The sequence below is a fragment of the Thioalkalivibrio sp. ALM2T genome, from assembly GCF_000381505.1.
Lineage (GTDB): Bacteria > Pseudomonadota > Gammaproteobacteria > Ectothiorhodospirales > Ectothiorhodospiraceae > Thioalkalivibrio > Thioalkalivibrio versutus.
Window position 1 is genome coordinate 501,453 of the sequence record NZ_KB906556.1, and the last position, 57,024, is coordinate 558,476.

At 65.6% G+C, this 57,024-nt stretch carries 55 protein-coding genes and 1 tRNA gene (2 of these 56 running past the window's edge); 27 read left to right on the top strand and 29 right to left on the bottom strand.

What is annotated here, in order from left to right; translation table 11 throughout:
• The 8 genes from pheT to F816_RS0102335 form a co-directional block, all read right to left on the bottom strand.
• On the bottom strand, positions 1-1,511 hold the 5' portion of the coding sequence (gene pheT / locus F816_RS0102300; RefSeq protein ID WP_019593367.1) for a phenylalanine--tRNA ligase subunit beta. It extends 850 nt beyond the left edge of the window; only the first 1,511 of its 2,361 coding nucleotides appear in the window; the start codon lies at positions 1,509-1,511; its stop codon lies beyond the left edge, outside the window.
• Positions 1,511-2,539, bottom strand: coding sequence for a phenylalanine--tRNA ligase subunit alpha (gene pheS / locus F816_RS0102305; protein ID WP_019593368.1), 1,029 nt, complete (start codon positions 2,537-2,539; stop codon positions 1,511-1,513). Before pheS ends, pheT begins: the two co-directional genes overlap by 1 nt.
• Positions 2,540-2,729: 190 nt before the next feature.
• A complete protein-coding gene (gene rplT / locus F816_RS0102310) occupies positions 2,730-3,089 on the bottom strand; it encodes a 50S ribosomal protein L20 (protein WP_018145454.1) in 360 nt (119 codons plus the stop codon).
• A 20-nt stretch (positions 3,090-3,109) separates the two neighbouring features.
• A complete protein-coding gene (rpmI, locus tag F816_RS0102315) occupies positions 3,110-3,307 on the bottom strand; it encodes a 50S ribosomal protein L35 (protein WP_017942014.1) in 198 nt (65 codons plus the stop codon).
• A gap of 102 nt (positions 3,308-3,409) precedes the next feature.
• Positions 3,410-3,928 (bottom strand): translation initiation factor IF-3, encoded by a 519-nt coding sequence (gene infC, locus F816_RS0102320; RefSeq protein WP_077276933.1) that lies wholly within the window; start codon positions 3,926-3,928, stop codon positions 3,410-3,412.
• A gap of 22 nt (positions 3,929-3,950) precedes the next feature.
• Entirely contained in the window at positions 3,951-5,867 is a 1,917-nt protein-coding gene (thrS, locus tag F816_RS0102325; RefSeq protein ID WP_019593369.1) for a threonine--tRNA ligase, read from the bottom strand.
• Between the two features lie 150 nt (positions 5,868-6,017).
• Complete coding sequence (locus F816_RS0102330; protein ID WP_019593370.1) at positions 6,018-7,004, bottom strand: MBL fold metallo-hydrolase; 987 nt, start codon at positions 7,002-7,004, stop codon at positions 6,018-6,020.
• A gap of 165 nt (positions 7,005-7,169) precedes the next feature.
• Complete coding sequence (locus F816_RS0102335) at positions 7,170-7,874, bottom strand: TVP38/TMEM64 family protein (RefSeq protein WP_019593371.1); 705 nt, start codon at positions 7,872-7,874, stop codon at positions 7,170-7,172.
• A gap of 60 nt (positions 7,875-7,934) precedes the next feature.
• On the opposite strand from F816_RS0102335, the gene F816_RS0102340 reads away from it, so the two are divergent.
• The gene (locus F816_RS0102340; RefSeq protein ID WP_019593372.1) at positions 7,935-8,921 is read left to right on the top strand and encodes a serine/threonine protein kinase; all 987 of its coding nucleotides are present in this window, start codon (positions 7,935-7,937) and stop codon (positions 8,919-8,921) included.
• A 9-nt stretch (positions 8,922-8,930) separates the two neighbouring features.
• Here the strand turns inward: F816_RS0102340 and F816_RS0102345 are convergent, their stop codons facing one another.
• The 5 genes from F816_RS0102345 to F816_RS0102365 all read right to left on the bottom strand — a co-directional run bounded on the left by F816_RS0102345 (position 8,931) and on the right by F816_RS0102365 (position 12,282).
• Positions 8,931-9,353, bottom strand: coding sequence for a hypothetical protein (locus tag F816_RS0102345; RefSeq protein ID WP_026333097.1), 423 nt, complete (start codon positions 9,351-9,353; stop codon positions 8,931-8,933).
• Positions 9,354-9,599: 246 nt separating this feature from the next.
• Positions 9,600-10,373 carry a DUF2063 domain-containing protein gene (locus tag F816_RS0102350; protein ID WP_019593374.1) on the bottom strand — a complete coding sequence of 258 codons (774 nt, stop codon included), beginning with the start codon at positions 10,371-10,373 and terminating at the stop codon, positions 9,600-9,602.
• Complete coding sequence (locus tag F816_RS0102355; RefSeq protein ID WP_019593375.1) at positions 10,366-11,250, bottom strand: DUF692 domain-containing protein; 885 nt, start codon at positions 11,248-11,250, stop codon at positions 10,366-10,368. Before F816_RS0102355 ends, F816_RS0102350 begins: the two co-directional genes overlap by 8 nt.
• Positions 11,240-11,593 (bottom strand): hypothetical protein, encoded by a 354-nt coding sequence (locus tag F816_RS0102360; protein WP_019593376.1) that lies wholly within the window; start codon positions 11,591-11,593, stop codon positions 11,240-11,242. Before F816_RS0102360 ends, F816_RS0102355 begins: the two co-directional genes overlap by 11 nt.
• A 68-nt stretch (positions 11,594-11,661) precedes the next feature.
• Entirely contained in the window at positions 11,662-12,282 is a 621-nt protein-coding gene (locus tag F816_RS0102365) for a DoxX family protein (protein WP_019593377.1), read from the bottom strand.
• A gap of 198 nt (positions 12,283-12,480) precedes the next feature.
• Here F816_RS0102365 and F816_RS0102370 point away from each other — a divergent pair, with 198 nt between their 5' ends.
• A complete protein-coding gene (locus F816_RS0102370) occupies positions 12,481-13,413 on the top strand; it encodes an AraC family transcriptional regulator (protein WP_019593378.1) in 933 nt (310 codons plus the stop codon).
• 16 nt (positions 13,414-13,429) lie between these two features.
• On the opposite strand, the gene F816_RS0102375 is transcribed toward F816_RS0102370, so the two are convergent.
• From F816_RS0102375 to sdhC, 7 genes are all read right to left on the bottom strand, one after another.
• Positions 13,430-14,287 (bottom strand): NifU family protein, encoded by an 858-nt coding sequence (locus F816_RS0102375; protein ID WP_019593379.1) that lies wholly within the window; start codon positions 14,285-14,287, stop codon positions 13,430-13,432.
• A 52-nt stretch (positions 14,288-14,339) separates the two neighbouring features.
• Complete coding sequence (locus F816_RS0102380) at positions 14,340-14,594, bottom strand: succinate dehydrogenase assembly factor 2 (protein WP_018938539.1); 255 nt, start codon at positions 14,592-14,594, stop codon at positions 14,340-14,342.
• Positions 14,595-14,730: 136 nt separating this feature from the next.
• Positions 14,731-15,432 (bottom strand): succinate dehydrogenase iron-sulfur subunit, encoded by a 702-nt coding sequence (locus F816_RS0102385; RefSeq protein WP_019593380.1) that lies wholly within the window; start codon positions 15,430-15,432, stop codon positions 14,731-14,733.
• 57 nt (positions 15,433-15,489) lie between these two features.
• The gene (locus F816_RS0102390) at positions 15,490-15,852 is read right to left on the bottom strand and encodes a TraR/DksA C4-type zinc finger protein (protein ID WP_019593381.1); all 363 of its coding nucleotides are present in this window, start codon (positions 15,850-15,852) and stop codon (positions 15,490-15,492) included.
• 106 nt (positions 15,853-15,958) lie between these two features.
• Complete coding sequence (sdhA, locus tag F816_RS0102395; protein ID WP_019593382.1) at positions 15,959-17,734, bottom strand: succinate dehydrogenase flavoprotein subunit; 1,776 nt, start codon at positions 17,732-17,734, stop codon at positions 15,959-15,961.
• Between the two features lie 10 nt (positions 17,735-17,744).
• The gene (gene sdhD, locus F816_RS0102400; RefSeq protein WP_026333099.1) at positions 17,745-18,083 is read right to left on the bottom strand and encodes a succinate dehydrogenase, hydrophobic membrane anchor protein; all 339 of its coding nucleotides are present in this window, start codon (positions 18,081-18,083) and stop codon (positions 17,745-17,747) included.
• Positions 18,080-18,460: a succinate dehydrogenase, cytochrome b556 subunit gene (sdhC, locus tag F816_RS0102405; protein ID WP_019593384.1), complete on the bottom strand. Its 381-nt coding sequence runs from the start codon at positions 18,458-18,460 to the stop codon at positions 18,080-18,082. The genes sdhD and sdhC overlap by 4 nt, the downstream gene beginning before the upstream one ends.
• A 177-nt stretch (positions 18,461-18,637) precedes the next feature.
• On the opposite strand from sdhC, the gene F816_RS0102410 reads away from it, so the two are divergent.
• Positions 18,638-19,684 (top strand): folate-binding protein YgfZ, encoded by a 1,047-nt coding sequence (locus tag F816_RS0102410; protein ID WP_019593385.1) that lies wholly within the window; start codon positions 18,638-18,640, stop codon positions 19,682-19,684.
• Between the two features lie 3 nt (positions 19,685-19,687).
• Positions 19,688-19,852, top strand: a complete 165-nt coding sequence (locus tag F816_RS14940) for a hypothetical protein (RefSeq protein ID WP_018140916.1) — start codon at positions 19,688-19,690, stop codon at positions 19,850-19,852.
• Between the two features lie 63 nt (positions 19,853-19,915).
• On the opposite strand, the gene F816_RS0102420 is transcribed toward F816_RS14940, so the two are convergent.
• From F816_RS0102420 to F816_RS0102435, 4 genes are read right to left on the bottom strand one after another with little or no spacing between them, the layout of a single operon-like run.
• On the bottom strand, positions 19,916-21,349 hold the full coding sequence (locus F816_RS0102420) for an FAD-dependent oxidoreductase (protein ID WP_019593386.1): 1,434 nt from the start codon (positions 21,347-21,349) through the stop codon (positions 19,916-19,918).
• Complete coding sequence (locus F816_RS0102425; RefSeq protein ID WP_018176625.1) at positions 21,349-21,729, bottom strand: DUF302 domain-containing protein; 381 nt, start codon at positions 21,727-21,729, stop codon at positions 21,349-21,351. Before F816_RS0102425 ends, F816_RS0102420 begins: the two co-directional genes overlap by 1 nt.
• A 54-nt stretch (positions 21,730-21,783) precedes the next feature.
• The gene (locus tag F816_RS0102430) at positions 21,784-22,923 is read right to left on the bottom strand and encodes an acyl-CoA dehydrogenase family protein (RefSeq protein WP_019593387.1); all 1,140 of its coding nucleotides are present in this window, start codon (positions 22,921-22,923) and stop codon (positions 21,784-21,786) included.
• A gap of 34 nt (positions 22,924-22,957) precedes the next feature.
• On the bottom strand, positions 22,958-23,506 hold the full coding sequence (locus F816_RS0102435; protein WP_018950241.1) for an OsmC family protein: 549 nt from the start codon (positions 23,504-23,506) through the stop codon (positions 22,958-22,960).
• A 414-nt stretch (positions 23,507-23,920) separates the two neighbouring features.
• Between F816_RS0102435 and F816_RS0102440 the strand changes: the two genes are divergently transcribed.
• From F816_RS0102440 to F816_RS0102480, 9 genes are all read left to right on the top strand, one after another.
• Positions 23,921-24,769 carry an ABC transporter ATP-binding protein gene (locus F816_RS0102440; protein WP_019593388.1) on the top strand — a complete coding sequence of 283 codons (849 nt, stop codon included), beginning with the start codon at positions 23,921-23,923 and terminating at the stop codon, positions 24,767-24,769.
• Between the two features lie 44 nt (positions 24,770-24,813).
• Positions 24,814-26,097, top strand: coding sequence for an ABC transporter substrate-binding protein (locus F816_RS0102445; RefSeq protein WP_019593389.1), 1,284 nt, complete (start codon positions 24,814-24,816; stop codon positions 26,095-26,097).
• A complete protein-coding gene (locus F816_RS0102450; RefSeq protein ID WP_019593390.1) occupies positions 26,094-26,933 on the top strand; it encodes an ABC transporter permease in 840 nt (279 codons plus the stop codon). The genes F816_RS0102445 and F816_RS0102450 overlap by 4 nt, the downstream gene beginning before the upstream one ends.
• 198 nt (positions 26,934-27,131) lie before the next feature.
• Positions 27,132-28,781 (top strand): sigma-54-dependent Fis family transcriptional regulator, encoded by a 1,650-nt coding sequence (locus F816_RS0102455; RefSeq protein ID WP_019593391.1) that lies wholly within the window; start codon positions 27,132-27,134, stop codon positions 28,779-28,781.
• Between the two features lie 187 nt (positions 28,782-28,968).
• Positions 28,969-30,423, top strand: coding sequence for a CmpA/NrtA family ABC transporter substrate-binding protein (locus F816_RS0102460; protein ID WP_018169997.1), 1,455 nt, complete (start codon positions 28,969-28,971; stop codon positions 30,421-30,423).
• Between the two features lie 3 nt (positions 30,424-30,426).
• Positions 30,427-31,275 (top strand): nitrate ABC transporter permease, encoded by an 849-nt coding sequence (ntrB, locus tag F816_RS0102465; RefSeq protein WP_018176619.1) that lies wholly within the window; start codon positions 30,427-30,429, stop codon positions 31,273-31,275.
• Positions 31,276-31,304: 29 nt separating this feature from the next.
• Complete coding sequence (locus F816_RS0102470) at positions 31,305-32,216, top strand: ABC transporter ATP-binding protein (RefSeq protein WP_019593392.1); 912 nt, start codon at positions 31,305-31,307, stop codon at positions 32,214-32,216.
• 36 nt (positions 32,217-32,252) lie between these two features.
• Positions 32,253-32,699: a cyanase gene (cynS, locus tag F816_RS0102475; RefSeq protein WP_018145423.1), complete on the top strand. Its 447-nt coding sequence runs from the start codon at positions 32,253-32,255 to the stop codon at positions 32,697-32,699.
• A 127-nt stretch (positions 32,700-32,826) separates the two neighbouring features.
• Positions 32,827-35,298 carry an EAL domain-containing protein gene (locus F816_RS0102480; protein ID WP_019593393.1) on the top strand — a complete coding sequence of 824 codons (2,472 nt, stop codon included), beginning with the start codon at positions 32,827-32,829 and terminating at the stop codon, positions 35,296-35,298.
• Positions 35,299-35,340: 42 nt separating this feature from the next.
• On the opposite strand, the gene F816_RS0102485 is transcribed toward F816_RS0102480, so the two are convergent.
• A tRNA-Ala gene (locus F816_RS0102485) sits at positions 35,341-35,416 on the bottom strand.
• 251 nt (positions 35,417-35,667) lie between these two features.
• Between F816_RS0102485 and F816_RS0102490 the strand changes: the two genes are divergently transcribed.
• The 11 genes from F816_RS0102490 (at position 35,668) to F816_RS0102545 (ending at position 48,404) form a co-directional block, all read left to right on the top strand.
• Entirely contained in the window at positions 35,668-36,453 is a 786-nt protein-coding gene (locus F816_RS0102490; protein WP_019593394.1) for a 3',5'-cyclic-nucleotide phosphodiesterase, read from the top strand.
• Positions 36,454-36,599: 146 nt separating this feature from the next.
• A complete protein-coding gene (gene phoB / locus F816_RS0102495; RefSeq protein WP_019593395.1) occupies positions 36,600-37,289 on the top strand; it encodes a phosphate regulon transcriptional regulator PhoB in 690 nt (229 codons plus the stop codon).
• Between the two features lie 14 nt (positions 37,290-37,303).
• Complete coding sequence (phoR, locus tag F816_RS0102500) at positions 37,304-38,629, top strand: phosphate regulon sensor histidine kinase PhoR (protein ID WP_019593396.1); 1,326 nt, start codon at positions 37,304-37,306, stop codon at positions 38,627-38,629.
• A 165-nt stretch (positions 38,630-38,794) separates the two neighbouring features.
• A complete protein-coding gene (locus tag F816_RS0102505; RefSeq protein ID WP_019593397.1) occupies positions 38,795-39,763 on the top strand; it encodes a PstS family phosphate ABC transporter substrate-binding protein in 969 nt (322 codons plus the stop codon).
• Positions 39,764-40,031: 268 nt separating this feature from the next.
• The gene (locus F816_RS0102510) at positions 40,032-42,302 is read left to right on the top strand and encodes an ABC transporter permease subunit (RefSeq protein ID WP_019593398.1); all 2,271 of its coding nucleotides are present in this window, start codon (positions 40,032-40,034) and stop codon (positions 42,300-42,302) included.
• Between the two features lie 27 nt (positions 42,303-42,329).
• Positions 42,330-43,997 (top strand): phosphate ABC transporter permease PstA, encoded by a 1,668-nt coding sequence (gene pstA, locus F816_RS0102515; RefSeq protein ID WP_019593399.1) that lies wholly within the window; start codon positions 42,330-42,332, stop codon positions 43,995-43,997.
• Between the two features lie 175 nt (positions 43,998-44,172).
• Entirely contained in the window at positions 44,173-45,003 is an 831-nt protein-coding gene (gene pstB / locus F816_RS0102520) for a phosphate ABC transporter ATP-binding protein PstB (protein ID WP_019593400.1), read from the top strand.
• 26 nt (positions 45,004-45,029) lie between these two features.
• Entirely contained in the window at positions 45,030-45,752 is a 723-nt protein-coding gene (gene phoU / locus F816_RS0102525; RefSeq protein WP_019593401.1) for a phosphate signaling complex protein PhoU, read from the top strand.
• A 99-nt stretch (positions 45,753-45,851) separates the two neighbouring features.
• Positions 45,852-46,457, top strand: a complete 606-nt coding sequence (locus F816_RS0102530) for a DsrE family protein (RefSeq protein ID WP_019593402.1) — start codon at positions 45,852-45,854, stop codon at positions 46,455-46,457.
• Positions 46,458-47,100: 643 nt separating this feature from the next.
• Positions 47,101-47,538, top strand: a complete 438-nt coding sequence (locus tag F816_RS0102540; RefSeq protein WP_018145412.1) for a glutathione S-transferase N-terminal domain-containing protein — start codon at positions 47,101-47,103, stop codon at positions 47,536-47,538.
• Between the two features lie 29 nt (positions 47,539-47,567).
• Positions 47,568-48,404, top strand: a complete 837-nt coding sequence (locus F816_RS0102545) for an amidohydrolase family protein (protein WP_019593404.1) — start codon at positions 47,568-47,570, stop codon at positions 48,402-48,404.
• 293 nt (positions 48,405-48,697) lie between these two features.
• Here the strand turns inward: F816_RS0102545 and F816_RS0102550 are convergent, their stop codons facing one another.
• Both F816_RS0102550 and F816_RS0102555 read right to left on the bottom strand, forming a co-directional pair.
• Positions 48,698-50,608 (bottom strand): methyl-accepting chemotaxis protein, encoded by a 1,911-nt coding sequence (locus F816_RS0102550; protein WP_019593405.1) that lies wholly within the window; start codon positions 50,606-50,608, stop codon positions 48,698-48,700.
• Positions 50,609-50,769: 161 nt separating this feature from the next.
• On the bottom strand, positions 50,770-52,278 hold the full coding sequence (locus tag F816_RS0102555) for a DASS family sodium-coupled anion symporter (RefSeq protein ID WP_019593406.1): 1,509 nt from the start codon (positions 52,276-52,278) through the stop codon (positions 50,770-50,772).
• 161 nt (positions 52,279-52,439) lie between these two features.
• On the opposite strand from F816_RS0102555, the gene F816_RS0102560 reads away from it, so the two are divergent.
• The 3 genes from F816_RS0102560 to argF all read left to right on the top strand — a co-directional run bounded on the left by F816_RS0102560 (position 52,440) and on the right by argF (position 55,247).
• Positions 52,440-53,021, top strand: coding sequence for a superoxide dismutase (locus F816_RS0102560; RefSeq protein ID WP_019593407.1), 582 nt, complete (start codon positions 52,440-52,442; stop codon positions 53,019-53,021).
• 103 nt (positions 53,022-53,124) lie between these two features.
• On the top strand, positions 53,125-54,321 hold the full coding sequence (locus F816_RS0102565; protein WP_019593408.1) for an acetylornithine transaminase: 1,197 nt from the start codon (positions 53,125-53,127) through the stop codon (positions 54,319-54,321).
• Complete coding sequence (argF, locus tag F816_RS0102570) at positions 54,318-55,247, top strand: ornithine carbamoyltransferase (RefSeq protein WP_019593409.1); 930 nt, start codon at positions 54,318-54,320, stop codon at positions 55,245-55,247. The genes F816_RS0102565 and argF overlap by 4 nt, the downstream gene beginning before the upstream one ends.
• 257 nt (positions 55,248-55,504) lie before the next feature.
• Here the strand turns inward: argF and F816_RS0102575 are convergent, their stop codons facing one another.
• Together F816_RS0102575 and msrP are read right to left on the bottom strand one after the other, a co-directional pair.
• Positions 55,505-56,152, bottom strand: a complete 648-nt coding sequence (locus tag F816_RS0102575) for a sulfite oxidase heme-binding subunit YedZ (protein ID WP_019593410.1) — start codon at positions 56,150-56,152, stop codon at positions 55,505-55,507.
• A 12-nt stretch (positions 56,153-56,164) separates the two neighbouring features.
• Positions 56,165-57,024, bottom strand: partial view of a protein-methionine-sulfoxide reductase catalytic subunit MsrP gene (gene msrP, locus F816_RS0102580; protein WP_019593411.1) — the 3' portion only. The gene runs 115 nt beyond the window's last position; only the last 860 of its 975 coding nucleotides appear in the window; its start codon lies beyond the right edge, outside the window — the gene reads right to left on this strand; its stop codon occupies positions 56,165-56,167.

Consider the following 57,024-nt stretch of genomic DNA (forward strand, 5'->3'; position numbering starts at 1 on the left):
AAGCCTTGGCGGGCAAGCCCGTTGCGCAGTGACCGCAGACCCGACTCCGGCGTCACCGGTGCGACCGGCTTCGGGAGTGTCTGCGGCAAGGCGTCATAGCCGTGCACCCGGGCCAGCTCTTCGATCAGATCTTCCTCGCGTTCGAGGTCGAATCGGGCCCGCGGCGCGCGTACCGACCAGCCGCTATCGCTCGTCTCGATGCGGCAGTCCAGTGCCTCCAGGATCCGCTCCACCTCGGAAGCCTCAAGGGTCACCCCAAGCAGGCGCTGGACACGATCCGGGCGCAGGACGATCGCCTGTTCCGCATGGGAGGCCGGCGTCTCGCCCACTTGCTCGACCGGGCCGCACTGTCCGCCGCAGAGCTCCAGCAGCAGCTGGGTCGCGCGTTCCATCGCCTGCGGGACCAGAGTCGGGTCGACACCCCGTTCGAAACGATGGGAGGCATCGGTATGCAGGCCGTGAGCCCGCGCCCGACCGGCCAGGGCTCGCGGTGCGAAATGCGCACATTCGAGCACCACGCGGGTGGTGCTGGCATCGACCGCGCTGGCGGCGCCGCCCATCACTCCGGCCAGCGCCAGGGGGCCGTCATTACCCGCAATGACCAGGTCCTGCGGCGACAGCTTGACCGTCTGTTCGCCCCCGAGGAGCGTCAGGGATTCCCCCTGCTCACCTTGGCGCACCTGGATCCGGTCGCCCGTGCGCTCGGCATCAAAGGCATGCAGGGGCTGGCCCAGCTCCAGCATCACATAATTGGTCGCGTCCACGATGGCGCTTACCGGGCGCACCCCGGCGCGGCGCAGGCGTTCCGCCATCCACAACGGGGTCGCAGCCTTGGCGTCCAGGCCCTCCAGGACCCGTGCGGCATACAAGGGGCAGGCTTCCGGATCCTGGATATTCACACTTACCCGGGCATCGCTGGCGACGTCCACGGCCGGCATGGCCGGGGCATGCAGCGGCCGGTCCAACAATGCCGAGCACTCCCGCGCAATCCCGCGCATGCCCAGGCAATCGGCCCGGTTCGGCGTCAGGTCCACTTCCAGGATGGTGTCGTCCAGCCCGAGCGCCTCACGCAGGTCCTGGCCGGCCTCCAGCGTCGTCGGCAGCGACATCAGGCCTTCGGCATCGTCTGCCAGGCCAAGTTCGCGCGCGGAACAGAGCATGCCCTCGGAAGCGACACCGCGCAGCTTGGAGCGCTTGATACGGAAATCACCGGGCAATACCGCTCCGATCACCGCCACCGGCGCCCGCATACCTTCATGGACATTGGGCGCGCCACAGACGATGGTCAGCGGCTCCGCCTCGCCCGCTTCGACCCGGCACACCCGCAGGCGGTCCGCGTCCGGGTGCGGATCGACTGCCACCACGTGGCCCACCCGCACCCCGCTGAACGCGGGCGCAGCCGCTTCCATCGCATCCAGTTCCAGACCCGCCATGGTCAGGCGATGGCCCAGTTGTTCCGGGGTCTCGTCGATCTGCAGCCATTCCTGCAGCCACTGCACACTGATACGCATTAGCCTGTCTGCCCGAATTGCCCGATGAAGCGGATATCGTTTTCGAAGAACAGCCGGAGGTCGTTCACGCCATGGCGCAGCATCGCCATGCGTTCGACGCCCAGGCCAAAGGCAAAGCCGGTGTACTGCTCGGCGTCGATCCCCACGTGACCCAGCACGTTGGGGTGCACCATCCCGCAGCCCATCACCTCCAGCCAGCCGGTGTGGCTGCAAACGCGGCAGCCGTCACCGCCGCAGTGCACGCACTGGATGTCGACCTCAGCCGACGGCTCGGTGAACGGGAAGTACGACGGCCGAAAGCGCGTGGCCAGATCGTCCCGATCAAAGAAGGCCTGAAGAAATGCACTCAACACGCCGCGCAGATCCGCGAACGTGATGTCCGTATCCACGCAAAGCCCTTCCACCTGGTGGAACATCGGGCTATGCGTCAGATCCGAATCGCAGCGATACACGCGCCCTGGCGCGATCACGCGAAGCGGCGGGCGCTCCTGTTCCATGGTGCGGATCTGCACCGGCGAGGTATGCGTACGCAGCACGCGGTGGGCATCAAAGTAGAAGGTGTCGTGCATCGCCCGCGCCGGGTGATGCTCGGGGATGTTCAGGGCCTCGAAGTTGTGGAAGTCATCTTCCACCTCGGGGCCCTCGGCCACGCGGAAGCCCAATCCGGCAAAGAAGGTCTCGATGCGTTCCAGGGTTTGTGTAATGGGGTGCAGCGCGCCATCAGCCTGACGCCGCCCCGGCAGGGTCACATCGACCTGTTCGCCCGCCAACTGGTCCGCCAATGCGCTCTGCGCCAGGGCCTCCTTGCGCGACTCGATCAGGCCGGCGACCTCGGTCTTGGCCTCGTTCACTTTCTGCCCCGCCGCCGGCCGTTCCTCCGCCGGTAGCTTGCCCAGCTCCTTGAGCTGTGCGGTGAGCGCGCCCTTCTTGCCGAGATAGTGCACCCGGACCTCGTCCAGCGCCTTCAGGTCCGTGGCCCCGTCGACGCGCTCGCGCGCCTCGGCGACCAGCTGTTGCAGTTGTTCCACGACTTCCCCCGACTGGTACGGGCCTCCCCGGCCCCCTATTCGCCTGCAAGGCAGCGGCCCGCACTCGGGGGCCGCTGCCTTGCAGGCGCCTCGTTTCCTGTTCCCGAAACAAAAAAGGGAGGGCATCGACCCTCCCTTCTCGGGACCCGCCGGCACACCGCCGACGGGCAGTCCTTCCAGGCCCTGCGGCTCAGGCCGGCAGTGCAGCCTTGGCCTTCTCCGCGATCTTGCCGAACGCGGTCAGGTCGTGCACGGCCAGATCGGCCAGGGTCTTGCGGTCGATATCAATCTCGGCCTTGTTCAAACCGTTCATCAAACGGCTGTAGGAGAGATCGAACTGACGGGCCGCCGCATTGATGCGGACGATCCACAGCGACCGGAACTGACGCTTCTTCTGGCGACGGTCACGGTAGGCATACTGACCGGCCTTGATGACGGCCTGGTTGGCAACGCGGAAGACGTTCTTCCGGGCGCCGTAGTAGCCCTTGGCTTGCTTCAGGACTTTCTTGTGACGGGCGTGAGCGGTTACACCGCGCTTGACTCGTGGCATGTCTCGATTCCTCGGTCAGTTCAACGGTACGGCAGCAGCTTGCGCACGGCCGGGGCATCCGACTCGTGCACCATCGCCGGACTGCGCAGGTGACGCTTACGCTTGGTAGGCTTCTTGGTCAGGATGTGGCTGCGGTGCGACTGGAACCGCTTGAACTTCCCTGACCCGGTACGGGTGAAGCGCTTGGCCGCACCCCGATTGGTCTTGATCTTCGGCATTACTCTCTCCGGCATTTTGGGCCGTACCCACTGCGGGCCGACCGTTTATGAAAAAGCGATGCGGGTATGCGGAAACCCGATCGCCCTTGTCGTCTGACGGACTTACTTCTTCTTGCCCGTCAGCACCATGATCATCTGGCGTCCTTCCATCTTCGGCCGCTGTTCCACGATCGCGATGTCGGCCATGTCTTTCTCGACCTTGTCGAGCAGCTCGCCACCCAGTTCCTGGTGGCGCATCTCGCGCCCGCGGAAGCGGATGGTCACCTTGCCCTTGTCACCGGCCTCGATGAAGCGGCGCAGGTTGCGAAGCTTGACGTTGTAGTCGCCCTCGTCCGTACCCGGACGGAACTTCACTTCCTTGATCTGGATCTGCTTCTGCTTCTTCTTGGCTTCCTGCGCCTTCTTCGCCTGCTCGAACTTGAACTTCCCGTAATCCATGATCCGGGCCACGGGCGGCTCGGCATTCGGCGAGATCTCGACCAGGTCCAGACCACCTTCCTGGGCCATTTCCAGGGCCTCTGCAGTGCTGCAGACACCGCGATTCTCGCCTTCGGCGTCGATCAGTCGGATCTGCGGACTCGTGATCTGATCGTTCAGGCGGACCGTTTTCGCTGCGCTAATAGCCTTCTCTCCAGTTCAGGGTTCAGTGTTGGCGACTGCCGACCTCCTCCCGGAGGCGTTCGCCGAAGTCCTCGAGGCGCATCACGCCGAGGTCTTCCCCGCTCCGCGTACGCACCGCCACCTGCCCATTTTCCATCTCCTTGTCTCCAAGGACCAGCAGGTACGGCACGCGCTTGAGCGTGTGCTCGCGAATCTTAAAGCCGATCTTCTCGTTTCTCAAGTCGGCCTCGACCCGGAACCCCATCGCGCGCAGCGTCTTCGTGACCTCGCGGGCGTATTCATCCTGCCTTTCGGTAATGGTCAGCACCTCGGCCTGCACCGGGGCCAGCCACGCCGGGAAGTGTCCGGCATAGTGTTCGATCAGCACGCCGAAGAAGCGTTCCACCGAGCCTAGCAGCGCGCGGTGGATCATGATCGGACGGCGTCGCTCGTTGTCCTCGGCGACGTATTCCATGTCGAAGCGCTCGGGCAGATTGAAGTCCAGCTGCACCGTCGAGCACTGCCATTCGCGGCCGATCGCATCGTGGATCTTGATGTCGATCTTCGGACCGTAGAAGGCACCGCCGCCCTCGTCCACCGAATAATCAAGGCCCTTCTTCTCGATCGCAGACCGCAGCGAAGCGGTCGCGTGTTCCCAGATTTCATCCGAGCCGACCGCATCCTCGGGCTTGGTCGAAAGGTTCACGTCGAACTTCTCGAAGCCGAAGGTCTGCAGCACCTCCAGGGTCAGATCGATCACGCCCATCACCTCGGACTCGATCTGGTCCTCGCGGCAGAAGATGTGCGCATCGTCCTGGGTGAAGCCGCGTACGCGCATCAGCCCGTGCAGCGCACCGGACATCTCGCGGCGGTACACCGTGCCCATCTCCGCCCAGCGCAGCGGCAGATCGCGGTAGGAATGCAGCCGGTCCTTGTACATCAGCACATGGAACGGGCAGTTCATCGGCTTGAGCTGGAAGGACTGGTGCTCGTCCTCCATCGGCTCGTACATGGATTCCGAATAGAAATCCGCGTGGCCGGAGGTCTTCCACAGCTCCAGGTTCGCGATGTGCGGCGAGACCACGAAGTCGTAGCCGGCCTTCTCGTGCATGTCGTACCAGTACTTCTCGATCTCGCGCCGGATACGCGCCCCCTTCGGATGCCAGAACACCAGGCCGCCACCGGCCTCGTCCTGGATCGAGAACAGATCCAACTCCTGGCCGATCTTGCGGTGGTCGCGGCGCTCGGCCTCCTTCAGCCGCTCCAGGTATTCCTTCAACTGGTCCTTGTTCGGCCAGGCGGTGCCGTAGATGCGCGTCAGCATCTCGTTGTCGGAATCGCCGCGCCAGTACGCACCGGCCACCTTGGTCAGCTTGAAGGCCTTCAGCTTGCCGGTGGACGGGATATGCGGGCCGCGGCACAGGTCGACAAAGTCGCCCTGCTTGTACAGCGAGATGTTCTCGCCCTGGGGGATGCTAGAGATGATCTCGGCCTTGTACTCCTCGCCCATGTCGCGGAAGTACTTCACCGCCTCGTCGCGGTCCATCAGCGAGCGCTCCACCGGCAGGTCCTGCTTGGCCAGCTCCTTCATGCGCTTCTCGATCTTCTCCAGGTCCTCCGGCGTGAAGCCGCGGTCATAGGCGAAGTCGTAATAGAAGCCGTTCTCGATGGTCGGGCCGATGGTCACCTGCGCGTCGGGAAAGAGCTGCTTGACCGCCTGCGCCATCAGGTGCGCGGTCGAATGCCGGATAATCTCCACCCCTTCCGGGTCGCGGTCGGTCACGATCGCCAGCGCGGCGTCTGTGTCGATTTCGTGGCGGGCATCGACCAGTTCGCCATCGACCTTGCCGGCCAGGGTGGCCTTGGCCAGCCCGGGACCGATGTCCTTCGCCACGTCCAGCACGGTGACCGGGTGATCGAACTCGCGGCGGCTGCCGTCGGGGAGGGTTATTGCGGGCATTGCGAGGCTCCTTCGCCGACCCATACGCGGGGTCGAACGTCGCGTATCAGAAATTTGGAGTTGCCGGAAACGACAACGGCGCGAAGCATACCATGTGCCCCGCGCCGTCGGCAGATCTCCCGGGCTGTGGCCGGGATTACCGTGCGGTTGTTACATGTTGCCTTCGATGAACAGGTAGGTCCGATTCACGTTCGGGCGGTGCCAGTCATCATAGTGGCGCAGGTGCTTGAACTGTTCCAGATCCGCCAGGCGGTCGACCACCTCGCCCAGCGATTCCCAATCCTCGATGCCTGCCGTCACCTCGCGCACCAGGAGTTCCAGGTAATCACCGGTATCCTGGCGTGCCTCGGCCATGTCGGTCGCGCGGCCGTGCCCCGGCACGACGATCTCCGGACCGATGGATTCCAGGTGCCGGAAGGCCTCGAGCTTCTCCACCGGGTTGCTGAAGGGATGGATGCCCAGCATGCGCTCGGTGTAGACGATGTCACCGGTAAAGACGACGTCCTCGCCCGGAAGGTGGACCATGATGTCGCCCGGGAAGTGGGCATCCCCGGCATAGATCAGCTCGAAGTCCACACCGCCGACGGCCAGGGTGTATTCATCGGCATCGATGGGGTTCGGTGCCGGAACCGGCTGGGTGCCCTCCATCGCCTCTTCGCCCACGGAATTGGCCAGCGAGGCGATCTGCCCCTCGCCGCGATCGGCCTGGGTGCTCGCGGTCCGCTGCAGCGCAACCAGCTCCGCCCCCTGCTCGTGGAAATAGCCGTTGCCCAACCAGCGGTGGTCCTGGCTGCCCACCGAGATCACGTGCGTGATCGGTTTGTCGGTCACCCCGGCAATCGCCTTCTCCATGCGCTGGGCGACCTGGTAGCTCGGCCCCGAATCGATCAGCACCACGCCTTCGTCGGTTACCACGAAGCCGGTGTTGTTGGTGAAACCGAGATTGGCCGGCGTGCGGTTCTCGAGCGAGCCGTAAAAGTAATGTACCCGGTCGGTCAGCTGAATCGGCTCCAGCACCTTCTCGACCGGACGATCCAGCGACTCTTCCTCCGCCTGCACGGCGGCCATACCGAAGCCCATAAGACCCAGCGCGAGGAGGGCCACCTGACCCTGGCGCAACAGAACATTCAATGTCATGGAAAACTCCTTGTGTCGTTCGCGCCCCGAGTCGGACAGCGCACGCAATATGTGACAGGATCGTTCGGTGAACGTCGAGATTGTGTCCGGCGGTGCGCGCTCCACGGCCGCCGCCTCCCAACGGTAAACCCTATTATATACGCGATGGCAGATACTGCGTGCGTGTTAGTCCGCGCCCGGGTTCTCCAATCGACCCCGCCTGCGGCGCACGGCATTCACCAGCCAGCGCGCCAGGAGCGGAAAAAGCCCCGTGGCAACCAGGGACAGGACCAGCACCGGCGAGAGAATGCCCTCGATGCCATCAAGCCGCCCCAACTGTGTCCCGGCATTCGCGAACACCGCCGTGGCCGGCAGCATCCCCACGAGTGATACCCAGAAATACGTCCAGATCCGGATCGGCAACAGGCCCATCCCGGCGTTGATCAACAGGAACGGGAACACCGGAATCATCCGCAGCGCGAACAGGTAGAACGCGCCCTCGCGCTCAAAGCCTGCATTGATGCGCCCAAGTTGGTGCTTGTAACGACGCTGAACAGCATCGCGTGCCAGCGCCCGCGCCACAAGAAAGGTCAGGGTCGCCCCCAACGTCGATGCCAGCGACGACAGCACGGTGCCCCAAACCACGCCAAACAGGGCACCGCCGGCCAGGGTCATCACCACGATCCCCGGCACCGAAAAGGCGGCCACCACCATATACAACAGGAAGAACACCCAGGCCGTGACGAACGGGTGCGCGACCCGCCAGTCCTCCACCTGCAGGCGCGCGACCTGCAGGGTCTCCAGATCCAGACCCGGCCCCATCGCAACCACCAGCCAGACGGCAACGAGACCCACCAGGGCGACAACCAACCCCCAGTAATAGCGATTCAAGCGCGACTCCTCGCGGTCACTTTGCCGGAACGATGCGCGGCAAACCCGTACACTGCAAGCATGCATGCACATCCCTACGACGAACTGAAACCCGGTGTCATCCTCGACGCGGTGGAAACGACCGGTCTGCGCTGCGACGGGCGCCTGCTGGCCCTCAACAGCTACGAGAACCGCGTCTACCAGGTCGGCATCGAGGACACCACACCGGTCATCGCCAAGTTCTATCGTCCGCAACGCTGGACACCCGCCGCCATCCGCGAGGAACACGGCTTCAGCCAGGAACTTGCACGCCGCGAGATCCCAGTAGTCGCCCCTCTGGCCGATCCTGAAGGCGAAACCCTGCACGATCACGCCGGGTTCATGTTCGCCGTCTACCCGCGCTGCGGCGGTCGCGCACCGGATCTGGAACAGCGCGACACCCTGGTCCGCATTGGCCGCTTCATCGCGCGCATCCATGAGGTCGGACGCGCCGCACGCTTTCACGAGCGGCCGGTGCTCGATCCCGTCCCGCGTGGCGAGGAGGCACGCCAGGCCGTGCTCGCCTCCGGCTTTCTGCCCCTGGAGCTGGAATCCGTGTACCGCGATCTCAGCGCCGACCTGCTGGGGCGGATCCAGCGGGACCTCGACACGATCGGACCGATCCCGCAGCTGCGCCTGCACGGCGACACCCACCCCGGCAACATCTTGTGGACCGACGACGGCCCGCACTTTGTCGACCTGGACGACGCTTGTACCGGCCCCGCCATGCAGGATCTGTGGATGTTCCTGTCCGGCGAACCGCCCGAGATGGCCTGGCAGATGCAGGCCCTGCTGGAGGGCTACGAGACCTTCGTACCGCTGGATCGCCGCCAGCTCGGGCTGATCGCCCCACTACGCACCCTGCGCATCCTGCGCCACGCCGCCTGGCTGGCCCGGCGCGCCGACGACCCGGCCTTTGTCGACGGCTTCCCGATCTTCTACACGCCGCGCTTCTGGGAGGATCACATCCTCACCCTGCGCGAGCAGGCCGCCGCCCTCGACGAACCCGCCCTCGACCTGGGTTACTGAGGCTCGGTCTCACCGCAGGTTCCGGATCAGCTCCAGCACCGAGTCACGGGTGTCATCGAGGGCGCCCAGCAGGGCCTCCTCCGCCTCCCGCGCGGATTCGTCACCGCCATTCAGGTGCTGCGCATGCTGCGCCCAGGTGGTGTGCAGATGAACGCCGTGCGCCGGCAGCGGGTCCGGCAATACCGAGGTGAGGTCGCGCACGCTGGCCACCCGGCCCCAGCCCAGGATCCAGGTCTCCGCATCCCCGACCCCACCCGGCGAGATGGTTTCTACCGGGTGAAAATAGCGCCGGTACAGCACCACCTGCTGGAGTTCGTTGATTTCGCGCGTCAGCTCGAAGGACGCCTGACGCCAATTGCGATGCAATTCCGAGGTCTCGTTGCGCCAGGTGTTGTAGCCCAGGGACGAGAGTGCGATCAGCAATGAAATAATCGCGACGCTGTGCCGACACAACTGGGCGCGTATCCGGTGGCGGCGAGGCACCCGCCGGGCATCGCCACGGGGCATTCGACGCCTGACCCCGGAACGAATCGTCTCGCACCATCGATTCAGCATCCCTCGCATTGGCGTCCGCTCCACTGAAACAGCTGCTGCCTGTTTCAGTAACTAGCGGCTGCCCTGGAGTTTGCCCATGCCCGTGCGTCCGGGTCTGCGACGTGCGCGTCCAGTCCCTCCGTCTCAGGCGGATGCGCGCTCGATCCGGGTCCCCACAATGGCGCCCAGCCCGCGGTAGTGCTCCAGCAACTGGCGCCCACTGGCCACCAGCTCGCCCGAGAGTTCCAGCCCGAAATCGCCGGCCACCCGGCGGATCTGTTCGTCGCCGGTTGCCGGTGTTTCGATCACCCGCCACAGCAGCCGGGCGCCCAGCGGGTTCAACTCGGCAAACCGCACCCGCTCCTCCCCGGTGCGGTACGCCAGCAGGTAGGTGGGCACCTCTCCCGGCTGATCCGGCTGGAAGTCGGCCCCGATTCGGTGCACCGGGTACTCGTAGGCCAGCAGCCGCGCGGCGGCCGAAAACACCGGAACCTGAACCATAAGGTCACCAACCGGCGTCACATCCGAAAGTTGCGGAGCATCCGCATAGACCAGTTCGGTCTCCACCCGCTCGTAGTGGGCCAGCTCGGCCAGGAAGGGCAGATCGCCGGGTTGCGCCGGGCGGCGTTCCTCCGCCAGGTAGCGCACGAACTCCGCCGCCAGCCGCGGAAAATACGGCGTTTCGCTGCCATGATCGCGATAGAAGTCGCGCACCAGCTGTTCCCAGGCGGCCGCCTCCAGCAGTCCCCGCAGGACCGGGAACCCCCGGGCCAGCAGGTTCGCCACGTTGTTGAAGAAAAGACGCCGGTAGATCGCCAGGCGCCGGCTCTCGATCCCCTCGGGGGGCGGATAGCGCCCCGGGTCACGCAAGTGCCGCGCGAATGCCTCCTGCACCTGCTGGAAATCCGCCTCAGGCATGCAGGAGCCGCTCTTCCTGGACCGCGCGCGCCCGCAACTGCAGATCCCGAATCCGGTCGGTCTCCGCCAGAAGTTCCTCCAGCGGCGGAAAATTGAAGTCGCGCTCGAGCAGGGTCGGCACCGGCCCGATGCGGGCATAGGTGGCCTCCAGCAGCGCCCAGACATCGGAACAGATCGGCTGGCCATGGGTGTCGACCCGTAGATCCGGGGCCTCCTCCTCGTGCCCGGCGATGTGCAAGTAGCGCACTCGCTCCAGCGGCATTGCATCCAGGAATTCGGTCGCCTCGTAGCCGTGATTGATGCTGTTGACGACGATGTTGTTCACGTCGAGCAGGAGGTCGCAGTCGGCCTCCTCCAGCACTGCCCGGACGAAGGTGATCTCGTCCAGTTCGGCCCCCACCGGGGTGTAATAGGAGACATTCTCCAGCGCCATCCGGCGCCCGAGGATGTCCTGCACCTGGCGCACGCGATCGGCAACGTAGCGCACCGCCTCCTCGGTAAACGGGATCGGCATCAGGTCATACAGATGCCCCTGGCCATCGCCACAGGCCGATAGATGCTCGCTGTAATCCTCGATCCCGTGGGTATCCAGGAAGACACGCAGGTCCTGCAGGAAGGTCTTGTCCAGCGGGCGCGGCCCGCCGATGTCGAGAGACAGCCCGTGGCATACAAAGGGCTGGGCCTCGGTGTATTCGCGAAAGATGCGCCCCAGACGTCCACCCAGGTGCATCCAATTCTCCGGCGCCGCCTCGAAGAACCCCAGGCGTTCCGTCGCCTCCGGGGCCTCGGCCAGCGGGCCCAGCAGGGCCCGCCGCAAACCGAGCCCAGCGCCGCTGACGCGGGCCGGGTTGGCGGGATGGACGACCTTAGCCGCCACAGGTCCCCTCGCCACAGGCGCCTTCGGAATCCTTCTCGTCGCCGTCCGAGCCACCGCAGGTGCCCTCGCCGCAGCTGCCTTCACTGTCTTTGGTTTCAGCCGCACCGCCGCAGGTCCCTTCGCCACAGCTGCCTTCGTTGTCCTTGGTCTCGGCCGCACCGCCACAGGTGCCTTCGCCGCCGCAGGAACCCTCGGCCAGCATCAGCGGCGACTGCCCGCTCTGCTGATAGCCGTGGTTCAGGTCGGCCGATGCGAACACCGGGCTGGTGGCCATGGCCACGCCGATCGCTGCACTGCCGACGGCGCCCGCCAGGGTCTTGGTGGAAAACAGATCGTTCTTCATGGTGTCAGTCCTCGTCTTGCGATTATGGATCCGCTGGACCCGTTGTGAAATGGCTGCTAGTGCAGCCCTTATCCCCTGCTCATCATCCTCCGACGGATGTAATAGTCGATGCTGACGTAGCGTCCCGCTCCCCAGAAAAATAGCACCAGCAGCAGCACGAAGAAGGTGGCAGCCATCTCGATACCGTTATTTACGACTGCGAAATTCCCGGTCTCGGTCAGCCAGCTGTAGTTCCCGTGCTCCTGCAAAATGGACTTGGCGCGATCCAGGCGCATCTGTGCCTCCTCGATCCCGGAACAGTTGAACAGGCACATCATCGGGTCGGAGATCCGCTGCCACCCGTGTTCCAGATGCACGGTCACGGCCGCCACCACCATCGTGATCATCAGCGGGATCGAGAACCAGCGCGTCGCCAGACCGAGCAGCAACGCGATCGCACCCAGAACCTCGGCATACGCTGACAGCATCACCATCAGATAGGGCAAGGGCATGCCCAGCCCCCAGTCCGCGTTGCCGTACCACATCACCACGTTCTCTTTCGGCAGGATCCCGTCCAGCTTGTTGGTCCCCGCCATCCAGAACACCGGCGCGAGGTAGAGCCGCAACAGCAGAGGCGCCAGGAAGTCCGCGCCTCGCGTCCAGTCCAGCCAACCCTGCAAGCGCACTGCCAAGGTTCCAGCCGCAGCCATCGTCCTGATCTCCTTTTCCCCTTCTACTGGGTATAAAGCCTAGACCCCGGGCTCACGCTGTACGCGGGGTGATCCGCCGGCTTTTATGTCCGATCGTCCGAGACCATGGGGAGAGGCCCGTGACGCCCGGCAACCGGGCGCCCAAAGGTCTAAGGTGAAGAACAAACAGGAACAGGCAAAAGGCATAAGGAAGGTTCGATGGACATCAGCCCCCACGAAGACGTGCTGTCGACGGTTCTGGCCGCCTATAACCTGCGCGCCCGCATCGACACCAACCCGCGCCTGTGCGGGGAGTGGCAGCTCAGCACGGCGGGCTCGGGGAATGCCAGCTTTCACCTGGTGGGGGAAGGCGGATGCTATCTGCACATGGAGGCGATGGCCCCCGTCTGGATGGAGGCCGGCGATCTTCTCCTGCTGCCGCATGACGACTGGCACCTGATGGCCAGCCGCGACACCGTACCCGACCGCGAAAACCATCTGACACTGGTGGAAGGCGAGGATCCGCCGGATATCCCGGTCACCCAGCTCCTGTGCGGCCACTTCGAGTTCGATTCCGGCCGCCGCAACCCGATCCTGGCCGCGCTCCCCGATCACATCATCATCCGCCGCCGCGAATCCGGCGACCGGCTGTCACACCTGGCGGACCTGATGAACATCGAACTCGCGGAGCGTTCCTCGGGCTACCGGCCGGTGCTGGACCGCCTGGCGGACACCCTGTTCGTGATGGCCGTGCGCCATCACATCTGCTCGCAACGCGAACACTCGGAGGGATCGCTGATCGCCGCCCTGGCCGACGACCGTATCCGCCGGGCACTGGATGCCCTGCACGCCCACCCGGAGGCGGCCTGGACCCTGGAGGGGCTGGCCAGCGAGGCCGCCATGTCGCGCAGCAGCTTCGCCGAACGCTTCCATGCCCTGGTTGGGCAGACCCCCATTGATTACCTGACCCAGTGGCGGATGGTCCTGGCGGAACGCCAGCTACGCGACGGGCGGGAGTCGGTCGCGGGCGTAATGGACGCGGTGGGCTATACCTCGGAGGCGGCCTTTCGCAAGGCCTTCAAGCGGGTGCACGGGTTCGGGCCGGGGCGCATCCGGCAGCTACTGCGCCGGCTCAGGGCTGGCCAGGCTTGACTGCCGAAAAACCGATTCAGAAGGTGTTGGCGACGCTGGCCACGCCCGGCGCACGCGACCGAACCAGGCGCTCGACCACATTCTTGAGATCCAGCGTGGAGCGCGGACAGCCCACACAGGCCCCCTTGAGCCGGACCCGCACGGTGCGGCCATCGAGCTCCACGAACTCGATATCACCACCGTCCTGCATCATGATCCGCCGCGCCTCCTCGATCGCGGCGCGCACCGCGTCCACGTCGATCGGGCCATCGGCCGGCACGTCCGCCGCCTCGCGCTCGGCGAAGGTCTGGGCCCGGTCCAGGCGCAGCGCGAGCTCCGGATCGAGTTCCTCGATCGCGTCCAGTTCATCCTCGCTGTACACGTGATCGGGCTCGTCGCTCAGCAGATGCGACACGTCCACCATCACCTGCGCATTGTCGGGTCCAGCCATGTTCGGGCCTCCGGGTACTCGGCTTTTCGCCAGTATAGCAACGCCCCGCTCCACCCCCGCGCGAAGCCGCACCCGCCAGCCGGGATCCACCGCCTCGCGCGCGGGCGACCAGCGCAACCGCACGCGCAGACGGCGCAAGTCCTCCGGATGCATGCGCCCGGCGTGCAACCACAGGCGCCATACCCGGCCGGTCGCGGGCACCCGAACAACCAGGATGACAAGCGGGCGCAACACTCGTGTATCGGGCAGCACTTCCACCCAGTCCACCTGCTCCTGGCGCAGCCCCTCGGCGGTGGCCAGCCAGGTTGCACCCTCGGGCGTCTGCCCCAGCCAATCCCAGGCCGGCGGTTGCGATCGCCCTTGCCACCACCAGCCGGCCACGGCCAGTCCGAAGACCGGGGCCAGCGTCCACAACGGGCTGTACACCAGCACATAGCCGGCCACAGCCAGGAGCAGCAGGATTTGGCCCGCGAGCGCGAGCCGGGGAAGAACCGGGTCAGGCCGGAGCCGAAGCCTGAGTGGCGGCGCGGATCGCCGGGACAAGACGGGCTATCCCCTCGTCCACCGTGGTCTGGCGGCCCATGACCACGTCCAGCAGCACGTTGTCGGGGTAATCGAGCAGGCGCTCGAAGGCATCGCGACCCTCCTGGTCCAGTTGCGCATATCCCTGCGCGAGAAAGTGGCCGAGCAGCCAGTCGTTCTCCAGCATGCCGCGGCGACAGCGCCAGCGTGTCCGGTTATCCGGTTCCATCACCGAAATGCCCCACCCGCACTCCCGTAGGAGCCTGCTCGCAGGCGAAGCCCCTGCCCGCGTCCGACCTTGGCTGGGGCGTTCGCCTGCGAGCAGGCTCCTACGGGGGCTGGATAACCGTTGCGGATCAGGCCACTCACAGCGACTTCTTCAGCATGGTGCGGCGGATGTCGCTGATCGCGCGGCTCGGGTTCAGGCCCTTCGGGCACACCTGGGTGCAATTCATGATGGTGTGGCAGCGGTAAAGCTTCCAGGCATCATCCAGCTGTTCCAGACGGTGCTCGGTGGCCTCGTCGCGGCTGTCGTGGATGAAGCGCGCGGCCTGCAGAAGCGCCGCCGGCCCCAGGAACTTGTCTGGGTTCCACCAGTAGGACGGGCAGGCCGCGGAGCAGCAGCCGCACAGGATGCACTCGTAGAGCCCGTCCAGTTGTTCGCGGTCTTCGGGGCTTTGCTTGCGCTCCACCTCGGGCTCCGGGCTGTCGTTGACCAGCCAGGGCTCGGCCTTGCGGTATTGCTCCCAGAAGTTGTCCATGTCCACGATCAGGTCGCGGATCACCGGCATGCCCGGGAACGGACGCAGGGTCACGGGTGAGTCCAGATCCGCCAGCGGCGTGATGCAGGCCAGGCCATTGGTGCCGTTGATGTTCATGCCGTCGGAGCCACACACCCCGTGCTGACAGGAGCGGCGAAACCCCAGGGAGTCGTCCTGTTCCTTCAGCAGAAGCAGGGCATCCAGCAGCATCATCCCGGGCTCGACCTGGTCATCGGGCAGGGTAAAGCGCTGCATCTTCGGCAGCGTGTCCGTCTCCGGGTTGAAGCGGTAGATCGAGAACTCCATCGGTATCTCCTGTCGGTGACCGCGGCCACCGTTGTCACACGCTGCGGTAGGCCCCAATCAATCCTGTTCCTGCGCCTCGGCACAGGCAATGCATCGCTCGGCCGACGGATCGATCTCCAGCCGCGAGCGCGCAATCGGCTCCAGGCAGTCGATGCACAGTCCGCCCTCGCCCTCCTCCAGCCGCTTCAGCGCCCGGCGGGCACGAACACGCTGGGCCTCGCGCCGCTGCTGGCTCGCCTTGGCCATGGCCTGACCCTGCAGCGCGTCCATCCGCGAGAGCCGTCCGGTGCGTTGCTGGTCCAGCTCCACGGTCGCGCCGCTGTCGGCCGCTTCCGCGAGCGCGGCATCCAGTTCCGTCAGCAGCGCCTCGAGCTTCTGGTGCAGCCACGCCTCGGGTACCGGTTCGGCAGGGTTGCTCATTGCTCGTCTCCCATTGGGCACAATGCCCATGGTTGAACGCGCGGGTGGCCATGCCCCCTGATGCGATTCGCTTCGCTCATCCGCATCCTACGGTCGAGTCGAGCCATCAATAGACGCGTTCCTTGGGCGGGAACGAGGCCACGGTATTCGGCTGCGTCCGCACCGGCTTGTAGTCCAGGCTGTCATCCGCCAGCGAATACAGGCTGTGCTTGAGCCAGTGCTGATCGTCGCGCTCGGGGAAATCGATGCGCGAATGGGCCCCGCGGCTCTCCTCGCGGCCCAGGGCCGAGCGGATGGTCGCGATCGCGCAGTCCATCAGGTTCTCCAGCTCCATCGCCTCGACGCGCGCCGTGTTGAAGGTGCTGGAATGGTCCGCGATCACCGCATGGTTCAGGCGTTCGCGCAGGGCCTGGACCTTCTCCACCCCCTCACGCATCACTTCGTCGGTGCGGAACACCGAACAGTGGTCCTCCATCACCTTGCGCAGCTCGCGCTTGAGCGGCTCGACCTGCTCGGCGGAGCCGTCGCCCGGGTCCTTACGGTCCCAGCGTGTGAGCCGTGCCATCGCCTGCTCCACCGCGGTCTCGTCCAGCGCGCGGTGATAGCGGTTCTCGGCCAGGTATTCGAGGATGTGATTGGCCGCCGCGCGGCCGAAGACCAGGATATCCAGCAGCGAGTTGCCACCCAGACGGTTCGCCCCGTGCACCGAGACACAGGCCGTCTCGCCAGCCGCGTACAACCCGGGGACCGGGTCCTCCGGCGTATCCTTCTCCGGCGCCACCACCTGCCCGAAGCGATTGGTCGGGATCCCGCCCATGCTGTAGTGGCAGGTCGGGAACACCGGGATTGGCGCCTCGATCGGGTCCACGCCGAGGAAGGTCATGCTCGTCTCGCGGATACCCGGAAGCTTGTGCATGATCGTGTCGGCCCCGAGGTGGCGCAGATCCAGCAGCACGTGATCCGCGTTGCGCCCACAACCGCGGCCCTCGCGCACCTCGGTGGCGATGGATCGGCTGACCACGTCCCGCGACGCCAGGTCCTTCGCCCGGGGGGCGTAGCGCTCCATAAAACGCTCGCCCTCGGAATTGATCAGGAACCCGCCCTCGCCGCGCGCACCCTCGGTAATCAGCATCCCGCGCCCAGCAATGCCGGTCGGGTGGAACTGCACGAACTCCATGTCCTCCAGCGGTACGCCCGCGCGCAGCGCCATCGCCATGCCGTCGCCGGTATTGATCAGGGCGTTGGTGGTCGTCCGGAACAGCTGCCCCGCCCCGCCGGTCGCGATCAGCGTGGTCTTCGCCTCGATCACAATCGGCTCGCCGGTCAGGATCTCGAACGCCAGCACGCCGAGCACGTAGCCCTGCTCGTCACGCAGCAGGTCGACCGCAAAGTATTCGTCAAAGAAGTGCGTACGGGCGCGCAGGTTCTGCTGGTAGAGCGAGTGCAGGATGGCGTGCCCGGTGCGATCCGCCGCGGCGCAGGTGCGTGCCGCCTGCTCCTGGCCAAAGTTCTGGCTCTGCCCGCCGAATGCGCGCTGGTAGATGTTGCCGTTGTCCAGGCGCGAGAAAGGTACGCCAAAGTGGTCCAGCTCGTAGACCACCTTGGGCGCGGCCCGGCACATGTACTCGATCGCATCCTGGTCGCCCAGGTAGTCCGAGCCCTTGACCGTGTCGAACATGTGCCAGTGCCACGAATCCGGCAGCACGTTGGCGAGCGCCGCATTGACCCCGCCCTGCGCCGCCACCGTGTGGGAACGGGTCGGGAACACCTTGGACACCACCGCCACCTTGGCATCGCCATTCGACAGCTGCAGCGCCGCGCGCAGGCCTGCGCCACCGGCCCCGATAATCAGGGCGTCGAACTTGCGTCGTGTCACGTTCATGCCAAAACCTTCATGCAAGCCCCGCGCGAATCAGAATGAATAAGGCCCAGAATCCCATCAGCAGCAACCCCCCGGCCGCGAACACCAGCACGGTGAGCCGCGTCGCAGGTGGGTGCACGTAGTCCATCACCACATCGCGCAGACCGATCCAGGCGTGCAGCAGGAGCAACAGGACAAACAGGGCCGTCAGCAACCCGACAACCGGATGCCCGACAAAGCCCAGCCAGGCCGCGTGATCGGCCGGGGCCGCCAGGACAAAGAAACCCAGCGCCAGGATCACGTAGACCCCGACATACACTGCGGTGATGCGCTGCAAGAGCCAGGCGCGCTGTCCGCTCAAGAGCCTCACAGGACCAGCCCCAGCCAGACGAGCGCCGTCGCCAGAAGCCCCGCGTACAGCGCGTCACGCGCAGTGCGCAGCGAGCCCTCACGGTCTTCGCCAATACCCAGCTCCATCAGCAGGTAGCGAATGCCGGCAAACAAATGATGCAACAGCCACCACAACCCCATGGCCAGCAACACCAGCCCCACCGGATGATGGATGATCGCAACCACCTGCGCGAACCCTTGCGGGCTGGTCAGCGACCGATCCAGCAGCCAAAGCAGCACGGGAATCGACAGAATCAGGAAGACACCGGTGATCCGGTGCAGAATGGAGACCACGGCATTCAGCGGCAGTCGGATCTTGCGCAAATCCAGAAAGACGGGACGTCCCTGCCGAGTCATGCCACCCCCTTGAACGGGAAGAAAGGAAACCAGGGCTGACACCCTGCAAATGGTTCGTCTACTATCGAACCGCTTGGTTCAGCTTACCACCTCAAACCCTGGCCGTGCGCCCCGGATACCGATAGCCAATCGAGCCCGGCGGCGGACGACAGCGAGCGCTTCCACGGGAGATTTCCGATGCGCGAAGACTGGAAAAACCACTTGATCGATGCCGGCGCCGAGTTCGAGGAGGACGACCTCCTGCACTATGGCAACCCGGAGCGCGAACGGCGCATGGCCGTCAATGGCGAGGTGATCTGCGACCTCTCCCATCGCGGCCTGCTGGAGGTGCGCGGCGACGACGCTACCGACTTCCTGCAAGGCCAGTTCGGCAACGATATCCGCGCGGTGGACGCACATCACAGCCAGCTTTCCAGCTACTCCAGCCCCAAGGGCCGCGCCTATGCCGTGTTCCGCGTGATGCGCACCCGTGACGGCTACCTACTGGAGATGCCCGCCGACCGGATCGAGCCGGTAGCCAAACGCCTGCAGATGTTCGTGCTGCGCGCGAACGTCATCATCGAACAGGCGGGGGATTCGCGGATCCACTTCGGCTGCTCCGGACCAGATGCCGAGAAGGAACTGAACAATGCGCTGGGCGTCTGCCCCGCCGAAGTCGAGGAGGTCGTCGAGAAGGACGGCGTCACCGTGGTGCGGGTACCCGGCGTGCACCCGCGTTTCGAACTGTTCGGCGAGTTCGGCGCCATGCGCAAGGCCTGGGATGGCCTGAACGTCCACGCGGCCCCGGTGGGCCCGCGCGACTGGGCGCTGCTGGATGTCCTGGCCGGGGTCCCCACCGTGGTGGAGGAAACCTCCGAGAAGTTCGTGCCGCAGATGCTCAACCTACACGCCCTGGGCGCGATCAGTTTCGACAAGGGCTGCTATCCAGGCCAGGAAGTCGTGGCCCGGATGCATTATCTCGGCAAGCTCAAGCGGCGCATGTACCGCCTGGCGATCCACACCCAGACCCCACCTCAGCCCGGCTCACCGGTGTTCCGCGCCGACGGCAACCCCGACCAGTCGGACGGCGAGATCGTCGCCGCCGAACTGCACCCGGACGGTCTGTACTCCGCCCTGGCGGTACTGCAGGTAGCGGCCGCCGAGGGCGAACTGCGCTGGGACACCCCGGACGGCGCCAAGGCCGAGGTGGTCGAACTACCCTACGCGGTCCCGGAAGGAGCCTGACGCATGCGCTTTCTGTTTTTCTTCTTCGTCCTGATCTTGCTGGCACTGTGGGCGGCCTTCTTCAGCCGCCCCGACAACCCCACGCTATCCAACTGGCTCTACGCCCTGGCCGGTGTGCTGGCGGTGCTGTTCCTGATCGGCTATTTGCGACTCGACGGGGTCATCTGACCCGAATTCTCTGATCCAGATCGTGCACCCCACCGTGGCCCGGCACCGGCCGGGCCACGGGACTCACGACGCCAGCCGAGCCCGGCTATCCACCACCGGCTCACCCAGGCGCGTCTCCAGCTCCCGTGCCTGGCGGGCATAACGACCGGACAAGGCAAATCCCGCGAGCCGCTCGTCGGCGTGATATTCCAGGTGACGCCCTTCGCTGTCGCCCGAGATCTCCACCCACTCGCCCGCGCCCGTCTGCGGCGGGCAGACGTTCAACGGCAGGCTCCCTGTCTTGACCTGGACGATCCCGGCATCCGGCCGGTACACCGTCGGCTCGCCGGACAGCGTGCGCGCCAGTGCAGTTGCTTGCCCGCGCAGGGTCTCCACGTAAGGGCGTAACTGGCCGTCGAACTCGCAACCATCGCCCAGGGCGAAGACCGCCGGGTCGGTGGTGCGCAAGAGTGCGTCCACCTCGATCCCCGCGTGGCAGGCCAGCCCCATCCGCTCGGCCAGCTCACGGTTGGGCACCAGCCCGAGCGCGCTGATGACCACCTCGGCCTCTACCGATTCGCCGCTGGCAAGGGCAAGACGGGTCGTTCCCTCCGCAACCGGTTCGATGCGCTCGACGATCGCCTCGGTGTGCCACTGCACGCCGCGGTCCGCCAGCGCATTCTCCAGATCTCCGCTTAGCGACTCGGGCAGCAGATTCGGCAGCGGCCGCGACGCGCATTCGATCAATGCCACCGGATAACCACCGGCCGCCAGGTCATCCGCCAGCTCGCAGCCCACCAGGCCGGCGCCGATGATGGCCACACGGGTATGGGCCGGTGACCCAGCTCGCGCCTCGAGGGCCGCGCGCAGGGCGCGGTAGTCCTCCAGCGTGTTCACCGACAGCGGCGCCCTGGCCCCACCCGGGAACGCCATTTGCCGCGGACGCGCCCCGGTGGCCAGCACCAGCTGGCCGTACGGCACGCCGCCACGGGCGGTGATGATTCTTTGCTGCGCCCGCTGGACATCGAGCACGCGGACAAACGGCATCAGCTCGATGCCGAGCCGGGCGGCTCGCGCCACGCCAGTCTCCTCCACCAGATCTGCGACCGCGACGCCACGAGCAAAGGCATTGGAGATCCGCGGCTTGGTGTAGTAATCACCGGAATCGGCGGTCAGCAGGCGGATCGTGCGCCGCGGATCCCGCTCGCGCAGAGCCTCAGCCAGGGCCCAGCCCGCCATGCCACCGCCGACGATCACCACCGCGTCCGGATCGGCCGCGCCGGCTCCGGCACTCCAGGCCATCGCGGCGGCACCGGCGTCCGCGGTCTCGGCGCGCGGCTCCAGGGCGGTGAAATCCGCCTTGGTCACATTACAGTCGGGGCAGTACCAGTCGTCGGGGATATCCTCGAAGCGGGTCCCAGGGGCCAGACCGGAATCCGGGTCGCCCTTGGCCTCGTCGTAGATATACCCGCAGACCTTGCAGATATAGCGCTTGAACTCGTCGGTTTCGGTGCTCATCACGCGGCCTCCACGGCATCGAGAATGGCCTTCAGCTTCGGGTCCAGTTCGGACCCGATGGCGTCCAGGTCGGGGTTGGCCCACGGCGCGAACACGTCCCGTGCGGAGCGCGCACTGACGCGCAGCATCTCGCCATCGCCGGAGACGTGGATGCGCAGCGGGATGTCGATGCCGGCCGGCTTGCAGGCCTCCCAGACACGCACCGCGTAGCTCGGGTGAAAGATCTCCAGGATCTGGTCGGTCGGGACCTCGACCCCGATCTTCGCGGCATTGGCCTGGCCATTGATGTGCGAGACCAGCTTCAGCCCCTGGGCGTCAATCGCCTCCTTCAGGGTCGCGACCGCGGTCTCGGGGTCCAGTCGGGTAGTGGTTTCCAGCATGACGATTCCTTCGTTCGGCCGGGGCCCGGGTGGGCCCCGACCGTGGGTGATGGACTAATGCGCGTGGATGCGCGCCAGCTCCTTGCGCAGGTGCTTGATCGCCGGGGTCACGATGGCGACGAAGTACGACTCGCGCAGCTTGCGCTGGGCGGCGGCGTTCGCCAGATACCCTCGGGCCCCGGCATGCAGCAATGCCGACTGCGACGCGCGCAACGACAACTCGGAACCGGTCAGGCGCATTTGCAGCACATCGGCAAAGAAGCGCTCGGACTCATCAAAGGGTGTCTCCGACAAGGCGTAACAGGCAGCACGGCCATCCTCCAGCGCCTCTTGCAGCTCGCCGACCTGGTCATCCAGATAGCCATTCACGTGAGCCAGCGTCTCGTTGGCTTCGCGCATGCTCTGAATGCAGCCATCGATCAGTCCCAGCCCCATGCCCATCTGCAGCAGCACGAATCCGGGCCGGATGCGGCGGATGTACTCGGGCAGCGAGTCCGCCAGCACGTGCTCGTCGGGCACGAACACCTGATCGAAGTGACAGCCAAAGGTACGCGAGCCCTCCAGGGCCGTGAACTCGGGACAGGCCGTCAGACTGAAGCCGGGATCGGAGCAATTGATCAGCGCCATCACCGGCCGTGGATTCTCGCCGGTCGTGCGGAAGATCGCGCCGAAATAATGATCCTCACCCAGGTTGGAGACCCAGGGCAGCGCACCGGAGACCACATAGCCTCCGTCCACGCGTTCCGCGGAGAGCTTCAGGTCCTCGATATTGGCAAACCACTTCATCGGATTGGACAGCGCGGTCGCGCCCAGCGCCTCGGCATTCGCCAGTTTCGGCAAAGCCTCGCGCTTCAGGGTGTCCGAGCCACTGTTCTCCACGTACCAGGCACAGGCGTTCTGGCACCAGGCCACGAAGCCGGTGGTCATGCACTCGGCCGAGATCACCTCGGTCGCGCGGATGGCACTGGCGATATCCGTGGTACCGCTGGCGTTCTGACTGGCCAGGTGGCGGTTGAAGGCGCCGAGGCGACCGGCCTCGCGCAGGAAATCTTCGGGGTACAGGCCTTCGCGATCGATACGGGCGGTCAGCGGAGCGAGATCGCGCTCCACCAGCGCCCGCAGCGCGGCATCGGCATCCGCCGGCCCTGCGGCCGGCGATACCCCCGTCACGTCTTGAGTGCGGGTTTCAAGCATTGGGGTTTACTCCCGTTGGGCAGCAGGACCGGGCTCAGGCCAGCTCGACGCTGAGCTTGACCGGGTTGCGCATGGTGTTGGCGACCGGCGACCAGAAGTCGGCGTGGGCGACCAGCTCCTTCAATTGCTCCTCGCTGGCATCTCCTTCCAGGTTCGCCTTCACGCGGATATCGGAGAAGCCGAGGTGCTTGTTCACGTCGGTGTCCCCGACGCCCCATACGGCGGTCACGTTGATGTCGCCCTCCAGGGTCAGCTCAAGCTTGGTCAGCGTGATGCCGCGATCGACGGCGTTGGCGTGCATGCCCACCGAAAGGCAGGCGCCCAGACTGGCCAGCGCGGCTTCGGAGGGGTTCGGCGCGGTGTCGTCGCCCAGCAGATGCGGCGGCTCGTCGATCACGTGGGCCTCCAGATCACGCACGAAGGTCAGGTTGCGGAACTTGCCCTCACAGACCGTGGTGGCCTTCAGCGTCACGATGTTCTCGGGGTTGGCCTTGCCCTTGGCGGCGAGGTTGTTGAGGCCATTCTGGTCGATCGGCTCCAGGCCGTTGACGGACAGGGAGGTGGTGGCTTCGGCTGCAGACATGGTGGTGCTCCTGATGGTTTGGATTCGTCGATCCCCGGCTTTCGACCGGGTCGTCCAGCCCGGTGCAGAAGCCGTGCCAAAACCGTGCGGACCGCACCACAAAGCCATTTCCAGCCGGTCCACCCGAATCCAACCCATTCCCGGTCGGACAATCCGTCCGCTTTGTCCACTCGAATTGGTCCGAATTGTCCGGATTGTCCACTCCTCACTCCCCGCGCCGGATCCCACCGCTCCTGCGATGCCTCGTTCGCCGCTCCCTGTATTGCGCACCAGCGCGCCGTTTCGCCCCCGGGCCGGACGAAATTCCCGGGCAACACGACGGGTTTGGCACGCCCCTTGTAAGGAACCCCCTTGAACGCGCCGCCGACCCGATCCATCCGGCGGCTCATGAACGAAGGTCAAGAGGGAAACGCCATGGGCGCCGCCATCTCCATCGACTACATCACCCACCACTATCCCGGGCAGGAAGCCCCCACGCTCAAGGACATCCAGGTCACCGTCGCACCGGGCGAGACCGTCGCCCTGATCGGCCAGAGTGGCTGCGGCAAGTCCACCCTGCTGCACATGCTCGCGGGGCTCCTGCTGCCGAGCGAAGGCTGCGTGCGAATCAACGGCCACCAGGTCATCAAGCCGAGCCCGCGCTGGAACATGATGTTCCAGAAGCCCTCGCTCTACCCCTGGATGACGGTGCGCAAGAACGCCTCGCTGGGCCTGATCTTCCAGGGCCGCAAGACCGACATGCGCGAACGCATCGACCAGCTGCTGGAGACCGTGGGCCTGAGCGAGAAGGCCGAGGTCAACGTGCAGTCGCTCTCCGGCGGTCAGCAACAGCGCGTCGCCCTGGCCCGCAGCCTGGCCACCGACCCCGAACTGCTGCTGCTCGACGAACCGTTCTCGGCCCTGGACGCCTTCACCCGCGTCGCCCTGCAGGACGAAGTCACCCGCCTGGCCCGGGAGCGCGGGATCTCGGTGGTGTTCGTCACCCACGACATCGAAGAGGCCGTCGCCATGGCCGACCGCGTGCTGGTCATGGGCTCCAACCCGGGGACCATCACCGCCGAACTACCGATCGACATTGCCCACCCGCGCGATCGCAATAGCCAGGCCTTCGTCGACCGCAAGGCCGAACTGATGGGCTACTTCGGCGCCACCCGCACCCCGGCCGCTACGAAGGACGACTCCGAAGCCCAGACGCCCGAGACCGAAAGCGAACACGCCGAATCGGCCTCTACAGAATCCCGGGCACGCGTACGCGCCGCCTGATCCATCTCCACCACTGCCCCGAACCCGAGCGAGGAACCGCCACCATGTGCAACTGCGACAACCACCACGACATCGACAGCGAACTGGACCGGCTGCTGGATCGCAGCTTCTCCCGTCGCAACTTCCTGCGTACCGCCGCCGTCGGCGGCCTGGCCGGGAGCGGGCTTGCCCTGCCCGGTTCCCTGTTCGGGGCCGAACCCGGGAGCCTCGAAGAGCCCGAAGGCGTCGTCAGCGACTTCGACGGCGTCGTGCGCATCGGCTACATCCCGATCACCGACGCGGCCGCCCTGCTGGTCGCCCACTCCGAAGGCTACTTCGAGGACGAAGGGCTGGAGGTCGCCGACCCGACCCTGATTCGCGGCTGGTCGCCGCTGATCGAGTCCTTCGCCGCCAACCGCTTCAACCTCGTGCACCTGCTCAAGCCCATCCCGCTGTGGATGCGCTACCAGAACGACTTCCCGGTGAAGATCATGTCCTGGGCCCACACCAACGGCTCGGCCGTGGTGACCGGCCGCCATGTGGATGTACAGAGCTTCGCCGATCTCGGCGGCAAGAGCGTGGCCGTGCCTTACTGGTATTCCATGCACAACGTGGTCATGCAGATGGCCCTGCGCGACGCCGGCCTGACCCCGGTGATCCGCGACCAGGGTTCGGCCCTGGAGGCGCACGAGGTGAACCTGATGATCATGCCGCCGCCGGACATGCCCCCGGCGCTGGCCGCCCGTTCCATCGATGCCTACATCGTGGCCGAGCCGTTCAACGCCGCCGGCGAGCTGCTGGCGCGCGGCAACGTGCTGCGCTTCACCGGCGACATCTGGAAGAACCACCCCTGTTGCGTGGTGTGCATGAACGAGCGCCTGACCGACCGCGAGCCGGAGTGGACCCAGAAGGTGATGAACGCCGTGGTCCGCGCCCAGGGCACGATCCAGGAAGACAAGAAGAGTGTCGCCACCATGCTCTCGCGCGATGGCAAGGGGTATCTCCCGATGCCCGCCAACGTGGTGGAACGTGCGATGACGAACTACCACGACGACAGCACCTACGCCGACAGCGGCGCGATCCGTCACCCCGAATGGGAGAACGGCCGCATCGACTTCTCGCCCTGGCCCTACCCGTCGGCCACCAAGATGCTGGTCGGCGCGATGAACGAGACGCTGGTCGGCGGCGACACCACCTTCCTCGAAGGCCTGGACCCGGACTTCGTAAGTGATGACCTGGTGAACTACGACTTCGTGCGCAAGGCGATGGAGACGCACACCGCCTGGCAGGGCGCCCCGGGCGTGGACATGGATTCGCCCTATGCCCGCGAGGAGGTGGTGGTGCTATGAACCGCGAAGCCACTCTCTCCGCCGACACCGCGACCGTGGAGCGGCTCATGCCGCTCCTGCGGCTCGCGGACCGCGGCCGCCGGGCCCTGCAGTATCCGGCGCTCGGCATCGCCGGCCTGTTCGCCCTGTGGTACTGGGGCGGCTGGGCCATCGGCAACAACGAGGACACGATGGCCTTCGCCAGCTTCGCCCCCGGGCCCACGCTGGCGGCCTTCTGGGACATCGTCAGCTCCGGGGCCGTGTGGTCGCCGATCGAGTCCAGCCTGTACCGCGTGGGCTGGGGCCTGGCCTACGCCATTGCCATCGGCGTGCCGCTGGGCGTAATGATCGGCTACTTCCTGACGCTGAAGCAGGTCACCCACGTCCCGTTCCAGTTCCTGCGGATGATCTCGCCGCTGGCCTGGATGCCGGTCGCGGTACTGGCCTTCGCCACCTGGGATGCGGCGATCATCTTCCTGATCGCCATCGCGGCGGTCTGGCCCATTACCTACGCCACCGCGCACGGGGTGCAGCGCATCGATCCGATGTGGCTCAAGGTGGGCAACAACCTGGGCGCCAATCCGTACCACACCCTGCGCTACATCGTGATGCCCGCGATCGCCCAGGATGTGTTCGCCGGGATCCGCCTGGCGGTGGGTGTGGCCTGGATCGTACTGGTGCCGGCCGAGTACCTGGGCGTCACCTCGGGGCTGGGCTACGCCATCAACGATGCCCGCGACACCCTGGAGTACGACAAACTGGCCGCATTTGTCCTGGTCATCGGCATCATCGGCTACATGCTCGACGCCATCTGCGTACGCCTGATCAAACGCAGCAGCTATCACGCGGAGGGCTGATCCCTCCAGGCCATGCCCGGGCCCGGCCATTCCTGGCCGGGCCTTTTTGTGCGCCCGCAAAGCGGGCAAGCGCAACCCAACAGTGCAAGGCCCTGCCCCGCCTCGAGGCAACCGCGTCATCCCGACCCTGTCAAACGCCCCCGAACGCCCACCAACACGTCGTTGCCACACTGGCAGGCTTTCTGCATAACCCACGGCATGGCACTCCACCGCATATCCGATTCGACCCCACCGGACCTGGCCACCCGGGAGCAGGAGATCACCCTGCTGCTGGAGGTTGCCAAGCTCATGGGCCGCTCCGGCGACCCGGATGCCGCGATCTACCGCATCCTCGGGATGATGTCCCAGCTACTGGGACTCAACCGCGGCCGCGTCCTGTTGCCGGATCCGAACAGCGGCCAGCTGCGCATCCGCCACGCCTACGGCCTGACCGATGCCGAGCGCGACCGCGGCAGCTACAGCCTCGGCGAGGGCGTCACCGGGCGCGTCATGAAAACCGGCCAGATCGCCCTGATCCAGGACATCGACAACGAGCCCGAATACCTCGCGCGCGCCATTGACCGTTCCACCCTGCCGCAGGAGACCGTCGCCTACATCGCCGTGCCCATCGTCCAGGACGAGCACGCCATCGGCGTGCTGGGTGTGCACCGGCTGCGACGCCGTTCGCGCCAGTTCCAGGACGACCTGAACCTGCTGCGGGTGATCGCGAGCATGATCGGCCAGGTGCTGCGCATCCATCAGCTGATCGCCGAGCGCACCGCCGAGCTGGTCTCGGAGAACCGCTACCTCAAGAGTGCCCTGGATACCCAGGGCGGGCAGTACGGCATCCTCGGCGAGAGCCCGGCCCTGCGGCACGTCCTAAAGCAGGTCCACCGCATCGCGGACACCCAGGCCACGGTGCTCGTGACCGGGGCCTCCGGCACCGGCAAGGAGAAGATCGCGCGCATGATCCACCGGATCAGCCAGCGCAATGCGAAGCCGTTCATCTCCATCAACTGCGCCGCCATCCCCGCCGACCTGCTGGAATCCGAACTGTTCGGCCACGAGAAAGGGGCCTTCACCGGCGCCTCCAGCGCCAAAACCGGCAAGATCGCCCTGGCCGATGGTGGCACCCTGTTCCTGGACGAAATCGGCGACATGCCGGAGGCGTTGCAGTCGAAGATCCTGCGTGTGCTGCAGGAACGGATGGTCCAGCCCATTGGCGGCAACCGCGATCTCCCGGTGGACGTGCGCATCATCGCCGCCACCCACCAGAACCTGCAGGCAGCGGTGAATGCCGGGCGTTTCCGGCTCGACTTGTTCTATCGCCTGAACGTCATCCCGCTGCACATGCCCGCCCTGCGCGACCGCGCCAGCGACATCCGCCTGCTCACCCGCCACTTCCTCGACCGCTATACCCACCTGCATGGCTGGAACGTGCTCGTGGACGAGGGCGTGCTGGAGCGCCTGGAGGCCTTCGACTGGCCGGGCAACATCCGCCAGCTGGAGAACGTACTGGAGCGCGCCGTGCTGCTGTCCACCGACGGCCGCATCGGCACGCCGCTGATCGACGAGATCCTGCACGAGGAATCCCGCATCAGCCCGTTCGAGGGCGAGGGGCACGGCCTCCGCGACGAGCATTCACCGGCACCATCGCGGCACAATGAGTCCCGAACCCTGCCCTCTTCCGGCGCGTCCTGCACCAGCGCGGTGCGCCCATATCAGCGCGTGCACGCCACCGAGGCGGAGCGCCTGAAGCGCGCGATCGAGCAGACCGGGGGCAACAAGACCCGCGCCGCGATGGACCTGGGCCTGACCCCGCGGCAATTGCACTATCGCCTGAAAAAGCTCGGCATAGAAACCACTTAGGCCCACCGCTCAGACACCAGCGGACCTTTTGTCCGCTTCGTCGACAATGCCGACCAATGGTCCGCCCCCCGGCTCTCGCACGCCGCCAGGGCGGCCCATTCCCCACGCTTGGCATGGCACCTGCAATGACCCTCGACATGCGCGGCAACGATGCCCGCATCGATTCGACCCACGAGGAGAGCCGACCATGCCGACCAAGAGTCTTCACGATCCCTTTGACGCCAACGCCGACCTGCGCCATGGCTCCAGCTGCCGCCACGGGCACACCGGTCCCGGCAGCTGCAGCTGCTTCGACACCGCGTCCCCGGACCTGGAAGAGAAACTGGAACGACGCGCCACCCATGAGCCCGTACAGGCCGATGCCCACGCCACCGGCGAGGACCTGAGCGACGAGGCCATGGTCGATCGCGCAGTGGAGAGCGCCATCGTCCGCGGCATGTTCGGCCACAACGAGATCAACCGCCGCCGCTTCCTGCAGATGATCGGGGGCGGCACGGTGGCTGCGGCCCTGGGCTCCATCCTGCCGCTGGACAAGGTCAAGGCCGCCATCAAGGACGGCGGCCCGCTGGAAAAGACCAAGCTGCGCGTCGGGTTCGTCCCGATCACCTGCGCCACGCCGATCATCATGGCCCACCCCATGGGCTTCTACGAGCGCCATGGCCTGGATGTCGACGTGATCAAGACCGCCGGCTGGGCGGTGGCCCGCGACATGTCGCTGTCCGGTGAGTACGACGCCTCGCACATGCTCTCGCCGATGCCGCTATCGATGACCCTGGGCTCCGGCTCCTCGCGCGAGCACTACATCATGCCGGCGGTGGAGAACATCAACGGTCAGGCGATCACCCTGCACAACAAGCACAAGGACAAGCGCGATCCCAAGGACTGGAAGGGCTTCACCTTCGCCGTGCCCTTCGAGTACTCCATGCACAACTTCCTGCTGCGTTACTACGTCGCGGAACACGGCTTGGACCCCGATCGCGACATCAGCATCCGCGTCGTGCCGCCGCCGGAGATGGTCGCCAACCTGCGTGCCGAGAACGTCGACGGCTACCTGGCCCCCGACCCCTTCAACCAGCGCGCGGTCTGGGACGGCATCGGTTTCATTCACATGCTGACCAAGGAGATCTGGGACGGCCACCCGTGCTGCGCCTTCGCCTGTTCGGCCGCCTTCGCCGACGAGCACCCGAACACCTTCGGCGCCCTGTTCCGCGCGTTGATCGAGGCCACCCAGTACAGCTCCGACATCAACAACCGCGCCGAGATCGCCGAGGCCATCTCCCCGCGTGCCTATCTCAACCAGCCGCAATCGGTGGTGGAGCAGGTGCTGACCGGGCGTTACGCGGACGGGCTGGGCGAGGTCAAGAACGACCCGCACCGGATCGACTTCGACCCCTTCCCCTGGCACTCGATGGCCACCTGGATCCTCACCCAGATGAAGCGCTGGGGCTATGTGGATCGCGACTTCGACTACAACCGCCTCGCGGAAGACGTCTTCCTCGCCAGCGAGTGCGCTGAGGTCATGACCGAGCTGGGCTACGAAGCGCCGAGCGACACCTACAAGAACTTCGAGATCATGGGGAAGGTGTTCGACTACACCGACCCGGAAGGCTATCTCGACAGCTTCGACATCCGCAGGAGCTAAGCCATGTTGAGCAATCTCAACTTCCGGGCGACCGTCCTCTCGCTGGTGATGCTCGTGGTCTTCCTGGGCGTGTGGCAGCTGGCCACCGCCCCGGAGGTCCTCGCGCCGCAGCAGGGCGAGCTGAGCGAATACGAACAACTGATGGGGGGCGGGACCGATCGCAGTTCCAGCAGCGGCATCCCGGCCCCCACCCAGGTGTTCAGCCACGCCTTCAGCGAACTGAGCAACCCGTTCTACGACGCGGGCCCGAACGACAAGGGCATCGGGATCCAGCTGGCCTATTCGATCTACCGGGTCCTGCTGGGCTTTGCCCTGGCCGCGCTGATCGCCATCCCGCTCGGCTTCGTGATCGGCATGTCGCCGCTGCTCAACAAGGCGTTCGATCCGTACATCCAGATCCTCAAGCCGATCTCGCCCCTGGCCTGGATGCCACTCGCCCTGTTCGTGATCCGCGACTCGAACATGTCGGCGATCTTCGTGATCTTCATCTGCTCGATCTGGCCGATGCTGGTGAACACCGCCTACGGCGTGGCCTCGGTGCGCAATGACTGGCTGAACGTGGCCAAGACCCACCAACTGTCGAACCTGCGCACCGCGTTCACCGTGATCCTGCCTGCCGCGGCCCCGACCATCCTCACCGGCATGCGCATCTCCATCGGCATCGCCTGGCTGGTCATCGTCGCCGCCGAGATGCTCGTGGGCGGCACCGGCATCGGCTACTACATCTGGAACGAGTGGAACAACCTCGATCTCGCCAGCGTGATCTTCGCGATCATCATGATCGGCATCGTCGGCTTCCTGCTGGATGCCTCCCTCGCCCAGGCCACCAAATTCGTGCGCTACGCCGACTGAGTCGGCGCAGCCCAACCAGGAGACCAATCATGAGCAAGGGATTCCTCGAAATCGAGAACCTTAGCCAGCGCTTCCCGCAGCCCGACTCCAGCGAACTGATGACCGTGTTCGAGGGCGTGGACGTGACCATCAACAAGGGCGAGTTCGTCTGCCTGATCGGTCACTCCGGCTGCGGCAAGTCCACCATCCTGAACGTGCTCGCCGGGCTGGCCACACCGACCGACGGCAACGTAATCATGGACAACAAGGAGATCACCGGCCCCAGCCTCGACCAGGGCGTGATCTTCCAGAACCACAGCCTGCTGCCGTGGCTGTCGGCACGCGACAATGTGATGTTCGCGGTGCGCGCCCGCTGGCCGAACTGGAGCAAGGCGAAACGCCTGGAACACGCCGAGCGCTACCTGCACATGGTCGGGCTGGACGATGCGATGGACCGCAAGCCCTCGCAGCTCTCCGGCGGCATGCGCCAGCGCGTCGGCATCGCCCGGGCCTTCGCCATCGAACCCAAGCTGCTGCTGATGGACGAGCCCTTCGGGGCCCTGGATGCCCTGACCCGCGGGGTCATCCAGGAGGAGCTGCTGAAGATCTGGTCGGAGACCCACCAGACCGTGTTCATGATCACCCACGACGTGGACGAGGCGATCCTGCTTGCCGACCGCGTGCTGCTGATGACCAACGGGCCGCATGCCCAGGTCGCCGAGTCGGTCAAGATCGACATCCCTCGTCCACGCACACGGGCCACGCTGCACCAGGAAGAGGCCTATTACCCGATCCGCAACCATCTGGTCGACTTCCTCGTCGAGGGCGCCAAGGTGATGTCTGCCAAGGCCCAGGAGGCGGCCGCGCGTGGCGACAATCCGCGTCACAGCCCGCGCAGCGTCAACCCGGCCAAGCCCGAGTCCAACCCCGAACCCGGCCCGCGCATGGTTCGCGCGGTCTGACCCCCCAGTCCATCCATCGCATTCAAGGAGCACATGATGAGTCTCAGCAAGAGCGCCATGACCACCACCATCCTCGAGGCCAAGGAGAACCGCGGAACCACCTGGGCCGCGATCGCCGAGGCCACCGGGCTGCACGAGGTCTACGTGACCTCCGCCTGCTACGGCATGAACCACCTGGAGGGCGACCAGGCCGACAAGCTGGCGACCTTCCTCGGTCTCGGCCCCGAGGTCTCGCAGGCGCTGCAGGCCTTCCCGCACAAGACCTGGGACAAGACCATCCCCACCGACCCGGTGATCTATCGCTTCTACGAGGCGATCAACGTCTACGGCGACACCATGAAGGCGCTGATCCACGAGAAATTCGGTGACGGCATCATGAGCGCCATCGACTTCACCATGGACATCGACAAGGTCGAGGACCCGAAGGGCGACCGTGTGAAGATCACCTGGAACGGCAAGTTCCTGCCCTACAAGAGCTGGTAGCGTGCCCCATCGGTCACGCGGCGGCGAGGCGCGCCGTGTGACCGCCCTTTCCCGCGAGCCGGTATCCCAGCTCCCGTTCGCGCCCCAACGTGTACGGCAAGTCCCTTCGCATAGTAGGCTCTTGCCGATGCGCTATCTAGCCACCCTGCCCCGTCTGCTGATCCTGCTGATCAGCCTGTCCGTTGCCGCGCCCGCAATGGCGGCAGACAGTGACGGCGCCAGCGTATACACCATCGGCGTGCTGGCCTTTCGCGATGCCGAAGAGACCACAGCCCAGTGGCAACCCACAGCTGATTACCTGAGCACGCAGGTAGACGCGGCCGAATTTCGCATTCAGGCACTTAACTATCCGGACCTGGAGCAGGCCGTCGCCACCGGGGACGTCGATTTCGTCCTCACCAACACCGGCCATTACGTGCGCCTGGAAGCGCAACAAGGCATCACCCGCCTGGCCACCCTCATCGCCGAGGAGCAAGGTCAGCCCATTCGTCAGTTCGGAGGGACGATCCTGGTCCTCGACGAACGCAATGACCTCCAGTCACTGGATGACCTCCGCGGGCAACGGTTGCTGGTGGTGGAAGAAGACTCTCTCGGCGGTTGGCTGGCCGGTTACGGGGCCCTGCGCAACGCTGGCGTGGATCCATTCGAGGACCTGGCATCGGTTCACTACACGGGCATGCCCCACTACCGGGTGATCGAGGGCTTGCTAAACGGCGAGGCCGACGCCGGCATGGTGCGCACCGGTGTGCTGGAGGAACGGCTGCAATCGGGCGACCTGCCCGCCGACACCCTGCGTGTACTGGCGCCCCGCAAGACGGCAGGGTTCCCATTTGCCCACTCCACCCGGCTTTACCCCGAATGGCCGTTCTCGCGCCTTGGGCACACCCCTGACCAACTGGCCGAAGCCGTGACGATCGCCCTGCTGAGCCTGCCCGCGGATCACCCCGCGGCGCGCGAAGGCGGCTACCACGGCTGGTCGGCCCCGTTGTCCTACGGGGCGGTACACGAACTCCTGGAAGAACTCGGCCGCCCGCCCTACGACCGCACCGTGGCAATCACCCTGCGCGCCTACTGGGAGGCTCGGCCAGAGGTCCTGCTCGGCTTGATGGCGGGACTATTGCTGCTGGGTGGGTTGGCGGCGCTCTACTACCGGCGTCTGAACCGGCGGCTTTCACTGGAGGTAGAGCAACGCCGCGCGGCGGAGGGCCGCCTGCGCGCACACGAAGCTCGCCTGGCGTACCAGGCGGGGCATGACCCGCTGACCGGACTGCCCAACCGCACGCTGCTGCAGGAGCACCTTGACGAGGCCATGCAACAGGCTCGCCGGCGGGATGGCCTGGTGGCCATCCTGTTCGTGGATCTGGACCGCTTCAAGAACATCAACGACAGCCTCGGCCACCGCGTCGGCGATGACCTCCTGCAAATCCTGGGCGAGCGCCTGAAGACGCGCTTCAAGGCTCGCACCGTGGCCCGGATTGGGGGCGACGAATTCATCGCGGTAATCGACGACGCCGCAGAACATCAAGAGCTGGAGGCCCGCGCCCGGCAGCTGCTGGACCTCATAGCCGAACCCTTTGCCGTCGGTGGCTGGACCAACTTGCAGGTAGGCGCGAGCATCGGTATCGCACTGTTCCCGGAGGACGCCACCGAAGCCGGTGAGCTTCTCACCCAGGCGGATGCGGCGATGTACGAGGCCAAGGACGCCGGGCGCAACACCTTCCGCTTTTACCGGACCGCACTCACCGATGCCGCCAACCAGCGCCTGGAGATCGAGAACCGGCTGCGGCACGCCCTGGTCCAGAACGAACTGGAGGTGTTCTACCAGCCTCAGGTACACATGACGTCCGGGAAGATCACCGGGATCGAGGCCCTGGTGCGCTGGCGGGACCCCGAACGCGGCCTGATCGCGCCGGACGTATTCATACCGCTGGCCGAGGAAACGGGCCTGATCACCGCCATCGGGGATTTTGTCCTGCGCGAGGCCTGCCGCCAGGTCGTGGAATGGGATCGTCAGGGCCTGCCGCCGCTGGAGGTCTCGGTCAACCTGTCGGCCCGCCAGGTCGCCGCACCGGGCCTGCTCCATCAGCTCCGCCAGGTGCTGAACGAATCCGGACTCCCCGCGCAACGCCTGACCCTGGAGCTCACCGAAAGCACCCTGATGGAACAGGCCGACACGACCCGCGGCACCCTGCAACAGCTCAAGCATCTGGGCGTGGCACTGGCCATCGACGACTTCGGCACCGGGTATTCGTCGCTGGCCTACCTGAAGGAATTCGCGATCGACATCCTGAAGATCGACCAAACCTTCGTGCGCGACCTGCCAGAGGACCGCAACGACGCCGAGCTGGCCATGACCATCATCGACATGGCCCATAACCTGGGGCTGGATGTGCTCGCCGAGGGAGTTGAAACCCAGGCGCAACGCGCGTTTCTGGCCGCGCAGGGCTGCGATGCCTGGCAGGGCTACTTGTGCAGCCGCCCGCTTCCCGCCGCATCCCTGGCCCGGCTCGTGAACGACCACGAACCCGAGCCGTTCGCGCGCCCGGCCCCGGTAAAGGCCGCCATGGCAACACGACGCCACCTGCGCAGCCAACCCTGAAAAAGGAAAAGGCCTGCGAAAGCAGGCCTTTTCCTTGGTGTTTGGTGGAGCGGAGGAGGATCGAACTCCCGACCTTCGCATTGCGAACGCGACGCTCTCCCAGCTGAGCTACCGCCCCAAACAGGACGCGCATTCTAGCAACTCCACCGGGTGGCGGGAAGCCCCGCCCGCACAAGATTCACGAGACGCCCCGCCATGCCTCGGGATCACCTTTTCGCGCCGCACGTCACGGAACTGGGGCCTGGACCCGGTCTAGCATTAGGGCATGTCCGTCACCCACCTCCAACGACCCGGGGCGACCGACCCCAGCCTCTGGCGCGCGGGTCTGGCCACACGACGGCCCGCTGCTCGCTCGATATACTGTCCGACATGAGTTTGTCCGTTCGCATCCTTGGCGCCAGTGGCGGGATTGGCCCGGGCCGGCGTACCACATCCATCCTCATCGATAACGACATCCTTATCGACGCGGGCAGTGGCGTGGGCGATCTGACCCTGGAGGAGCTGCGGCGCATTCGCCATGTCTTCCTGACCCACTCGCACCTGGACCATATCGCCTTCCTCCCGATGCTGGCGGATATGGTCTACAGTCCGGATGCCCCGCCCATCCACGTCCACGGCCTCCCGGCAACACTCAAGGCCCTGTGCGATCACGTCTTCAACTGGGTGATCTGGCCGGACTTCACCCGTCTGCCACGGCCCGATCAGCCATTGATCCGCCTGGAGTCGCTGCAACCCGGACACAGCGTCGCAGTGGAACATCGCGAGATCCAGGTGCTGCCCGCCCGCCATACCGTGCCCGCGGTCGGCTACAGCGTCACCAACAGCGACGGAGCCGCCTTCGCCTTCAGCGGCGACACGACCTCCTCGCACCTGCTCTGGCCCGCGCTGAACGCCCTGCCCCACCTCGATCTGCTGATGATCGAGACCGGCCTTCCAGACGAGATGGAGAACATGGCGGACCTGGCCAAGCACTACACCCCGCAGCACCTGGGCGAGGACCTGGCACAGCTGCAGCACCGCCCGCGCATTGCCATTACCCATCTCAAGCCCGGCCACGAACAGGCCATCCGTCAGCAGCTCGCCCGCTCGCCGCACCACGACGGCATGATCTTCCTGCACGGTGACGAACGCTTCGAACTCGGCGCCCACCCTTAGCGGTTACTCATCGCTCGTCATCCACGATGATCGGGCGCGAGCCGCCCGAACACGCCACAGGCGGGTTGCCGCCGCACCACCTCTCGTTCACACGCCTGTAACATGCCTGTTATCTAATGCTGACCAGGTAATCACGAGACGGGGCCATGGCCACTCGAATTCTGCTGGTGGAAGATGATGCAGCGATCCGCGAGATGCTGCAGCTGCCGTTCCAGAAGGCGGGCTACGAGGTCCGCGAGACCGGAGATGTCCGCTCGGCAAAATCCCTCTTGCTGGAAGACCCACCGGATCTGATCCTGCTGGACTGGATGCTGCCGGACATCAGCGGCATCGACTGGGCGCGTACGCTCAAGACCAGCCCCGTCACCAAGGACATCCCGCTGATCATGCTGACTGCCCGCGGCGAGGAAGAAGACCGCGTGCGCGGCCTGGATGTCGGCGCCGACGACTACGTAACCAAACCGTTCTCGCCGCGCGAGTTGGTCGCGCGCATGAAGGCCGTGCTGCGCCGCACCTCGCCCACCACCAGCGAGGAACCGATCGAGATCGAGGGCCTGCGCCTGGATCCCGTCTCGCACCGCATCACCGGCAACGGCGCGGCCATCAGCATGGGCCCGACGGAATACAACCTGCTGCACTTCTTCATGACCCATCAGGACCGGGTGTTCAGCCGCGAACAGTTGCTGGACAAGGTATGGGGTACCAACGTCTACGTGGAAGAACGCACAGTGGACGTGCATATCCGCCGCCTGCGCAAGGCACTGGCCGACACCGGCCACGACCACCTGGTGCAAACCGTACGCGGTTCGGGGTACCGTTTCTCGCAAACCCCCTGACTTCGGCGGCTCACGTGCAGCCTCGCAACACCTGGCCCGACATCCTCATTACCAGCCTGCTGATCGCGCTGCCGATCCTGGTGCTCGGCTGGGCCACGGGCCAATTCTGGCCGACAGTGGCCTTCCTGCTGGGCGCCGCGCTGGCCTGGAATATCGCCAACCTGCTGTGGCTGGAGACCTGGCTGCGCCGCGGCGGCCGTGCCGACCCACCAGACGTACGCGGCCTGTGGGGGGTGATCTTCGATCATCTCTACCGCCGCCGGAAACGCCACGAGAACCGCGTCCACCGTCTGCGTCAGTTGCTGGAGCGCTACCGCGAATCAGCGCGGGCGATGCCCGACGCGGTCGTGATCCTGAACGATGACCTGCGCATCGAATGGCTCAACGACATGGCCTGCCAGCTACTCGGCCTGCACTGGCCACGGGACGAGGGCCAGCGCATCACCCACCTGCTGCGCCACCCGGAGTTCCTGACCTTCATGGATCGCGCCCGCGAATCCCTGGCCCGGGTCACCGTCCCCTGCCCCCTGGACAGCGACCGTCAGCTGGAGATGCGCATGCTCCCCTACGGCGACGCCCAGTACTTGCTGCTGGCCCGCGACACCACCCACCTGCACCGGCTCGAGGTGATGCGCCGCGACTTCATCGCCAATGTCTCGCACGAACTGCGCACCCCACTCACCGTGCTCTATGGCGTCACCGAGAGCCTCGAGGATGAACTGGAGGACCAGCCGCAACTGGCGCGCTCGGTGCAGATGCTGCGTGAACAGTCCGAACGCATGAAGTTGCTGGTGGACGACCTGCTGCTGCTATCGCGCCTGGAGACCGGAGAAACCACCGGCCCACAGGACTGGTTCAATCCGTATCCGATGCTCAAGAAGCTTGTTGAAGAGGCACGCCTCCTCTCGGGAAGCGAGGCACACCAGATCACACTGGAGGCAGACCCGGAACTGGAGTTTCAGGGCAACCCGGACGAACTGCGCTCGGCCTGCGCCAATCTGCTGTTCAATGCCGTGAAATACACCCCCGGCGGGACCACGATCACCGTGAGATGGCGTGCCGACGCCGACGGGGCACGCCTGATCGTCGAGGACGCCGGTCCGGGGATTGCCAGCCATCACCTGGGCCGCCTGACCGAGCGCTTCTACCGCGTCGATGCCGGGCGCACCCAGTCCCGCGGCGGCACCGGGCTCGGGCTCGCGATCGTCAAGCATGTGCTCGCCCGCCACGACGGCCACCTTGCAATCGAGAGTCAGGTCGGCCAGGGCAGCCGCTTCACCTGCCTGTTCCCCCTGAGCCGAACCCGCCGCACCGAAGCGTCCTCCCAGGACACCGCCTAGCAGGACATTGCCTAGCAGGACGCTGCCCGGTCGCGCCCGTCGACCAACATGTCACACGTCTGTCACGTGTGCGTCACCGAACTGCAAGCAAGCCTCCCGATAATCCCCCATCAAGGACCAACCGGGTCCGAGCAACCTTTCAAGCAAGCACCAGGGAGTACACCTATGCTGTTCAAGCGCACGATTCTCGCCGCCGCCGCGGCCGCCGCCCTCGCCATCAGCCCGGCGATGGCCGATGTTGATCCGGATCTCCCCGAATACAGCGCCGTATCCGGGATCTCCGGCAACCTGTCGAGCATCGGCTCCGACACCCTGAACAACCTGATGACGCTGTGGGCCGAGGAGTTCCAGGACTTCTACCCGAATGTGAACATCCAGATCCAGGGCGCCGGCACCTCCACCGCCCCGCCCGCCCTGACCGAAGGGACCGCCGACTTCGGCCCGATGTCCCGCATGCCGCGCGACAGCGAACACGCCGAATTCGAACAGCGCCACGGCTACCAGATGACAGCCGTCCCGGTGGCCATCGACATGATCGGCGTGTACGTGAACCGCGACAATCCCATCGAAGGCATGACCATCGAGCAGGTCGACGCCGTGTTCTCCTCCACCCGTCGCTGTGGCGGCGCCGAGGACATCACCCGCTGGGGCCAGCTCGGCATGGAAGGCTCCTGGGCCAACCGCGACATCACCCTGTATAGCCGCAACGCGGTCTCCGGCACCTATGGCTACTTCCGTCAGCACGCGCTGTGCGACGGCGACTTCAAGAACGCCATCAACGAACAGCCGGGTTCCGCCTCGGTGGTCCAGGGCGTCTCCGAGTCCCTCAACGGCATCGGCTACTCCGGCATCGGCTACCTGACCTCCGGGGTCCGCGCCATCCCGCTGGGTGTGGAAGACGGCGAGCTGTACGAACCCGTCGCCGAGAACGCGGCCTCCGGCGATTACCCGCTGGCCCGCTTCCTCTACGTGATGGTCAACAAGCACCCGGAAGACGGCCTGACCCCGCGTTCCGCGGAGTTCCTGAAGATGGTGCTGTCGAAGGAAGGCCAGGAAGTGGTCGTACGTGACGGCTTCATCCCGCTGCCGGCTGCGGTTGCCGAACGCGAGCGCACGAACCTCGGCCTGGAATAATCCCAGCGCCAAGTCGTTCGCACGCCCCCGCCAGGGGTTCCTCTGGCGGGGGTTTCTTTTTTGTGTAGGAGCCTGCTTGCAGGCGAATGCCCCTGCCCGCGCCCGCCGCTGGCAAAGAGCATTCGCCTGCAAGCAGGCTCCTACAGGGTCGAGCACAGCAGACGTCAACGGCCTGTCACGTTGCTGTCATCTCGGTGTCATATACGCCGCTTAGCATTCCCCACAACCGAAACGCCACCCGGCACCCGGCAACGTCCAGGGGAACCGAATGTCCACCACCACCCTTTCCTCAAAGCCTTCCGGCTTCCAGCGCTGGCGCCGGACCAAGGATCGCTCGGCCCGCTACACCATCGGCTTCTTCGGGGTGGCGGTCACCGGAGCCCTGGCGCTGATGTTTGTCTACCTGCTGAGCGAAGCCCTGCCGATGTTCCAGGGTGCCAAGCTGGACCCGGTCACCGAATATGAAGCCCCTGGCGGGGCCGACGTGAATACGGTTCATCTGGCGGTCAACCGCCACCGCGAGATGGCCGTCCGGATCACCGACGACCGCCGCGCGATCTTCTTCCGCCCGGAAACGGGCGAGATCGTCCGCGAACAATCCCTGCCCATTCCGGACGATGCGACGGTCATCAGCTTCAGCGCCGCGGAACCGCGTGCGCGCCTGCTGGCGATGGGTCTGGACAACGGGCAGGTTCTGGCCCTGCAGTACGAATATAACGAAAGCTTCACCCCCGAAGGTCGTGAATACGATCCGCAGGTGTACTTCCCGCTCGGCGACGAAGACACCGCCCTGCTGGACGTGGACGGCGATGGTCAACCGATCCGGGTCGTCGGGATCCAACGCGGTTCCAGCGGTATACGCGTCGGAGCCGCCACCGATGACGGCCGCATCCGCCTGGTGCAGTTCGAGGAAACCACCTCGATGATGACCGGCGAAACCGAAGTGCGCCGCAGCGCCCATGACCTGCCGTCCCTGCCCGAGGGTGCCACCGCCACGCGGATGATGCTGGATATCACCGGGCGCATCATGATGGTTGGCGACAATGAGGGCCGCCTGCACTCCTATGACATTCGGCGTCCGGCGCAGGCCTCGCTGAACGACACCAAACGCGTGATCCGCGGCGAGGATGCCCAGGTCACCTCGCTGGAATACCTGCTCGGCACCGTCTCGATCGTGGTCGGTGGATCCGATGGTTCCGTGGCCCAGTACATGCTGGTGCGCGACGAAGACAACGTGAACCGGATTACCCGCATTCGCGAGTTCCCGAGCCACGCCGGTCCGGTCACCAATACCCAGCCCGAATACATCCGCAAGGGCTTTGTGACCGCCGACGACCAGGGCGGGGTCAAGATCCACTACCCGACCTCGCAACGCACGCTCATCGAGCGCCAGATTGGCGAACGCCCATTGCACCGGGTCTATGTCGACCCGCGTAACCGCATGCTGGTGGCCGTCGACGACACCGAGACCTGGCACATCCAGCGCCTGTGGAACCAGCATCCGGAGATCTCCTTCCACGTGCTGTGGCAGAAGGTCTGGTACGAAGGCCGTTCCGAGGGGGATTACGTCTGGCAGTCCTCCTCGGCCACCGACGAATTCGAACCCAAGTTCTCCCTGGTCCCGCTGACCATCGGCACCATCAAGGCCGCTTTCTACGCCATGCTGTTCGCGACCCCGCTGGCGATCATGGGCGCCATCTACAGCGCCTACTTCATGGCACCGAAGATGCGCTCGCTGACCAAGCCGAGCATCGAGCTGATGGAGGCCCTGCCGACCGTCATCCTCGGCTTCCTCGCCGGGTTGTGGCTGGCCCCCTTCATCGAGGCCAACCTGCCGGCGGTCGCGAGCATCCTGATCCTGCTACCGCTGTCCATGCTGGCCATGGCCTTCGTCTGGACCCGACTGCTGCCGCAGTCGGTGCGCAATGCCATCCCGGCAGGCTGGGAGGCCGCACTCCTGATCCCGATGATCCTGCTGGTGGGCTGGTTCGCGGTCACAATGAGCCCGGTGATCGAGGTCTGGATGTTCGGCGGTGATGCACGCCAATGGCTGACCGACAACGGCATTACCTATGACCAGCGCAACGCCCTGGTGATCGGTATCGCCATGGGCTTCGCGGTCATCCCGACCATCTACTCGATCTCCGAGGACGCGGTTTTCAACGTGCCCAAGCACCTGACCCAGGGTTCACTGGCGCTGGGCGCCACCCCCTGGCAGACCGTGGTGCGTGTGGTGCTGCTGACCGCCAGCCCGGGGATCTTCTCGGCGGTCATGATCGGCTTCGGCCGCGCCGTCGGCGAGACCATGATCGTCCTGATGGCGACCGGCAACTCGCCGGTGGTCAACTTCAACATCTTCGAGGGCATGCGCACGCTGTCCGCGAACATTGCGGTCGAGATGCCCGAGGCCGCGGTCGGCGGCACGCACTTCCGCATCCTGTTCCTGGCCGCTCTGGTCCTGTTCGCGATGACTTTCATCGTGAACACGATCGCCGAGATTGTGCGCCAGCGCCTGCGCAACAAGTACAGCTCTCTCTAACCCGCTCCGACGACAGGTTTCGATCAAATGACGAAATGGTTCAAATCCGGCACGCCGTGGATCTGGTTGAATGCCGGCGCCGTGGCGGCCTCCATCGTGATGGTCTTCGGGTTGATCCTGATGATCGCGGTCAACGGTCTGGCCTTCTTCTGGCCCTCGGACGTGGTCGAGTTCGAGTACCAGACCGCCGAACAAAGCGAGTCGACCCGCGTGATGGGCGAGTTCTCGCGCTCGGAGACGATGACCGCGCAGGCCATGCGCGATGCGGGCTTCGCAGTACCCGAGGACCAGGAAATCGTCGTCCGTCACCTGATCAAACAGGGCAACCGGGACGTCGACAGCCGCGACTTCCGCTGGTACCTCGATGACTTCATGGTCGACCGTCACTACCCGCGGGATGCCGTGGCCCTGGAGCGTCGCCAATGGGGCAACTTCTACGGTTTCGTGCGCGAGTTCCGGGTCGATGGCGAGGCCGTTGCCGAGGGCGATGCCGCCCGCGAGCGATTCGAGGCCATCATTCCGCAGACCCGCGGACTCGTCCGCGAGATCGAACGGATCGACCGTTCGGACATCGGTGCGATCAACTTCCAGATCGAGCAGGTCCGCCGCTCCCTGCGCGGGATCGAGCGCGCCACCGACCTCAGCATCGAGGAACGCGCCGAGCGCGAACAGGAACTGGAAGCGGAACGCGCCGAGCTCGAGGACCAATACGCGGAACTCGAACAGCAGCGCAACGAACTGCGGGACGAACTCGCTCGCTTCTCGGTGATGATCGAAACGGCCGCGGGGCAAATGCGCGAGATCGCCCTGGCCGACGTGGTCAACGCCTGGTGGCCCAACGACATGAGTGTGTCGCAGAAGCTCGGGCACTACGTGCACGCCTTCTGGGAATTCATGACCGGATACCCGCGCGAGGCCAACACCGAGGGCGGCATCCTGCCGGCGATCTTCGGCACCGTCTTGATGGTCATGCTGATGTCCATCGTGGTGACCCCGTTCGGCGTACTCGCAGCGATCTACCTGCGGGAATACGCTAAGCAGGGCCCGCTGGTGCGGACGATTCGCATCTCGGTGAACAATCTGGCCGGTGTGCCCTCCATCGTCTTCGGGGTGTTCGGGCTGGGCTTCTTCGTCTACCTGGTCGGCGGCAACATCGACCAGATCTTCTTCCAGGATGCCCTGCCCTCGCCGACCTTCGGCTCGCCGGCCATCATCTGGGCTTCGCTGACCCTGGCATTGCTGACGCTGCCGGTGGTCATCGTCTCCACCGAAGAAGGTCTGACCCGCATCGGCGCGAGCATCCGCCACGGTTCACTCGCCCTGGGTGCGACCAAGGCCGAGACCCTGTGGCGCCTGATCGTGCCGCTGTCCGCCCCGGCCATGATGACCGGCCTGATCCTGGCCGTGGCGCGAGCCGCCGGCGAGGTGGCCCCGCTGATGCTGGTGGGTGTGGTCAAGCTGGCCCCGAACCTCCCGCTGGACGGCAACTTCCCTTACCTGCACCTGGACCGTGCCTTCATGCACCTGGGCTTCCACATCTACGACGTCGGCTTCCAGAGCCCCAACGTCGAGGCCGGACGCCCGCTGGTCTACGCCACCGCCCTGATCCTGGTCCTGCTGATCATCGTGCTTAACCTGACCGCGATCTCGATCCGCAACTACCTGCGCGAGAAGTACCGCGCCGACAGCGACTGAGGCCGGCACTCATGCACAACGTTTCCAAAATGCCCCGTCATTGCGAGGGCCCACAGGGCCCGCGGCAATCGCTCGCCAGTGCCCCTGTGCTCGGGACACCCCGGCCCTTTCGCCGCGACGCTGGCCGTTTCGCGATGCCCCATGCCCAACCGAATTTCTCGTGGAGTGACCCAAAATGAGTGACAACGCCACCCAGGCCGTCAACGTGGCCCAGAACGAACGCGCCGATCGCGGGCTGAAGCTGGCCAACGAGGACATCTGTCTGACCGCCGAAAACCTCAAGCTCTACTATGGCGAGGACCAGGCCCTCAACGGCATCGACATCCGCATCCCGAAGAACCGCATCACGGCCTTCATCGGCCCCTCCGGTTGCGGCAAGTCGACGTTCCTGCGCTGCTTCAACCGCATGAACGACCTGATTGATGCCGCCCGCATCGAAGGCACCATCCGCCTCGATGGCGAGGACATCTATGACCCGAAGGTCGATGTCCCCGAGCTGCGCCGCCGGGTGGGCATGGTGTTCCAGAAGCCGAACCCGTTTCCGAAGTCGATCTACGAGAACGTCGCCTACGGGCTGCGCCTGCAAGGTGTGAACAACCGGCGCAAGCTGGATGAGGTGGTCGAAACCTCGCTCAAGCGCGCCGCGCTGTGGGACGAGGTGAAGGACCGTCTGCACGAGAACGCCTTCGGCCTCTCCGGCGGCCAGCAACAGCGCCTGGTGATCGCCCGCGCCATCGCGATCGACCCCGAGGTCCTGCTACTGGACGAACCCTGCTCCGCGCTGGACCCGCTGGCGACGCTGAAGATCGAGGAACTGATGATCGAGCTGAAAAAGGACTACTCCCTCGTCATCGTGACCCACAACATGCAGCAGGCCGCGCGCGTCTCCGATTACACCGCCTTCATGTACATGGGCGACATGATCGAGTACGCGGATACCGACACCCTGTTCACCTCGCCTGCGAAGAAGCAGACCGAGGACTACATCACCGGCCGCTTCGGCTAACGTTGCGACCACAAGGGGACACCACAATGGACAAGACCTTCTTCAAGCAGCACATCTCCCAGCAATTCAATGCCGAGCTCGAGGACATCATCAAGCAGGTGATGGCCATGGGTGGCCTGGTCGAGCAGCAACTCGCCGATGCCGTCCACGCGATGGTCGAGGGCGATGTCGAACTCGCCGAAAAGGTCATGACCTCGGACTACCAGGTCAATGCCAAGGAGGTCGAGATCGACGAGGAGTGCACCCACATCCTCGCAAGGCGCCAGCCGACCGCCTCCGACCTGCGTCTGGTGATCGCGGTGATCAAGACCATCACTGACCTCGAGCGCATGGGTGACGAGGCCGAACGGGTCGGTCGCATGGGCCTGCACCTGCTCGACGACGACCGCAACAGTGCCCCGATGGCGGATATCGCCAGCATGGGCGAACACGCCCGCGAGATGACCCGTAGCGCCCTGGACGCCTTCGCCCGCATGGACGTCGAACAGGCCGTGCGCGTCGCTCAGCTCGACATCCAGATCGACAGCCTGTACGAGACCATCACCCAGAAGCTGATGAAGCAGATGACCGCCTCGCCGGACTCGGTGCCGCGCCTGATGGACATCATCTGGGCCACCCGGTCACTCGAGCGTATCGGCGACCGTGCCCGCAATATCTGCGAGTACGTCGTCTACTTCGTCAAGGGCAAGGACGTGCGCCACACCAGCTACGACCAGATGGCCGAAGAGGCCACCGGTGACCGCCACTGACCCCGGCGACTCGACTCTGCCCGCGCGCGGGAGCCCCAATTCGGATGCCCCCGTGCGCGGATGTTTGCTTCGTCCGGCGATCCCCGCTTGAATGGAGGCATGTGGATTACGCGCTCACGCCCTCTACCTTTTCCGCTTCCCGCCTGGCTGTTCGTGGGCGGCCTCATTGCCATGCTGGCCGTGCCCAGCCTGCACGCGGGCCCCGTGACCTCCCCTGACCCGCTGCCCCCGGGCGAACCCTCCGCGGCCGTCCTCGAACTCCTGGAACGCGACAAGCTCCCTGAAGGCGTGGTTTTCGAGATCATCGAGAACGACCGCGCAGCGCTATCCGCGCTTCTTCCCGAGATTCGGGCCAGTGTCGCCCGCCTGCGCGAACGCGACCCCGACTACCCGGTGGCCGTCGTCTCCCACGGTGCGGAACAATTCACCCTGACGCGTAGCGATGCGGCGCAGCACCCCAGCCTGCACGACGAGGTGGAGGCCCTGGTCCGCGACGAAGGTGTGAACGTGGCAGTCTGCGGCACCTTTGCCGGCTGGCGCGGCCTGGACGCGGAGGCATTTGCGGACTTCGTCGAGGTCGCCGAGCGCGCCCCGGACCGCCTCGATGACTATCGCGAACTGGGCTTCGAAGTGATCCGCCTGCGCCCGTCGCTACTCGACGCGCCCCCGGAAGACCCTTGGGAGTTCGACTTCGGCACCCCCTGAGCATGCCGATTCACAAAGATACCCACCACGAAGACGCAAAAACGGTCGAGAGCCTGTAACCATGGAGGTCACAGCGGACACCGAGAACGACAAGGCGGTTGACGGGATCGGAGATGTGATGCGGCCCGAGCAGGACGGATCGGTGTGCCGATACCCTTTTCTGCTCACTCTTGCCCCACTCCACGCCGCACCCTCTGTAATACGCCTTGGCAAGACCGCCCTTGATCTTCTTCGTGCCTTCATGCGCTGCGTGCAAAAAGCGCTCTAGGGAAACACTGATCAATGAACGCGTTCGCGTTGGTACCCCAGGTTTTCCGAGACAAGGCGCGTCGTGCAACAGGTAGTGGTTCTACCTGTAAGCGGCGCAACGCAGGATCGGGGAACCTGGGGTGCCAACCCCGCAAATTATTGAAAGCAGGGGATCGGCCGCCCGTTGCGGACGAAAACGGGCGCGCGCACAGCCTTGCGGCTCCCTTGTGCAGAATGACTGCACGGCAGTCACCGCGCCTTGTTCGCACGCAAAAGCGACTCGAGCGCGAACGCGTTCATTGATCAGTGTTTCCCTAAGGTTTGAGGGTGAAACTAACGCCTCCATCGTTCGAGATGCTGTAACGGTGTCGGGCTCCTGTGGCATCCTTTCGGCATGAGATTCCTGATTCGCACCTTCTTCCGTGGCGTCCGCCTGATTCTGACCCCGTTCATGCTGATCGGTGAGCGCGTGTCGCGCCCACGCGGCATCGAACGGGACCCGGCCGACCAAGCCCGAATCGACGAACAGACGCAACGCCTGGCCCTGTATCACTTCCCGGCGTGCCCGTTCTGCATCAAGGCCCGCCGCGCGATGCAGCGCCTGTCGCTGGATATCGAACTGCGCAACGCCCAGGCCACCGGGCCCTGGCGCGAGGAACTGCAGAACGAGGGCGGCCGCCTGCAGGTGCCCTGCCTGCGAATCGAGGAAGAAGACGGCTCGGTGCGCTGGCTGTACGAATCCGATGCCATCATCCGCTACCTGCGCGAGCGCTTCGATCCGGCACAGACGACCGATCCGACCCCTGCGCCCAACAGTCCGCCGCGTTCCTGATGTCGAATTGGCTTCCGAAGGGTCTGTCCATGCACCATCATCGCCTCCACCATTCCCTGCTCGGCGCCACGCTCGGGCTGACCCTGCCCTTCACGGTCGCCAGCGCCGAGCCCCCGATCTTCGATGCCCACCTGCACTATCGCCCAGCGGTGGCCGAAACCTTTGGCATCAGCGACGTGGGCCGCACCCTGGCCTCCAATGACGTGCGCAGCGCCATCGTCATGTCGACCGAAGGCGGCTTGATTCGTCGCCTGCAAGCGGGCTCGGATACCCGCATCGTGCCGTTCCTGGAAGTCTCCCACCGCCTGGGCAAGAAGATGGACTGGATGCACGTCGAGGACCTGGGCGCCCGCATTGCCGACATGCTGGACGAATCCGACGTGGCCTGGCACGGGCTGGGCGAGTTTCACATCCTGGCAGACGACCGCTTCGGACCCGGCTTCGAACAGTTGCTGGACCTGGCCGTGGCCCGTGATCTGACCATCATGATCCACGGCGACCCCGCCGTGATCGACCACGCCTACGCCACCCACCCCGAGGTCCGCATCCTCTGGGCCCACGCCGGCAGCTACGCCTACCCGCCCCTGGTGCAGGACTACCTCGAGCGCCACCCGCGCATGAACATGGACCTGTCCATGCGCAACCCGCGCATTAACCCCGGTGGTCAGATCGACGACGACTGGTTCGAGCTGTTCCTCACCCATCCGGATCGCTTCATGATCGGCGTGGACACGTTCACCACCACGCGCTGGGAACAGTACACGCACCTGAAAGACGAGACCCGCGCCTGGCTCGCCCAGCTGCCCGACAACGTCGCCCGCGCGATTGCCTTCGAAAACGGCGAACGCCTCTTTCCCGCTCAGTAAGGGCCTTTGTTCACCACAAAGCCCACGAAGGCACGAAGGTCACCGAGAACGGCAAGGACAATGACGAAAGATCATGATCGGACTGTGGTCTGACGTCGTAGGGCCATCATCCGACCTTTTCCTTCCCAGGCCTTCTCCCAGTCCTCTGCGTCCTCCGTGGTCCAATCACCCTTGACCTGGCCCTTCTTGGTGTCTTCGTGGACTTCGTGGTGAAACAGCCCTTTTCCCCACACGCATAAGAAAGCCCGCGCTCCCCGAACAGGGAGGCGGGCTCGACACCATCGGGTCGAGTATCAGACCTTGAACTGACCCACGCGCTCCTGCTGCTGGGAGGCGAGCTTGGACAGCTCCTCCGAGGCATTGCGGATCTGCTCGGAGCCCGCCGCGGTCTGGTCCAGCACCTCGGTGATGTTGGCCACGTTGCGGTTGATCTCCTCGGCCACGGTGGACTGCTCCTCGGCGGCGCTGGCGATCTGCGTGTTCATGTCGCTGATGCGAGTCACCGACTGGGTGATCGCGTTCAGCGATTCGCCGGCGAGGTTCACCTGCTCGACACTCTCGTGGGCCTTGGAACGCCCATCTTCCATCGCCTGCACCGCCTCGCGCGTACCGCTCTGGACCCGCTCGATCATCTGCTGGATCTCGTGCGTCGAGTCCTGCGTCCGGCTGGCCAGGGTGCGCACCTCGTCGGCCACCACGGCGAAGCCGCGACCCTGCTCGCCAGCGCGGGCCGCCTCGATCGCGGCATTCAGCGCCAGCAGGTTGGTCTGGTCGGCAATGTCGCCGATCACCTCGAGGACCTTGTTGATCTGCTCGGCATCCTGCGACAGGCGGGTGACCACCTCGGCCGCATTGTCGACCTGTCTGGACAGACCATTGATCGCGGTGACCGTCTTCTGCACCACCTGCTGACCGGCCACGGCGTCCTGGTCCGTAGCCTGGGCGGCCGCCGCCGCATCCGCGGCATTGCGGGCGACTTCCTGCACGGTGGCGGTCATCTCGTTCATCGCGGTGGCGACCTGGTCGGTCTCCGCCTTCTGGCGGCGCACCTGCTCGTTGGTCTCCTCGCTGGTCGCGGACAGCTCGTTGGACGCGGCAGCGACCTGATCGGAACCCGCCGCTACTTGCTGGATCAACACGCGAATCTTCTCGACAAAGCGGTTGAACACCACCGCCAGATCGCCCAACTCGTTCCGGCCGGACACCTCCAGCTGACGCGTCAGGTCACCCTCGCCACTGGCGATGTCGTCCAGACGTTCCACCGTCTGGCAGAGCGGGCGCACGATGCTGCGGGTCAGGAACCAGGCCAGCAGCACGCCCAGAACCACCGCAATCACGCCGACCATGACCACCGTGCCGGTGGCGTTGCGGGTCATGGTCACGTAGGCGCTGCGGTCCACCATCAGTTCCAGCACACCCACCGCATCGCCGGAGAAATCGCGCACCGGCCGGGCGATCACCGCCATCGGCTCGCCCTGGTAGATCACGTTGCGCACCAGGCGCTCGCCCTGGAGCACTTCGCGCATCTCGGCTGCATTGAAGGTCGCTTCGCCTTCGATGGTCCCGCCAAAGCGGTTGAACCGACCCTCATCGCGCAGGTAGAGCGCGACCGGTGCACCCAGCTCCTCGGTGAACTGCTCGAAGAAGGGGGCGCCGAAGGACAGCCCGAACTCCACCGAACCCACGTGCTCTCCGTTGTGAGCGATGGGGACCACGCCGCGGATACCCAGGCCGGCCACGCCCTCTTCCAGGCCCGAGATCGGGGCGCGGCGGTCGTTGGTGTCGACGACCGTCTGGCGAAAACCGGACAGGTCATCGCCATAGCGGTCCGGGCGATGCACGCGCAGGAAGGAGGTCGCCGGCGGCGTGTGGAACTGATACTGGCGCACGCCGTAGTCGGCGCTCAGGGACTCGAAACTCGGCACGGTCATCGCGGCCAGGCGATCGCGATCCCCATTGGCCATGGCCTCCTGCACATCCGGGATACGGGCCACGGTCTCCGCCATCGCGGTCGCGCGCGCCGACTCCTGGTCCAGCCGATCCAGCAACTGGCCAGCCAAGTCGTTCAGCTCCCGCTGCTCCGCCCTGTCCGCCATCGTACCCAGGGCATTCATCACCACGACCAGGGTCAGGACCACGGCGAGAACCACCACGCCGATGATGCCCACCATGAGCCGTACGCCAATTCGAATATTGTTGAACATGTCTGTGCGTCCTTCGGTCTGCCGGTCAGCGCCAGCTCGCAAAATAATGGGCCGTTCGTCCTCCCTAGCGGCGGCGAATCCTAGAACTTGAGCATGGAAGGCTTTTCATCCCCACAAGAACATCGGGGACAGGGCAATCACAGAACGAATCCGCGCAGCGGCTACACCAGCAGGGCCTCGGCGAAGATGTAGACCGCCAGGCTGATCAGCACCAGCGCCACCACGGAAAGCAGGGCCCCGCCCCGCACCATGTCCAGCACCTGCAGGCGGTTGCTGGCGAACACGATGGCATTCGGCGGGGTCGCCACCGGCAGCATGAAGGCCACGGAAGCGGCAAAGGCGACGGGTAGTGCCAGCATCAGTACCGGCACGTCCATGCTCAGCGCAAACGCGGTGACCAGGGGTAGCAGCGTCGCGGCCGTGGCCGTATTGCTGGTTACGTGGCTCAGCGTCATGGTCAGCAACACCACCCCGGCCATGATCAGGATCAACGGCCAGGTCTGCGCAATCACCAGGGCATCGGCCGCCAGCTCCGCCAGGCCACTGGACTCGATGGCCGCCCCCAGGCTCAGGCCGCCTCCGACCAGCAGCAGCACGCCCCACGGCAGCTCGCGGGTATTGTCCCAGGCCAGCAGCCGGCGCTGTTCCCCGGAACCCGAGGGGATCAGGAACAACAAACCGGCCCCCAGGATCGCAATGCCGGCATCGGTCAGGGAAATGGGCAACCAGCCCTCCAGCAGCGGCCGTGTCAGCCAGGCCAGCGCGACCAGCACGAACACCGCCGCCACGCGCTTCTCTGCGGTCGACCAGCGTCCGACCGAGGCGCGCTGCTCGTCCAGCAGGGCGCGCAGGCCGTTCAGTTCGACCCGGTGCACCGGGAACACCCAGCGCGTCAGCAACCACCACGCCAGGGCCAGGAGGATCGCCGCCAGCGGAAGCCCCAGGGTCATCCACTCCAGAAAGCCGATCTCCATCCCGTGGCGATCCCCGAGATAGGCGGCAGTCAGGGCGTTCGGCGGCGAGCCGATGATGGTCGCCATACCCCCGATGTTCGCGGCAAAGGCGATGCCCAGCAGCAACGCCAGGGCCGGGCGCCGCGACTCCGCACTCGCCCCCGGACCCTGTGGCGATGCGCCCCGTTCGATCAGACCCAGCACCGACAGTGCGATCGGCAGCATCAGCGCCGCGGTCGCGGTATTGCTGACCCACATGGACAACCCGGCCGTGGCCAGCATGAAGGCCCCGACCAGGGCGTGCAGACGATTCCCGGAGCGCGCCACAATCGCCAGCGCCATGCGCCGGTGCAAATCCCAGCGCTGCACCGCCAAGGCGATCGCAAAGCCGCCCATGAACAGGAAGATGATCGGGTTCGCGTAGGGCGCGGTCGCGTTCTCCATCGAGGTGATCTCGAGGATCGGGAGGATCGCGATCGGCAGCAGCGCCGTGACCGGCAGCGGCAACGCCTCGCTGATCCACCAGGTCGCCATGAACAGCGTCAGCCCCAGCACCCACCAAGCGGCCGGATCGAACCCCATCGGCGCCGGCACCAGCAGGAACAGCACAAAGATCGCCGGGCCCAGCATCAGGCCGATCCGGGCGCGCCAGTCCACCGTCGAGCGCTTCGCCACTGCCACTTCGCCTTCCTGCCCCGTCTCGTCGGTATCCGCCATGCGCCTCGTCTTGTGGGAAATCCGCCGGGGTGAAAACCAACCGGCGTCATCGGAAATTGCATCGCCCGGGCAACGTGACTATCGTTGACACGTTCTGCGTCGCTCCCGGTTCGGGTGCGCCGCCGCCTCAGTTTCTCACGACACCGTACAAGGAGTCTTTCATGGCCTACGAACTGCCCGATCTGCCCTACGCCAAGAACGCGCTGGAGCCGCACATCTCCGCCGAGACGCTGGAATATCATCACGACAAGCACCACGCGACCTACGTGACCAAGCTGAACGGCCTTCTGCCGGGTTCCGAGTTTGAAAGCGCCTCGCTGGAAGACATCATCAAGAAGGCCCCGGCCGGCGGCATCTTCAACAACGGCGCCCAGGTCTGGAACCACACCTTCTACTTCAACTGCATGGCCCCGAACGCCGGCGGCGAACCTTCCGGCAAGCTCGCGGACGCGATCAACAGCGCCTTCGGTTCGTTCGATGCCTTCAAGGAGAAATTCAACGAATCCGCCGTCGGCAACTTCGGTTCCGGCTGGACCTGGCTGGTGCAGAACAGTGATGGCTCGGTGGAGATCGTCAACACCTCCAACGCCGCCAACCCGTTGCGCGACGGCAAGACCCCGCTGCTGACCTGCGATGTCTGGGAACACGCCTACTACATCGACTATCGCAACGCGCGCCCGAAGTACCTCGAGAACTTCTGGGCCGTGGTCAACTGGGACTTTGCTGCCCAGCAGATGAAGTAAACCCCAAAGGGTTTATATACTAGGCGCCTTTGGCCGCATGATGCGGCTGCGCCTTTCATCGAGCCGGCGGTCCTCCGCCGGCTCTTTGGTTTCGGAGAACCCAATGAACGACGCCCTGCAGAACACCTACAAGCGCCTGCCCGTCGCCTTTGAACGCGGCGAAGGTGCCTGGCTGTGGGACACCGACGGCAAGCGCTATCTGGATGCCCTGTCCGGCATTGCCGTGTGCGGTCTCGGACATGCCCACCCCAAGGTGGCACAGGCCATCTGCGACCAGGCCGGCACGCTGGTGCATACCTCCAACCTGTACCGCATCCCGCTGCAGGAACAGCTGGCCCGGCGTCTGTGCAAGCTGGCCGGCATGGACCGCGCGTTCTTCTGCAACTCCGGAGCCGAGGCCAACGAAGCGGCGATCAAGCTCGCCCGCCTGCACGGCCGCGCCCGGGGCATCGCCGAGCCCAAGATCGTGGTGATGGAGGGCAGCTTCCACGGCCGCACCCTGGCCACGCTGTCCGCCACCGGAAATCCCAAGGTGCGGGCCGGGTTCGAACCGCTGGTCTCGGGCTTCGTGCATGTCCCGCACGGCGACTTCGATGCGGTGGAGGCCCTGGCCGAAGACCCCGACGTGGTCGCCATCCTGGTCGAGCCGGTCACCGGCGAAGGCGGGATCCATGTCCCGCCCCCTGGCTACCTGCGGCGCCTGCGCGAGCTGGCCGACCGCAAGGCCTGGCTGCTCATGCTGGACGAGATCCAGGCGGGCATCGGGCGCACCGGATACTGGTTCGCCTTCCAGCACGAGGGCATCACGCCGGACGTGGTCAGCCTGGCCAAGGGTCTCGGCAACGGCATCCCCATTGGCGCCAACCTGGTGGCCGGTGCGGCGCGCGAGCTGTTCAGTCCCGGCATGCACGGCACCACCTTCGGCGGCAATCCGCTGGTATGCCGGGCGGCGCTGGCCGTGCTCGACGTGATGCAGGAAGAGGCCCTGTGCGAACAGGCCGCCCGCCAGGGCGAATTCCTGCTGGGTCGCCTGCGCGACCGCCTGAGCGACCACCCGGGCGTGGTCGCCGTGCGCGGCCGCGGCCTGATGATCGGCGTCGAGCTGGACCGCCCGGCGGGCGAGCTGGTGATGGCCGCCCTGGAACGCGGCCTGATCCTGAACGTGACGGCGGACCGCGTGATCCGCCTGCTGCCGCCGCTGATCATCGACGATGAACAGGTGGAACAGATCGCTGCCACCGTAGCCGACCTGGTGGATGCCTTCCTGTCATCCTCTGTCCCCAAGGAGGTCTCTGCATGAACCCTCGCCATTACCTCTCGTTCCTCGATCTCTCCGGGGAGGAAACCCGTGCCCTGCTGCAACGGGCGATCGAACTCAAGCAACAGCTGAAGTCGGGCGGACACCACGACGACCTGCTGCGCGGCAAGACCCTGGGCATGATCTTCGAGAAGTCCTCCACCCGCACCCGGGTGTCGTTCGAGGTGGGCATGCAGCAGCTGGGCGGCAACGCCCTGTTCCTGTCCCCGCGCGACACCCAGCTGGGCCGCGGCGAACCAATCGAAGACACCGCCCGCGTACTCTCGCGCATGGTCGACTGCGTGATGATCCGCACCTACGAGCACGAGAAGATTGAACTGTTCGCCAAGCACTCCTCGGTCCCGGTGATCAACGGCCTGACCGATCTGGAGCACCCGGCGCAGCTCCTCGCCGACCTGCAGACCTACGTCGAGCACCGCGGCGACATCCGCGGCAAGCGAGTGGCCTGGATCGGCGACGGCAACAACATGTGCCACAGCTACATGTACGCCGCCCGCCAGCTGGACTTCCAGCTGGTCGCCGCCTGCCCGGAAGGCTACGACCCGGAGCCCAGCGTGGTCGAGACCACGCAGGAACACTTCGAGCTGACGCGCGACGCGCGTGCCGCGGCCGAGGGTGCGGATCTGGTCGTCACCGACGTCTGGGCGAGCATGGGCCAGGAGCAGGAAAAGAGCGCGCGGCGCCGGGCCTTCTCCGGCTTCTTCGTGGATGCCGACCTGATGCGGCTCGCCAACGACGACGCCCTGTTCATGCACTGCCTCCCGGCGCACCGCGAGGAAGAGGTCTCCACCGATGTCCTGGAAGGCCCGCAAAGCGTCGTCTGGGACGAGGCCGAAAACCGCCTGCACGCCCAGAAGGCCCTGCTCGAATTCCTGATCACCCTCAACGCCAACCACCTGCCGTCTTAAAGGCGAAAAGCGTTAACAGGAAGATTGGAAGACAGGAAAGGGGTTGTGTGGACTGCGCGCAGGGCGGCATGGAGAGCCATCCGCAGCGAGTAGCGAGTAGGATGTGTTGAGCGCAGCGAAACGCATCAGCCTAGGAAACCCCGGACCTCGACATGATGCGATTCGCTGCGCTCATCACATCCTACCCTTCTGCGTTGGGTCTGCTCCGTGTCCTCTGTACCCTGCGTGGTGGAAACGTCCCTGCCTGACCTGGACCGTCAGGCGGGGGCGCGGCGGCGGGCGTGGATACGGCGTTTGACCAGTTGCCGATAGAACACGCGCCAGCCGAGCAGGAAGGCGAGGATGGCCGCGTATAACGCGACCTCGGCATAGTCGGCCCGGGCCAGCCACAGGAAGTGCAGCACCGCCAGCACCCCGGCCAGATACACCCCGCGATGCAGCCAGACCCATTTCTTCTTGAGCCAGCGCTGGGCGCCGTCGGTCGAGGTCAGCGTCAACGCCAGCAGGATCAGCCAGGCGGCGAAGCCGACCATCACGAACGGGCGCTCGGTCAGGTCGTAGAGCACCAGTTCCCAGTCAAAGAACAGGTCCACCCCTAGCCAGATCAGGGCGTGCGCGGTCACGTAGCCGAACGCCACCAGCCCCAGCATCCGCCGCAGCCGCACGATCCACGCCAGCCCCGTCATCTGTCGCAGCGGTGTAACCGCCAGCGCGATCAGTAGCGCAATCATCGCGTGGGTGCCGGAGAGTTCCAGCAGCTTCTCGATCGGGTTCACCCCCAGCCCGTCGAACCAGCCCAGCGTACGCAGGCCGATCCAGGCCGCCGGGACCAGCGAGGCCAGAAGCACCGCCCACCAGACGCCACGCGGTGGCCGGGCGCGCGCCCGACGCGTTGAGGCCGTCATGCCGTCACCGCTTCAGATATACCGCGTCAGGTCCATCCCCTCGTACAGCGAGGCGACTTCATCGGCATAGCCGTTGAACATCTCCGTGCGCCGGCGACGGAACTCGCCGATCCGGCGCTCGGTGCGCTGTGACCAGCGCGGATGGTCCACGTCCGGATTCACGTTGCTGTAGAAACCGTACTCGTCGGACTGCGCCTGATTCCACAGGGTCGGCGGCTGGTCCTCGACAAAACGGATGTGCTGGATCGACTTGATGCTCTTGAAGCCGTACTTCCACGGCACCACCAGGCGGATCGGCGCCCCGTTCTGATTCGGCAGCACTTCGTCGTACAACCCCACGGCCAGAATCGTCAGCGGATGCATCGCCTCGTCCAGGCGCAGCCCCTCGGTATAGGGCCACTCGAGCCCGCCACTACTGCCGCGGCGGCGGCGCTGGCCGCGCAGGTTGTCCGGATCGTAGATGCTCTCGAAGGCGACATAGCGGGCACCGCCGCGCGGCTGTGCCTTTTCGATGATGCGATTCAGCTCGAAGCCGATCCACGGGATCACCATGGACCAGCCCTCGACACAGCGCATGCGATAAATCCGCTCCTCCAGTGACCAGGGGCTGATGAAATCCTCGACCGCATACTCGCCGGGGTTCTCGCACAGACCGTCCACCGTGATGGTCCAGGGGTCGGTCTTCAGCTGGTCGGCATAGGTCTTGGGGTCGCCCTTGCCCGGCCCCATCTCGAAGAAATTGTTGTAGCTGGTGATCTCGTCATACGCGGTCTTCGACTCGTCCGTGGAAAAGTCGCTGCCCTCGAACTCGAGCGGGTAGCCGCGCAACGCGGCCGATGCTGGCAGCGCCATGCCCAGCCCCCCGAGGGCAA

Bases quoted from the DNA above. Each gene is read 5' to 3' on its own strand.
- F816_RS0102575 (WP_019593410.1), bottom strand. From the start codon at position 56,152: ATGACGGCCTCAACGCGTCGGGCGCGCGCCCGGCCACCGCGTGGCGTC.
- F816_RS0102530 (WP_019593402.1), top strand. From the start codon at position 45,852: ATGTGGATTACGCGCTCACGCCCTCTACCTTTTCCGCTTCCCGCCTGG.
- rplT (WP_018145454.1), bottom strand. From the start codon at position 3,089: ATGCCACGAGTCAAGCGCGGTGTAACCGCTCACGCCCGTCACAAGAAA.
- F816_RS0102440 (WP_019593388.1), top strand. From the start codon at position 23,921: ATGGGCGCCGCCATCTCCATCGACTACATCACCCACCACTATCCCGGG.
- cynS (WP_018145423.1), top strand. From the start codon at position 32,253: ATGAGTCTCAGCAAGAGCGCCATGACCACCACCATCCTCGAGGCCAAG.
- F816_RS0102555 (WP_019593406.1), bottom strand. From the start codon at position 52,278: ATGGCGGATACCGACGAGACGGGGCAGGAAGGCGAAGTGGCAGTGGCG.
- sdhA (WP_019593382.1), bottom strand. From the start codon at position 17,734: ATGAACGTGACACGACGCAAGTTCGACGCCCTGATTATCGGGGCCGGT.
- F816_RS0102350 (WP_019593374.1), bottom strand. From the start codon at position 10,373: ATGCCTGAGGCGGATTTCCAGCAGGTGCAGGAGGCATTCGCGCGGCAC.
- F816_RS0102370 (WP_019593378.1), top strand. From the start codon at position 12,481: ATGGACATCAGCCCCCACGAAGACGTGCTGTCGACGGTTCTGGCCGCC.
- sdhC (WP_019593384.1), bottom strand. From the start codon at position 18,460: ATGACTCGGCAGGGACGTCCCGTCTTTCTGGATTTGCGCAAGATCCGA.
- F816_RS0102435 (WP_018950241.1), bottom strand. From the start codon at position 23,506: ATGTCTGCAGCCGAAGCCACCACCTCCCTGTCCGTCAACGGCCTGGAG.
- F816_RS0102545 (WP_019593404.1), top strand. From the start codon at position 47,568: ATGCACCATCATCGCCTCCACCATTCCCTGCTCGGCGCCACGCTCGGG.
- ntrB (WP_018176619.1), top strand. From the start codon at position 30,427: ATGTTGAGCAATCTCAACTTCCGGGCGACCGTCCTCTCGCTGGTGATG.
- F816_RS0102420 (WP_019593386.1), bottom strand. From the start codon at position 21,349: ATGAGCACCGAAACCGACGAGTTCAAGCGCTATATCTGCAAGGTCTGC.
- F816_RS0102445 (WP_019593389.1), top strand. From the start codon at position 24,814: ATGTGCAACTGCGACAACCACCACGACATCGACAGCGAACTGGACCGG.
- F816_RS0102380 (WP_018938539.1), bottom strand. From the start codon at position 14,594: ATGGAACCGGATAACCGGACACGCTGGCGCTGTCGCCGCGGCATGCTG.
- F816_RS0102410 (WP_019593385.1), top strand. From the start codon at position 18,638: ATGCGCGAAGACTGGAAAAACCACTTGATCGATGCCGGCGCCGAGTTC.
- F816_RS0102470 (WP_019593392.1), top strand. From the start codon at position 31,305: ATGAGCAAGGGATTCCTCGAAATCGAGAACCTTAGCCAGCGCTTCCCG.
- phoB (WP_019593395.1), top strand. From the start codon at position 36,600: ATGGCCACTCGAATTCTGCTGGTGGAAGATGATGCAGCGATCCGCGAG.
- F816_RS0102565 (WP_019593408.1), top strand. From the start codon at position 53,125: ATGAACGACGCCCTGCAGAACACCTACAAGCGCCTGCCCGTCGCCTTT.
- F816_RS0102390 (WP_019593381.1), bottom strand. From the start codon at position 15,852: ATGAGCAACCCTGCCGAACCGGTACCCGAGGCGTGGCTGCACCAGAAG.
- argF (WP_019593409.1), top strand. From the start codon at position 54,318: ATGAACCCTCGCCATTACCTCTCGTTCCTCGATCTCTCCGGGGAGGAA.
- pstA (WP_019593399.1), top strand. From the start codon at position 42,330: ATGACGAAATGGTTCAAATCCGGCACGCCGTGGATCTGGTTGAATGCC.
- F816_RS0102385 (WP_019593380.1), bottom strand. From the start codon at position 15,432: ATGGAGTTCTCGATCTACCGCTTCAACCCGGAGACGGACACGCTGCCG.
- F816_RS0102480 (WP_019593393.1), top strand. From the start codon at position 32,827: ATGCGCTATCTAGCCACCCTGCCCCGTCTGCTGATCCTGCTGATCAGC.
- F816_RS0102550 (WP_019593405.1), bottom strand. From the start codon at position 50,608: ATGTTCAACAATATTCGAATTGGCGTACGGCTCATGGTGGGCATCATC.
- phoU (WP_019593401.1), top strand. From the start codon at position 45,030: ATGGACAAGACCTTCTTCAAGCAGCACATCTCCCAGCAATTCAATGCC.
- F816_RS0102510 (WP_019593398.1), top strand. From the start codon at position 40,032: ATGTCCACCACCACCCTTTCCTCAAAGCCTTCCGGCTTCCAGCGCTGG.
- F816_RS0102365 (WP_019593377.1), bottom strand. From the start codon at position 12,282: ATGGCTGCGGCTGGAACCTTGGCAGTGCGCTTGCAGGGTTGGCTGGAC.
- F816_RS0102540 (WP_018145412.1), top strand. From the start codon at position 47,101: ATGAGATTCCTGATTCGCACCTTCTTCCGTGGCGTCCGCCTGATTCTG.
- F816_RS0102330 (WP_019593370.1), bottom strand. From the start codon at position 7,004: ATGACATTGAATGTTCTGTTGCGCCAGGGTCAGGTGGCCCTCCTCGCG.
- F816_RS0102360 (WP_019593376.1), bottom strand. From the start codon at position 11,593: ATGAAGAACGATCTGTTTTCCACCAAGACCCTGGCGGGCGCCGTCGGC.
- F816_RS14940 (WP_018140916.1), top strand. From the start codon at position 19,688: ATGCGCTTTCTGTTTTTCTTCTTCGTCCTGATCTTGCTGGCACTGTGG.
- F816_RS0102460 (WP_018169997.1), top strand. From the start codon at position 28,969: ATGCCGACCAAGAGTCTTCACGATCCCTTTGACGCCAACGCCGACCTG.
- F816_RS0102560 (WP_019593407.1), top strand. From the start codon at position 52,440: ATGGCCTACGAACTGCCCGATCTGCCCTACGCCAAGAACGCGCTGGAG.
- F816_RS0102340 (WP_019593372.1), top strand. From the start codon at position 7,935: ATGCATGCACATCCCTACGACGAACTGAAACCCGGTGTCATCCTCGAC.
- thrS (WP_019593369.1), bottom strand. From the start codon at position 5,867: ATGCCCGCAATAACCCTCCCCGACGGCAGCCGCCGCGAGTTCGATCAC.
- rpmI (WP_017942014.1), bottom strand. From the start codon at position 3,307: ATGCCGAAGATCAAGACCAATCGGGGTGCGGCCAAGCGCTTCACCCGT.
- F816_RS0102450 (WP_019593390.1), top strand. From the start codon at position 26,094: ATGAACCGCGAAGCCACTCTCTCCGCCGACACCGCGACCGTGGAGCGG.
- F816_RS0102425 (WP_018176625.1), bottom strand. From the start codon at position 21,729: ATGCTGGAAACCACTACCCGACTGGACCCCGAGACCGCGGTCGCGACC.
- F816_RS0102505 (WP_019593397.1), top strand. From the start codon at position 38,795: ATGCTGTTCAAGCGCACGATTCTCGCCGCCGCCGCGGCCGCCGCCCTC.
- F816_RS0102455 (WP_019593391.1), top strand. From the start codon at position 27,132: ATGGCACTCCACCGCATATCCGATTCGACCCCACCGGACCTGGCCACC.
- F816_RS0102490 (WP_019593394.1), top strand. From the start codon at position 35,668: ATGAGTTTGTCCGTTCGCATCCTTGGCGCCAGTGGCGGGATTGGCCCG.
- F816_RS0102430 (WP_019593387.1), bottom strand. From the start codon at position 22,923: ATGCTTGAAACCCGCACTCAAGACGTGACGGGGGTATCGCCGGCCGCA.
- pstB (WP_019593400.1), top strand. From the start codon at position 44,173: ATGAGTGACAACGCCACCCAGGCCGTCAACGTGGCCCAGAACGAACGC.